47 protein-coding genes, 2 pseudogenes and 2 riboswitches (1 of these 51 cut by a window edge) are annotated in these 48,850 nt (G+C 63.2%); of the genes and pseudogenes, 18 read left to right on the top strand and 31 right to left on the bottom strand.

Going from position 1 to position 48,850, the window contains the following annotated elements; all coding sequences use genetic code 11:
- Both NFJ07_RS13125 and NFJ07_RS13120 read right to left on the bottom strand, forming a co-directional pair.
- Positions 1-794: pseudogene (locus NFJ07_RS13125) on the bottom strand (glycine dehydrogenase (aminomethyl-transferring)); the annotation flags it as partial.
- A 52-nt stretch (positions 795-846) separates the two neighbouring features.
- A riboswitch (glycine riboswitch) is annotated at positions 847-955 on the bottom strand.
- A 1-nt stretch (position 956) separates the two neighbouring features.
- Positions 957-1,054: riboswitch (glycine riboswitch) on the bottom strand.
- A gap of 105 nt (positions 1,055-1,159) precedes the next feature.
- Positions 1,160-1,708, bottom strand: a complete 549-nt coding sequence (locus tag NFJ07_RS13120; RefSeq protein ID WP_269994938.1) for a TetR/AcrR family transcriptional regulator — start codon at positions 1,706-1,708, stop codon at positions 1,160-1,162.
- An 82-nt stretch (positions 1,709-1,790) separates the two neighbouring features.
- Between NFJ07_RS13120 and NFJ07_RS13115 the strand changes: the two genes are divergently transcribed.
- Both NFJ07_RS13115 and NFJ07_RS13110 read left to right on the top strand, forming a co-directional pair.
- Positions 1,791-3,332: an MFS transporter gene (locus NFJ07_RS13115; protein WP_269994936.1), complete on the top strand. Its 1,542-nt coding sequence runs from the start codon at positions 1,791-1,793 to the stop codon at positions 3,330-3,332.
- Between the two features lie 206 nt (positions 3,333-3,538).
- Positions 3,539-3,943: a hypothetical protein gene (locus NFJ07_RS13110; RefSeq protein WP_269994934.1), complete on the top strand. Its 405-nt coding sequence runs from the start codon at positions 3,539-3,541 to the stop codon at positions 3,941-3,943.
- A gap of 44 nt (positions 3,944-3,987) precedes the next feature.
- On the opposite strand, the gene NFJ07_RS13105 is transcribed toward NFJ07_RS13110, so the two are convergent.
- Complete coding sequence (locus NFJ07_RS13105; RefSeq protein WP_269994932.1) at positions 3,988-4,821, bottom strand: sigma-70 family RNA polymerase sigma factor; 834 nt, start codon at positions 4,819-4,821, stop codon at positions 3,988-3,990.
- A 233-nt stretch (positions 4,822-5,054) separates the two neighbouring features.
- Between NFJ07_RS13105 and NFJ07_RS13100 the strand changes: the two genes are divergently transcribed.
- Complete coding sequence (locus NFJ07_RS13100) at positions 5,055-5,600, top strand: hypothetical protein (RefSeq protein ID WP_269994931.1); 546 nt, start codon at positions 5,055-5,057, stop codon at positions 5,598-5,600.
- 1,268 nt (positions 5,601-6,868) lie between these two features.
- On the opposite strand, the gene NFJ07_RS13095 is transcribed toward NFJ07_RS13100, so the two are convergent.
- The 21 genes from NFJ07_RS13095 to NFJ07_RS12995 form a co-directional block, all read right to left on the bottom strand.
- Positions 6,869-7,117, bottom strand: coding sequence for a carbon storage regulator (locus NFJ07_RS13095; protein ID WP_269994930.1), 249 nt, complete (start codon positions 7,115-7,117; stop codon positions 6,869-6,871).
- 4 nt (positions 7,118-7,121) lie between these two features.
- Positions 7,122-8,174 carry a hypothetical protein gene (locus tag NFJ07_RS13090; RefSeq protein WP_269994928.1) on the bottom strand — a complete coding sequence of 351 codons (1,053 nt, stop codon included), beginning with the start codon at positions 8,172-8,174 and terminating at the stop codon, positions 7,122-7,124.
- Positions 8,152-10,197 carry a flagellar biosynthesis protein FlhA gene (locus NFJ07_RS13085; protein WP_269994926.1) on the bottom strand — a complete coding sequence of 682 codons (2,046 nt, stop codon included), beginning with the start codon at positions 10,195-10,197 and terminating at the stop codon, positions 8,152-8,154. Before NFJ07_RS13085 ends, NFJ07_RS13090 begins: the two co-directional genes overlap by 23 nt.
- Positions 10,198-10,276: 79 nt before the next feature.
- Complete coding sequence (locus NFJ07_RS13080; protein WP_269994924.1) at positions 10,277-11,380, bottom strand: EscU/YscU/HrcU family type III secretion system export apparatus switch protein; 1,104 nt, start codon at positions 11,378-11,380, stop codon at positions 10,277-10,279.
- A complete protein-coding gene (locus NFJ07_RS13075; protein WP_269994922.1) occupies positions 11,380-12,138 on the bottom strand; it encodes a flagellar biosynthetic protein FliR in 759 nt (252 codons plus the stop codon). Before NFJ07_RS13075 ends, NFJ07_RS13080 begins: the two co-directional genes overlap by 1 nt.
- A 1-nt stretch (position 12,139) precedes the next feature.
- A complete protein-coding gene (fliQ, locus tag NFJ07_RS13070) occupies positions 12,140-12,415 on the bottom strand; it encodes a flagellar biosynthesis protein FliQ (protein ID WP_269994919.1) in 276 nt (91 codons plus the stop codon).
- Positions 12,415-13,242, bottom strand: coding sequence for a flagellar type III secretion system pore protein FliP (gene fliP / locus NFJ07_RS13065; RefSeq protein WP_269994941.1), 828 nt, complete (start codon positions 13,240-13,242; stop codon positions 12,415-12,417). Before fliP ends, fliQ begins: the two co-directional genes overlap by 1 nt.
- Before the next feature lie 62 nt (positions 13,243-13,304).
- On the bottom strand, positions 13,305-13,817 hold the full coding sequence (fliO, locus tag NFJ07_RS13060) for a flagellar biosynthetic protein FliO (RefSeq protein WP_269994917.1): 513 nt from the start codon (positions 13,815-13,817) through the stop codon (positions 13,305-13,307).
- Positions 13,818-14,555 (bottom strand): flagellar motor switch protein FliN, encoded by a 738-nt coding sequence (fliN, locus tag NFJ07_RS13055; RefSeq protein WP_269994916.1) that lies wholly within the window; start codon positions 14,553-14,555, stop codon positions 13,818-13,820.
- Positions 14,552-15,448 carry a flagellar motor switch protein FliM gene (locus NFJ07_RS13050; RefSeq protein WP_269994914.1) on the bottom strand — a complete coding sequence of 299 codons (897 nt, stop codon included), beginning with the start codon at positions 15,446-15,448 and terminating at the stop codon, positions 14,552-14,554. Before NFJ07_RS13050 ends, fliN begins: the two co-directional genes overlap by 4 nt.
- Positions 15,449-15,746: 298 nt before the next feature.
- Entirely contained in the window at positions 15,747-16,964 is a 1,218-nt protein-coding gene (locus NFJ07_RS13045; protein WP_269994912.1) for an alkaline phosphatase family protein, read from the bottom strand.
- A gap of 113 nt (positions 16,965-17,077) precedes the next feature.
- Positions 17,078-19,207, bottom strand: a complete 2,130-nt coding sequence (locus NFJ07_RS13040) for a phosphocholine-specific phospholipase C (RefSeq protein WP_269994911.1) — start codon at positions 19,205-19,207, stop codon at positions 17,078-17,080.
- A 329-nt stretch (positions 19,208-19,536) separates the two neighbouring features.
- Positions 19,537-19,803 (bottom strand): DUF1016 N-terminal domain-containing protein, encoded by a 267-nt coding sequence (locus tag NFJ07_RS13035; protein ID WP_333482058.1) that lies wholly within the window; start codon positions 19,801-19,803, stop codon positions 19,537-19,539.
- Positions 19,804-19,911: 108 nt separating this feature from the next.
- Complete coding sequence (locus tag NFJ07_RS13030; protein WP_059388226.1) at positions 19,912-20,322, bottom strand: VOC family protein; 411 nt, start codon at positions 20,320-20,322, stop codon at positions 19,912-19,914.
- A gap of 66 nt (positions 20,323-20,388) precedes the next feature.
- A complete protein-coding gene (gene modA / locus NFJ07_RS13025) occupies positions 20,389-21,201 on the bottom strand; it encodes a molybdate ABC transporter substrate-binding protein (protein WP_269994910.1) in 813 nt (270 codons plus the stop codon).
- Positions 21,198-21,608, bottom strand: a complete 411-nt coding sequence (locus NFJ07_RS13020; RefSeq protein WP_269994909.1) for a TOBE domain-containing protein — start codon at positions 21,606-21,608, stop codon at positions 21,198-21,200. The genes modA and NFJ07_RS13020 overlap by 4 nt, the downstream gene beginning before the upstream one ends.
- Positions 21,609-21,787: 179 nt before the next feature.
- Positions 21,788-22,228: a helix-turn-helix transcriptional regulator gene (locus NFJ07_RS13015; RefSeq protein WP_269994907.1), complete on the bottom strand. Its 441-nt coding sequence runs from the start codon at positions 22,226-22,228 to the stop codon at positions 21,788-21,790.
- Positions 22,229-22,309: 81 nt separating this feature from the next.
- The gene (locus NFJ07_RS13010) at positions 22,310-23,104 is read right to left on the bottom strand and encodes an OmpA/MotB family protein (RefSeq protein WP_269994906.1); all 795 of its coding nucleotides are present in this window, start codon (positions 23,102-23,104) and stop codon (positions 22,310-22,312) included.
- The gene (locus tag NFJ07_RS13005) at positions 23,101-23,928 is read right to left on the bottom strand and encodes a motility protein A (protein WP_269994904.1); all 828 of its coding nucleotides are present in this window, start codon (positions 23,926-23,928) and stop codon (positions 23,101-23,103) included. The genes NFJ07_RS13010 and NFJ07_RS13005 overlap by 4 nt, the downstream gene beginning before the upstream one ends.
- A gap of 3 nt (positions 23,929-23,931) precedes the next feature.
- Positions 23,932-24,186 carry a flagellar FlbD family protein gene (locus NFJ07_RS13000; RefSeq protein ID WP_269994903.1) on the bottom strand — a complete coding sequence of 85 codons (255 nt, stop codon included), beginning with the start codon at positions 24,184-24,186 and terminating at the stop codon, positions 23,932-23,934.
- A 140-nt stretch (positions 24,187-24,326) separates the two neighbouring features.
- Positions 24,327-25,445, bottom strand: coding sequence for a COG4280 domain-containing protein (locus NFJ07_RS12995; RefSeq protein ID WP_269994902.1), 1,119 nt, complete (start codon positions 25,443-25,445; stop codon positions 24,327-24,329).
- A 150-nt stretch (positions 25,446-25,595) separates the two neighbouring features.
- Between NFJ07_RS12995 and NFJ07_RS12990 the strand changes: the two genes are divergently transcribed.
- The 7 genes from NFJ07_RS12990 to NFJ07_RS12960 all read left to right on the top strand — a co-directional run bounded on the left by NFJ07_RS12990 (position 25,596) and on the right by NFJ07_RS12960 (position 33,352).
- Entirely contained in the window at positions 25,596-26,168 is a 573-nt protein-coding gene (locus NFJ07_RS12990; RefSeq protein WP_269994901.1) for a Chromate resistance protein ChrB, read from the top strand.
- A 178-nt stretch (positions 26,169-26,346) separates the two neighbouring features.
- Positions 26,347-27,405 carry an iron ABC transporter substrate-binding protein gene (locus NFJ07_RS12985; RefSeq protein ID WP_269994900.1) on the top strand — a complete coding sequence of 353 codons (1,059 nt, stop codon included), beginning with the start codon at positions 26,347-26,349 and terminating at the stop codon, positions 27,403-27,405.
- 4 nt (positions 27,406-27,409) lie between these two features.
- On the top strand, positions 27,410-29,020 hold the full coding sequence (locus NFJ07_RS12980; RefSeq protein ID WP_269994899.1) for an ABC transporter permease: 1,611 nt from the start codon (positions 27,410-27,412) through the stop codon (positions 29,018-29,020).
- Entirely contained in the window at positions 29,017-30,171 is a 1,155-nt protein-coding gene (locus NFJ07_RS12975; protein WP_269994897.1) for an ABC transporter ATP-binding protein, read from the top strand. The genes NFJ07_RS12980 and NFJ07_RS12975 overlap by 4 nt, the downstream gene beginning before the upstream one ends.
- A gap of 195 nt (positions 30,172-30,366) precedes the next feature.
- Entirely contained in the window at positions 30,367-31,281 is a 915-nt protein-coding gene (locus NFJ07_RS12970) for a patatin-like phospholipase family protein (RefSeq protein ID WP_269994896.1), read from the top strand.
- Between the two features lie 384 nt (positions 31,282-31,665).
- On the top strand, positions 31,666-32,547 hold the full coding sequence (locus tag NFJ07_RS12965; RefSeq protein WP_269994894.1) for a hypothetical protein: 882 nt from the start codon (positions 31,666-31,668) through the stop codon (positions 32,545-32,547).
- A 232-nt stretch (positions 32,548-32,779) separates the two neighbouring features.
- Positions 32,780-33,352, top strand: coding sequence for an MOSC domain-containing protein (locus tag NFJ07_RS12960; protein WP_269994893.1), 573 nt, complete (start codon positions 32,780-32,782; stop codon positions 33,350-33,352).
- An 8-nt stretch (positions 33,353-33,360) separates the two neighbouring features.
- On the opposite strand, the gene NFJ07_RS12955 is transcribed toward NFJ07_RS12960, so the two are convergent.
- Positions 33,361-34,635 (bottom strand): MFS transporter, encoded by a 1,275-nt coding sequence (locus NFJ07_RS12955; RefSeq protein WP_269994939.1) that lies wholly within the window; start codon positions 34,633-34,635, stop codon positions 33,361-33,363.
- Positions 34,636-34,911: 276 nt separating this feature from the next.
- On the opposite strand from NFJ07_RS12955, the pseudogene NFJ07_RS12950 reads away from it, so the two are divergent.
- Positions 34,912-36,451 (top strand): annotated as a pseudogene (locus tag NFJ07_RS12950) (DUF222 domain-containing protein).
- A gap of 102 nt (positions 36,452-36,553) precedes the next feature.
- On the opposite strand, the gene NFJ07_RS12945 reads toward NFJ07_RS12950, so the two are convergent.
- Genes NFJ07_RS12945 through NFJ07_RS12930 form a run of 4 tightly spaced genes read right to left on the bottom strand, consistent with a single transcriptional unit; the run spans position 36,554 to position 39,780 of the window.
- Positions 36,554-37,627, bottom strand: coding sequence for a sensor histidine kinase (locus NFJ07_RS12945; RefSeq protein ID WP_269994892.1), 1,074 nt, complete (start codon positions 37,625-37,627; stop codon positions 36,554-36,556).
- 11 nt (positions 37,628-37,638) lie between these two features.
- Complete coding sequence (locus tag NFJ07_RS12940; protein ID WP_269994890.1) at positions 37,639-38,313, bottom strand: response regulator transcription factor; 675 nt, start codon at positions 38,311-38,313, stop codon at positions 37,639-37,641.
- A 5-nt stretch (positions 38,314-38,318) separates the two neighbouring features.
- Positions 38,319-38,972 carry a DedA family protein gene (locus NFJ07_RS12935; RefSeq protein WP_269994888.1) on the bottom strand — a complete coding sequence of 218 codons (654 nt, stop codon included), beginning with the start codon at positions 38,970-38,972 and terminating at the stop codon, positions 38,319-38,321.
- 10 nt (positions 38,973-38,982) lie between these two features.
- Positions 38,983-39,780: a phosphatase PAP2 family protein gene (locus NFJ07_RS12930; RefSeq protein ID WP_269994887.1), complete on the bottom strand. Its 798-nt coding sequence runs from the start codon at positions 39,778-39,780 to the stop codon at positions 38,983-38,985.
- A gap of 170 nt (positions 39,781-39,950) precedes the next feature.
- Here NFJ07_RS12930 and NFJ07_RS12925 point away from each other — a divergent pair, with 170 nt between their 5' ends.
- The 3 genes from NFJ07_RS12925 (at position 39,951) to NFJ07_RS12915 (ending at position 42,562) form a co-directional block, all read left to right on the top strand.
- Positions 39,951-40,736 (top strand): alpha/beta fold hydrolase, encoded by a 786-nt coding sequence (locus tag NFJ07_RS12925; RefSeq protein ID WP_269994886.1) that lies wholly within the window; start codon positions 39,951-39,953, stop codon positions 40,734-40,736.
- Positions 40,681-41,652: a hypothetical protein gene (locus tag NFJ07_RS12920; RefSeq protein ID WP_269994885.1), complete on the top strand. Its 972-nt coding sequence runs from the start codon at positions 40,681-40,683 to the stop codon at positions 41,650-41,652. The genes NFJ07_RS12925 and NFJ07_RS12920 overlap by 56 nt, the downstream gene beginning before the upstream one ends.
- A gap of 67 nt (positions 41,653-41,719) precedes the next feature.
- Positions 41,720-42,562: an IclR family transcriptional regulator gene (locus tag NFJ07_RS12915; RefSeq protein WP_269994884.1), complete on the top strand. Its 843-nt coding sequence runs from the start codon at positions 41,720-41,722 to the stop codon at positions 42,560-42,562.
- A gap of 575 nt (positions 42,563-43,137) precedes the next feature.
- Here the strand turns inward: NFJ07_RS12915 and NFJ07_RS12910 are convergent.
- Both NFJ07_RS12910 and NFJ07_RS12905 read right to left on the bottom strand, forming a co-directional pair.
- Positions 43,138-44,619 (bottom strand): purine-cytosine permease family protein, encoded by a 1,482-nt coding sequence (locus NFJ07_RS12910; RefSeq protein WP_269994883.1) that lies wholly within the window; start codon positions 44,617-44,619, stop codon positions 43,138-43,140.
- 135 nt (positions 44,620-44,754) lie between these two features.
- Entirely contained in the window at positions 44,755-45,516 is a 762-nt protein-coding gene (locus tag NFJ07_RS12905; protein WP_269994881.1) for a FadR/GntR family transcriptional regulator, read from the bottom strand.
- Positions 45,517-45,609: 93 nt separating this feature from the next.
- On the opposite strand from NFJ07_RS12905, the gene NFJ07_RS12900 reads away from it, so the two are divergent.
- From NFJ07_RS12900 to NFJ07_RS12885, 4 genes are all read left to right on the top strand, one after another.
- Positions 45,610-46,488 carry a carbon-nitrogen hydrolase family protein gene (locus NFJ07_RS12900; RefSeq protein WP_269994880.1) on the top strand — a complete coding sequence of 293 codons (879 nt, stop codon included), beginning with the start codon at positions 45,610-45,612 and terminating at the stop codon, positions 46,486-46,488.
- A gap of 10 nt (positions 46,489-46,498) precedes the next feature.
- The gene (locus tag NFJ07_RS12895; protein ID WP_269994879.1) at positions 46,499-47,848 is read left to right on the top strand and encodes an APC family permease; all 1,350 of its coding nucleotides are present in this window, start codon (positions 46,499-46,501) and stop codon (positions 47,846-47,848) included.
- 59 nt (positions 47,849-47,907) lie between these two features.
- Positions 47,908-48,708: a carbon-nitrogen hydrolase family protein gene (locus tag NFJ07_RS12890; protein ID WP_269994878.1), complete on the top strand. Its 801-nt coding sequence runs from the start codon at positions 47,908-47,910 to the stop codon at positions 48,706-48,708.
- Positions 48,709-48,790: 82 nt separating this feature from the next.
- Positions 48,791-48,850, top strand: partial view of a purine-cytosine permease family protein gene (locus NFJ07_RS12885; protein WP_269994877.1) — the beginning only. 1,392 nt of this gene lie beyond the right edge of the window; 60 of the gene's 1,452 nt are visible here — the first part of the coding sequence; the start codon lies at positions 48,791-48,793; the stop codon falls past the right edge of the window.

Genomic DNA, 48,850 nt, shown 5'->3' with positions numbered 1-48,850 from the left:
GCGATGTCGGCACCCTGCTCGCCCGGAGGCGTGATCAGGGTCAGCGCCAACAAATCCGCGGCAACGGTGACGAGGGCGCCACGTTCCTTGGCGGCGGCGATCACGGCAGAGTGGTCGAACACCCGGCCGGAAACGCCCGGCTGCTGCAGCACGATACCGTTGATATCGCCGTCGGGCAGGCCCTGGGACAGGTCCGCGATCTCCACCTCGAAGCCCAGCGCCTCGGCGCGGCCCTTCACGATGGCGATGGTCTGCGGCAGGCAATCGGCGTCCAGGACGGTCTTGCCGTCATGGGCCGTCTTGTTCTTGTTCGCCCGGCGCATCATCAGGACCGCTTCGGCCACGGCGGTGGCTTCGTCCAGCAGGGAGGCATTGGCGATGGGCAGGCCGACAAGGTCCTGGACCATGGTCTGGAAGTTCAGCAGTGCCTCAAGGCGGCCCTGGGAAATTTCCGGCTGGTACGGGGTGTAGGCCGTGTACCAGGCCGGGGATTCGAGGATGTTGCGGCGGATCACCGGCGGAGTGACGGTGTCGTAATAGCCCTGGCCGATCATCTGCACGGCCGTCTTGTTCTTGGCCGCCAGCTTGCGAAGTTCAGCCAGAACTTCCACCTCGCTGAGGGCGTTCTGGAGCGTCAGTGCGACATCCTGGCGGATGTCATTTGGAACCGCGGTGTCTACGAGCGAATCGACACTATCGTAGCCAACAGACTTGAGCATGATGTCAATGTCGGCCTGGCGGCGGGCGCCGATATGCCGGTCAACGAACGTAGTGGAGGTTGAACTAACCGTCACGAAGGAACTCCATTAATAAGGCGGCGCAGGGTACGCCACAGCTAATCGGGTTCCTCCCCGCTCTGTATTGGACCTGAGAGTTTCCGCGAAACCGTGCTTGTGGCACTGTTTCGCTTGCACCGTCGGTGAGCACGTGTGTTCCGTGCTGCTTTCCAGAGTTGCCTTGCCGCGGCGGTGCGTGGGCCTGAGAGATTCCTGGGGAGGATTTGCTCCTACGGCGCCTGCATCACATGCCTGCAGGACTCTCCCGCCGCAGATCAAAGGCGTATTCAGTTGTGTGAATCTGATTGTGGTTGCCGGTGACGGCTGCCACAACTGTCAATTGTCCTATGGACTGCCCGCGTCCGCAAATGTTCCGCGCGCGCTCAGTTACGGAGGCGTTCGACGGCGGCCAGCAGCGCACCGACGTCGGCGCTCCTCGCGCTGGCCTTGACTTCCGTATCACCGGCACCGCCTTCAAGCATTGCGTTGAAGTAGAGCCCATCGCCCATGTACCGGACCGCTTTGGCCATTTCGGGACCCACTTCCTCAGCGAGCACATCGAGCCACTGTTGCTGGATCCCGGCGAAGCGCCTGCGGGTTTCTTCATGGGCTACTTCCGCGAGCCGCGTGGCTGCCACAAACACCCGATCCAAAGGAGTATCAGCCCAAAGGGAAGACTTGATGAAGAATGCGGCCGCGCCTTCTGGGGCCGCCTTCATTGCCTCGATGTCCAATGCGGCCAGGCTGTCCATGCGTTCGAGCAAGGAGCTGATCATGGCTTCCTTGTTGGGGAAATGGTAGAGCAAGCCGCCCTTGGAGACGCCCGCGCGCTTGGCGACGGCGTCCAGGGTGGCAGCCCGCTCCCCCACCTCGATCAGCAGGGCTTCAAAGGCATCCAGGACTGCGTCCCGGGCAATAGGTTTTCGCGGCATGGTGTCCATCATCCCTTAGTTCGATGTGGCAATTCGATGAGTCAGATTGAAACTATACCGTCCAGACGGTACAGTTATGTTCATGTTCACCCCGTCCACAACCCAGCACCCCCGCACCCCGTCGATCCAATCCGCCCCGTGGCGCGATTGGGCTGCCCTGGCACTCCTGATGTTCCCTGTGCTGCTGGTGGCTGTGGACAATACGGCGCTGACATTTGCCCTGCCGCAAATCGCCCGGTCGCTGGAAGTCGGGGGCGTGCAGCTGTTGTGGGTCGTGGATGCCTATCCGCTGGTGCTCGCCGCACTTTTGGTGTCCATGGGAAACCTGGGAGACAGGATCGGCCGCCGCCGCTTGCTCTTGATCGGCAGCACAGGCTTCGCCGCCGTTTCCGCGGCCACCGCCTTCGCGCCGTCGGCTGAATGGCTCATTGCTGGACGCGCCAGCATGGGCATCTTCGGAGCCATGCTCATGCCGTCCACGCTGTCCTTGATCCGCAACATTTTCCCGGACCCGAACCGCCGCCGGCTCGCCGTGGCGGTGTGGGCAGCGGGATTCTCCGGCGGTGCCGCGCTCGGGCCGATCTTCGGTGGCTGGCTCGTGGAGCATTTCTGGTGGGGAGCCGTATTCCTGGTTGCAGTGCCACTGTTGCTGCCCCTGCTCGCCTTCGGCCCGTTCCTCATCCCGGAGTCCAAGGATCGCAATCCGGGCAAACCGGACGTTCCCAGCATCGTGCTGTCCATCTTGACCATGGCCCCCGTGGTTTATGGCATCAAGGAGGCAGCCGTCCATGGCTTTGGCCCGGGACCCGCGGCCTTCATGGCGTTCGGCCTGGCCATGGGAATCGTCTTCGTCCGCAGGCAGCGCTCTTTGGCATCGCCCATGTTGGACGTACAGCTTTTCCGGAACAAGGTATTCAGCACGGCCATCACCGCCAACGTCTTGTCGCTGTTCTCCATGACGGGCTTCATCTACTTCTTCGCGCAGCACTTGCAGCTCGTGGAAGGCCAATCCCCCATGCAGGCGGGGATCGCGATGGTTCCGGCACTTCTGGCCACCATCGTGGCGGGCCTGGTGGTGGTTCCGCTGGTCAAGCGGATCCGCCCGGGCCTGGTGGTGGCATCGGGGCTGGCGCTGAGCGCAGTCGGATACCTCGTGGCCGCCCTGGGCAACCACAGCCAGGGTCCGGGGTACCTTCTGACGGCTCTCCTACTGCTGGCCATAGGGGTTGGCTCGGCCGAGACCATCTCCAACGACCTGATCCTCGGCGCAGTTCCTGCTGACAAGGCGGGCGCGGCATCGGCGATCTCCGAAACGGGCTACGAACTCGGATCATTGCTGGGCACAGCCGTGCTTGGCTCCATCCTGACAGCGTCCTACCAACACCATTTGCTGCTTCCAAGCGAACTGTCCGGCCACGCGGCCGAACGCTCGCGGGAGACGCTCGCCGGAGCCTTGGACGCCGCTGCCACACTGCCCCAGCCGTTGGGCGACGCCCTGACCGCCGCCGCGCGTACCGCATTTGAATCGGGAGTCCACATCACGGCGGCGATCGGGCTGGTATTGATGGCCGGAGCTGCAATCCTTGCCGCCGTCGTGCTCCGCCGCGTGCCGACCGCGAAGTAAGCCAAAGCTGCCTTCAACGAAGGCTTGGAGGGCATCGAGGAGTCCCTCGGTGCCCTCTTTGCGGCCTTCCACATGGTCCTCGTCGGTGAAGTAGAGGCTGCGGAAGCGGATCGAGTCTGCGATTCGTGTGTGATTTGTTTGTGATATCGATGGAAAAGGCGTGTGATCCTCTTGTTTTTATTTCGCGTGGGCGCAATCATGGTGCAATGAGCAATCCAGCAGGGCCGCGCATCGGCCTACGCGCCCATTTTGACGCCATGAACATGGGGGTGCCTGAACTGGTCCAGGCACTCAGGGACATTCTCGGGGCTCGACTTGTTGCTTACCTTGGATCAGTCAAGGAAACGCGTGCAGTCCGGCAATGGGCTGACCCGGAGGATCCACGCAAGCCCTCGGCTGTTGTAGAGCAGAGGCTCCGCGATGCCTATCAGATTGCTGGCACGCTTCGCGAGGCAGACTCCTCCACCGTCATCCAGGCCTGGTTCCAAGGAATGAACCCTTATCTGGAGGATCATTCCCCTGCCATGGTGCTGCGGGAGGGGCCTCCTGAAGAATCCCGGGTCAGGGTGTTAGCCGCCGCGAGGGCGTTTTCGTCCCCTTCAGCGGCATGATTGGGCGAGTAATTGAGCCTCCGCACAGGAGTGCAGCGCTGGGTCTAGACAGCCCGGTTCAAGGCAGCATCAGGCGAGTTGAAACTACGGGTAATTCCGCCCAACGTAGCGGTGGCAAGCGTCGAGAGGTAGTCGTGCCGACGTCGGGCAGTGATGCGCGATTGGGGCTCAAAAGCCTGCCCCGGATCGTCCGCGTAATGTGCAGACAGTCCATCGCGCATGAGGCGGATGCCCTCGGCACGCTGTTGTGAGACCGCAGCGTGCGTGGAACCGAGTTCCTCGGCTAGCTCCTTGACGGTCCGACCCGCGAAGTAGATTTCCTCGACGACGTACCGCATCTTTTCCGGCAGGGCGCCAACGGCGGCGCGAAGGTATTTGAGGCGCTCATCTGCCAAGACCGAGTGTTCCGGGGAGACGGTGTCCGCCGCGACGGTGTCCACGACGACGTCGTCCAGCGGCGACAGCGTCCGCGCGGCATCGGCTAGGGCGGCTTCCACCACGCTGCGTTCGACGCCCAGGGCTGATGCGGTTTCGGCCACCGACGGAGTGCGGCCGAGGACGCCGGACAGCGTTTCCTGGACCGACATGGTTTCCTTGATGCGTTTGCGCGCTGATCGGGTGGCCCAGTCGCTGGCCCGCATCTCGTCCGCAAAGGCTCCGACGATCCGGCGGCGCGCAAACGCGCCGAAGGGGACTCCGAGGTTCGGATTGAATGAATCGGCAGACGTTATCAACGCCACGGACCCTACCGACGCGAAATCGTCGCGCGACAAATGAGAAGCTCTCGCGCAGAGCTCCGACACCAAGTAGCCAACGAGTGGTAAGTGCTGCAGCACCAGCTCGTTGCGTTCTTCGCGATTCAAAGTTAGTCCCCCCATGAGACCCGTTTATTGAGTTGCAAAAGCCTGGTTCCAAGGCTCCTTCGGCAAGCAGCTGAGACGACGCGGCGTGCCGAAGATTACATGGAACAGACATGTATTCAGTGAACATACCATCTGAAAAATAACAATGCGTGTACGCTCATGAAAAAGATACAAAAACGGCCTCGGAATCATGTTTCGCAGGCCAAACCGGGGAATGGGGAACCGTGGGGGCGGAAGAGTTATCGGCGATGCTGTGGCGCGAGCGGAGACAGCTGGAACTGCTGTTGTACCGGCTCGAATCACAGTTGCTGCACGTTCGGGCAGGCAATTGGCAATGGCTGAAGTTCACTGCCGCTGACGTGGAAAAGGTCCTGGAGAACCTTCGGTTCGACACACTTGCCCGGAACATCGAGTCGTCGGCCCGGGCCATCGAATGGCATCTACCGGCGAACGCCACCTTGCCGATGATCGCTTCAGTGGCGCCGCCCGGAATCTGGCCGGAACTTCTTCAGGAACACCACCACGGCCTGATCCTGTTGCTCAAGCAAGTCGAAACAACCGCGGCCACCAACGTCGAGGCTCTCTTGACGGGGCCACAACGGGCCGGGAACGCGCCGCTTCGCTCTGTGCAGCCCGGCGACATAATGGCCTCAGCAGCTCCGGGAGCGGTCGCGCAGGCTGACACTGTGGATGACGTGACGTTCCTCGCTGAAAACGCCAATATCGAGCGGGCCTTGGCCGTGACGAGGGATTGCTCGCTGCCACTCCTTAAGGAGTTCCTGGGGTTGGAGTAGGGACGGCTACCGGTGGACGACAGTGTGCAAGAGAATAAAGCTTGGCTGTCCCGAGTTCGGGTTTGCATCGTAGGCGTAAACCTCCGAAAAGTTGCACGATTGCCTGTCCAATTTCGCCCACTCAAGGACTTCCAGGAGGCTGCCCGACGCAATATCGAAAGCCTGCGACTTGCCCCAAGCACCACTGTTGGGGTCGAGCCAGACGTCTATCACTCGAAAAGACGGATCGACACAGATCAAGTTCATGTCCCGCTCGTCAATCGTCCGAATCTTCATCGCAATCAGTCAGATCGCATTCTTGTAGACAACTTGGGTGTCTGAGCCAACATTCCCCACTTGGGGCGAAACTATTTGAATGGTATGAGTGTAATACCAGTATCCGGTTCCATACCCTCCACTACTACCAACTTGAGGTACATAGAATGTCACCTGGCTGCCATTGACGCCAACAACCTGGGTCTGGTCACTCGATGCCCGATTCTGAATCGGCCCAGCTGGGCATCCCTGACAATACGCAGGGTTGAGGGCAAGGGTTTCCCCGAATCCAGACGCTGACCGCCGGGATCGCCCAGTTTGAGGCCGCGCACGTAACGCGAACCTTGAATATCATCCCACCGGCGCCGAGTGACACGTGGGTCCATCCATGGTGCTCGTACAAATCACCGTTGCAATGCTTTGGCTGTTCGGTGAAATTGTCCCACGCCCGGACGGTCGAAATACGACTTCAGCCGAAGAGACGGCTGTTGCCAAATCACTGGCTTCCGTCACAGTACCGTCGGCGATGGCTTGTTGTGCTTCACCCATGGGTCTGAACTAGAGTCTGAATTTTCAAGCGATGCCGCTTCCGCCCCTGATGCGCCAGCACCAAAGTTTGTGAGCATTAGGGCAGTCCCAGCAAAATATGGATCACTGAAATCCAGCTTTTCATTTGGACATCACTTCTTCCAAGGAGAGTCATTCCTTTTAGAAGACGATGGAAGCAATGAAGCAATGCCACGCGATCAATACATCAAATACTCCCAATGCATGGAGAATATTGCAATTCTCCTAGACCGCCAAGCAAGCAAAAGTCTGTAAAGCCAAATATCCCGCGCCAACTGCATCGAGATGGAGGTCCTAGTGGCAGCGGCGTGATCGCCGATTCATCCTGGGACAGGATTCATTGCGGTTTGGATGCCACCTAAGCATGCGCACTCATACGCACCGTGGTGTCCGACGTTGCGCTCCGCCTCGGGGCCATCGCGCAACTTGCATGCCCTTGCGCGCGCCTATTCCTTGCGTGGTTTCTGAACGGGCGGCCGCAGCCCGGCAACGAGTTCCTCGGCTTCGGGTCCTGCCTGGGCAGCCGCGAGGTTGGCCGCGGCGATCGCCTCAACCACTTCCCGACGCTGGATGGACACTCCGCGGGGCGCCTCGATCCCGATCCGCACGCCGTCGCCGCGGCCTTCCATGACGGTGATGACAATGTCCTCACCAATCATGATCTGTTCGCCCGGCTTGCGTGTCAGTACCAGCATGCTCTCAATCTACCTTTCCGAGCACGGCAACGCGGGCGGGCTTGCCGTCCACCCACCCGAGGGGAAGCCCGAGTCCGTTGACCGTCTCGGGACTTGCGGTCTCCGACGCGCCGAAAACAGCAAGGGCATCGACACGGACACGCTCAGCGGCCAGCGCAACGGAGAGCGCGCGTACCCACGCTGCCGTGTCTTCCGGTTTCCGTCCAGCGTCGGCAACCAGCCACAACTGGTCCGGGGCGAGGGCGGCGACGTCCGCCGCATGCGTCACGGCTTCGCCCTGCCTGCCGAGTCCGTACGCCACCAGCACGGTTTGGCCCGTGAGGACCGCTTGGGCGCGCGCCGCCGTCGCGCCCTGGCGCCCCGTCACGTGGAGGTGCCCGAAAGCGGTCAATGCTCCGGCTGTCCGGACGTCGTAGCCGCCCTCAGCGATGGACATTTCCAGCGCTGGTCCCAAGGCGCCGTCGCCGAGGCCCAGCAGGATGATGAGGTTGCCGCTGCCGGCCAGCAGCACTGGTACGGGCACTGGAACGGCGTGTCCGACGGCGGCTGCCGGCAAGGGGGTCAACTCCCCTTGGGGCCGCGGTCCGGAGACCGGCGCCTGGAACTCCTTGCCGAGCTGCTCCAAGAGCCCAGCGAAGTCGGGCGAGGCCGTCGAAACGGCAGCCGCGGTTGAAACAGCTGCCGCGGGCCGGTGCAGGTCCATCTCGGCGGCATCGGCTTGCTCCAGGAGCGCAGCGATGGCGGGTCCCTGCAACGCGTGCACCGCCCCGCCAGCGTGGGCCTCCCAACTAACTGGCAGTTGTTGTCGTTCAGAGCCGTCAAAACGACCACTATTGCTAGCTAGTTGGGATGGAACAGCGCCGAGCGGTGCATCGCCCGGGTCCCCTGACGGAACCTCGATCGTGGCCTCGTAGCGATTGGCTGCGAAGAGCCCGGCGATCCCCGGATTGGTGACTTTCTCGGCAGAGACAATGCGCGCGCCGGGGCCGTACTGCTGCTCGGCCTTCTCGCGGATGACGTCGAGGGACGTGCCCTTAAGCTTGTATTGCTTCGGCATGGCGGACCACCCCCAAGGTTTCGATCTGGATGTTGGCGGACGTTACTTCACGGTAGGACAACACGGGTACACCACCGTCGGGAGCCGCCACGAGCCGCCGGATCGCAGGCCGCAACGCCGGGGCACACACCAAGACGGCTTGCCGTCCGGAATTGGCCGCCGCCTCTACCGAACTCTGCACCGAGGCCAGGACAGCGTCCAGGCGCGCTTGGCTCATGACGATCTGTGTACCCCCCTCGGCCGGGCGCATGTCTTCGAGCATGGACTGTTCCAGGAGCGGATCGATCATGATCACATTGAGCACGGTGCCGTCCAGGAACTTTGCTGCGAGCGCGGGGCCCAAGGATTGCCTGGCGGTTTCGATCAGGGCCTCGGGCTCGGCGGAAACTTTGGCACGCAGGGCAAGGGCTTCGTAAATGCGGGGAAGATCGTTGATGGGGACCTGTTCTTCGAGGAGGCCCTGCAGCACCCGCTGCACCTCGGCCAAGGACATCAGCCCGGGAATGAGTTCCTCGACGGCGGCCGGGCTCTGCTTGCGCACGCCTTCCGTCAGCACACGGACGTCCTCGCGGGTGAGGAGCCTTGCGGCGTTGGCCGAGACGATCGACGACAAGTGCGTCACCAGCACGGAAACCCGGTCGATCACAGTTGCCCCGGTCATTTCAGCGCTGTGGCGCATCTCAGTGGGGATCCACTTTCCCGCCAGCCCGAAGACCGGTTCCACCGTAGAGGTACCGGGCAGTGCGTCAAGGTAATCACCGAGGGCAAGCAGCTTGCCCGACGGCGCCGTGCCGCGTCCGGCTTCCACGCCGGCAATGCGGATGGCATAGGTGGCCGGTGGCAGCTCGACGTTGTCGCGCGTGCGGACGGGCGGAATCACGATCCCCAACTCCATGGCGATCTTGTGGCGCAAGGAGCGGACACGGGCCAGGAGGTCGTCCGAGGCACCGGAGACCATGTCGACAAGGTCAGGCGCCAAGAAGATCTCCACGGGGTGGACGCGCATGTCCTGCATGAGCCGCTCGTTGGGGTCTTCTTCGGAGCTCAGGGTGGCTGCTTCCTGGGCCTCCTCCGCCTCACTCTGCTTCTTCTGCTGCGCCGCCAGGCGCCTGGAGCCGAACAGCAGGGCAGCGCCCACCAGCAGGAAGGGCACGATGGGCATGCCGGGGATGAGAGCCATGGCCACTGCAGCCAGTCCCGCGATGAGCAAGGCGTTGGGCGACTGCATGAGCTGCGAGGAGGCCGTACGACCCATGTCCTCCTCGGCATTGGACCGAGTGACGATCATGCCCGTGGACACGGCCATGAGGAGTGCCGGGATCTGCGTGACGAGCCCGTCGCCCATGGTCAGCAGGCCATAGGAGTTCAGCGCATCGCCTACATTCATGCCCCGCTGCAGCACGCCGATGGCAATGCCGCCAACGAAGTTGATGATGATAATAATGATGCCCGCGATGGCATCGCCCTTGACGAACTTCGAGGCACCGTCCATGGCACCGTAGAAGTCGGCCTCGGCTGACACCTCTGCGCGGCGCTTGCGGGCCTGGGCATCCGTGATGAGGCCGGCATTGAGGTCCGCGTCGATGGCCATCTGCTTGCCGGGCATGGCGTCCAGGGTGAACCTTGCCCCCACCTCGGCAACGCGTTCGGCGCCCTTGGTGACCACCACGAACTGGATGACCACCAGGATCAGGAACACCACGGCGCCGATGATCATGGAGCCGCCCACGGTGACTTTGCCGAAAGCGTCGATCACTTGCCCGGCGAATCCTTGTCCCAGCACCAGCCGCGTGGACGCGACGTTGAGCCCCAGCCGGAACAGCGTAGCCACGAGCAGCAAGGACGGGAACACCGAGAAGTCCAGGGGCTTCTTGACGAACATGCTGGTGAGCAGGATCAGCAGGGCCAGCAGGATGTTGCAGACGATCAGGAAGTCCAGCAGCGGCGCCGGAACGGGAACCACGAGCAGCAGCACGATGCCCACGATTCCCACCGGCACGGTGAGCCTGGCGAATCTGTTCATTGCGGTGTCCTGTCCGGGGTGGAGTGGTTGCTGAGTGCGGTTCGGGGGTTAGGGTTGCGGCTCATGCGTGGACGCCCTCTCATGCGGGGGCTCCGGCCATGGTTCCCGCCACGCCCGGCAAACGGTGCATTCCGCGGGCCGCTCCCCTGGCCTTGAGTGACATGACGAATGCCAGGACTCCCGCCACGGCCCGGTACAGCTCCACGGGGATTTCCTGGCCTAGCTCGCAGGCCGAATGCAGTGCCCTCGCCAGTGGGATGTCCTGGACCATCGGGACCGATTTCGCCTCCGCCTCTTCCCTGATTCGGGCAGCGATCACCCCCGCTCCCTTCGCCACGACGCGCGGTGCCGCTTTGCCGGCGTCGTACTTCAGCGCTACGGCGACGTGCGTCGGGTTGACGATCACGACGTCGGCGTCGGCGATCGCGCCGATCATCCGGTTCCGGCTCATGCTCAATTGGCGCGAGCGGCGCTGGGACTTGATGAGGGGATCGCCGTCGCTGTTCTTGTTTTCGTCCTTGATTTCCTTTTTGGACATGCGCGTCTTCTTGCGGTTGCGGCGCATGACCACGAAGATGTCCGCGGCGGCAAGGACCAGGCCCGCCAGCACGGCGAATTGGATCAACGAACCTATCCCTCCGGCCGCTGCCGAAAGGATGCCGGACACCGGCAGTCCCCCTGCGGTGAGCAGTACCGGGATGAGGCCCTGCACTACCGCGTACAGGACAAGCCCGACGACGGCGGTCTTCAGGAGCGCTTTGAGGCCGCCCCACAGCGCCTGGCCGCCGAAGATCCGCTTGAGGCCGCTGACAAGGTTGAAGTGTTCAAACTCCGCGCGGAACCTTTTGAAGTGGATTCCGCCCTGCAGTGCGGATCCGGCCAGCACTACCACCATGACCACCACGAACAGGGGCCCCAGCACCTGGGCCAAAGATCCGAACCCGGCCTCAAGCGCTGCCATGGCTTTGGCAGGCTCGGGGTTCGCGATCACGCCGCGGACGGTGAACAGTTGGTCCGCCGCAACGTTGGAGGCACGCTCGATGGTGGACGGGATCATGGCCGCCGCGGATCCGACGGCGAGCCAGGCGGTGAGGTCCTGCGAGCGGGAAAGCTGCCCCTTGGACCTGACTTCCCGCATCCGTTTGTCAGTGGCTTGCTCGGTTTTCTCCTGTGAATCCGACATCAGCCCACCCCCATCAGCGTGTTGGCCGCCTGCTCGGCAAGCATGGCAACGAGCCTCGGCAGTGCCAGGAAAAGGAACCCTGCGAGCCCCAGGGTGATGAAGACCTTGAGCGGGAAGCCCAGGGCAAAAGCGTTCAGGGCGGGCGCTACGCGGGTGAGGAGCCCCAGCCCGATGTCGGCGAGTACCAGTACCACCAGCAGCGGCCCGGCGATTTGCACGGCGGAAAGGAACATCCCGGTAACAGCCGAAATCATCGCGTGCACGGGCTGTGCCATGTCCAGCCCGCCAGCCAACGGCAAGGCCGTGAAACTTCCGGTCAGGCCACCGATCACCAACTGGTAGCCGTCGGAGGCGAAAAGCAGGGCCAAGGCAGCCATCTGCATCAGCCGGGTGAATTGGGCACCGTTGATCATCATCTGGGGATCGAAGCCCTGTGCCATCTGGAAGCCGCTGAAGAGGTCCATCAGGCTGCCGGCCGATTGGATGGCCGCGAAGACGAGCAAAACGAGGAAGCCAAGGACCAGACCGGTCACGAGCTCAAGGACCACGGCCGTGATGAAGCCGGCGGTGTCCTTGGAGGTGTAGCCAACGGAGAGGCGTTGGGAGACGGCCAGCCCCAAACCGAGGCCGAGCATGGCTTTGATGCGCAGCGGAATTGCTTGGTGCGCAAAGGGCGGCGCTACCACCAAGAAGGCGGTCATCCGGACGGAGGCCAACAAGAGGACCTCAAGCCAGGACTGGTTGAAGGGGAGCTCCACTTCACGATCCGCCGATCAGCCCGGGTATCCGGGCAAAGAGGTCATTGGTGAAGGAGACCGTCTCCGTGATCATCCAGTGCCCGCACACCACCAAGGCCACGGCCACGGCGACTGCCTTGGGCACGAAGGAGAGGGTGGCTTCCTGAAGCTGGGTGATGGACTGCAGCAAGGAAATGGCGAGGCCCACCACCAGCGCGGTCACCAAGGCGGGAGCGGCAAGCTTGGCCGCAAGAATCAAAGCCTGGAGGCAAATGTCCAGGACTGCGTTGGTATCCATCAGCCGCTCGAATAGCTCTGGATCAGGGCGGTGATCACGAGTCCCCAGCCGTCCACCAGGATGAACAGCAGGATTTTGAAGGGCAGCGAGATCATCACCGGCGGAAGCATCATCATGCCCATGGACATCAGCGCGGCAGAGACCACCAGGTCGATCACCAGGAACGGGATGAAAATGACGAAACCGATGATGAACGCTGCCCGGAGTTCGGAGATCATGAACGCCGGAATAAGGGTCTGCAGCGGGACGGATTGCGGGTTGGCTGGGTTATCCAGCTTGGCCGCGCGGGTCATGAGGGCAATGTCTTCTTGCCGGGTGTGGGCCACCATGAAGTGCTGGAGCGGCGCGGATCCGGCCGAAACGGCTCCGTTGAAGTCCAGCGTCCCGTTCAGGTAGGGCTGGATGCCAACGTTGTTGATCTCGGAAATCACGGGCCACATCACGAACAGGGAAAGGAAGAGCGCCAGCCCGGCCAGCACCTGGTTGGGCGGGATGGACGGGAGGGACAAGGCGTTGCGGGTCATGGCCAGCACCACGAAGATCTTGGTGAACGAGGTCATCATGAGCAGCAGGGCAGGAGCCACGGAGAGCAGCGTGATCCCGATCAGCGTCACCACTGCGGTGGATGGCTTTCCGTCCAGCCCATTGATATTGATGCTGACGTTGCCGTTGGAGGGCTGGGCCGGTGCCGTGGGGACTACCGGTGCGGCGGGAACTGCGGGCGCGGTGGGTGGCGTCGGGCTGATCGGTGCCGCATGTCCAGCGGACATGCCCAGCCACAAAAAGAGGGCCGTCAGCAACAGGACGCAGAGCACCGCGGGAAGCATCTTGCGCACGGCGAGCAATATCCTGCCGGTGCGTCGGGCATCGGCAGGCCCAAGAGTCAGGATCAATTCCGGCGTCCCCTGATGGCCTCGGCGGCCTGCCGCCAGGTGGAACCCGCAAGGATGGATCCGTGCATGGGTTGTGCTTTATCCAGCTCGCTGCGGCGGTGGATCTCGCTCCGGCGCGTGAATCCACTGGTTTGGGGCCCACTCCCTTGAAAAGCAGCGGCTTGGGACTCGTTGTCCGCAAGCGGCCCGCCAGCGGCGTCGCGGAAGATGTCGGCGAAACTCTCCGGTGCCGGAAAGTTCTCCGGAAGTTCCACCGGGACGTCGCCGCTGTGCAGGACGTTGATGGCGTGCTCGGTGACACCCAGAAGGAAGCGTTTGTCGCCAGCGTCGACCACCACCACGGAGGCCTTTTGGCCAACCGTCTGCCTGCTGACAACCGTCAGGGTGGTACTGGCCCGGCGTCGGCCCTTGGCTTTGCCTTTGAGAAGGCGGCGTTGCAGGACCCATATGAGCCCCAGCACCGCACCCAGGGCCACGAGTACGCGCAGCCCGAGGATGAGCGAATCCATCTAGTAGATTCCCTCGGCGACGTCGAGGATGCGGGTGATGCGCACTGCGTAGTCCTGGTCCACGACGACGACTTCCCCGTGGGCGATCAGGCGGCCGTTGAGGAGGACGTCCGCGGGTGCACCGGCCGAGCGGTCCAGTTCGATCACTTTGCCCGGTTCCAGGGCGAGGGCGTCGCGCACGGACATGCGGGTGCGGCCGATTTCCACGGTGAGCGCCATTTCGACGTTGCTGATCAGTCCGAGGCGGGACGAAACCGCACCGGACTGGGCGTTCCGCACGGCAGCGGTGTCCCGCACGGTTCCGTGTTCGCGGACCCGGACGGCGAACCAGCCGAACGTTTGCCCACCGTCGGACGAGGGAGACTGGCGCAGTTCAAAAACGGCGGTTTCGGGGTCGGCCAGCAGCCCTGCGGCGTCTTCCTCGCGCAACTCCCCCAGCACTCCGGCGTCGAACGCGTCAGCCGCGTGCTCCATCGCGGGACGCAAGATGTCGACGGCGGAGACGACCCCGGGGCTCTGCATCCCGCCGCCCGCGGCGGCCAGGAAGGAACGGTCCGTGAGAATGAGTGCGAAGTCCGTGGTCACCGCGCCCACGAAAGTGGCCGTGATCGCGAGGGGTGCATATGCCGCAGCGGCCTGGGACGGGACAATGCCGGAGACGTGCAGCGTGGCAGGAGTCGGCAGCTGAGTGGCCAAGCGCTCCGCTGCGGACTCCTGCAGGGTCAGGGTGATGCTCATCGCTGGTTCTCCTCGATTGTGACGATGACGGCGGCTGCGCGGGAGCCGTTGCGGGCAGGTGCGGCGGTAGCCAGCCGGGTGCCGTTGATGGCGACGTCGAACGGCCGGTTCTCCAGGTGCGGCAGCGGAATGACGTCCCCGACGGCGAGGCCCAGGATCTGCGCTGGCGTCACCGGAGTCGGACTCAACTGGATGGCTACGTCCACCGGCACCTGGGTGACCTGGGCGCGGACCAGTGCCTCGGCGTCGCGGCTATGGACAGTGGGATTCACGTCGCCGAGCCCGGAAAGCAGTATGTCGGCGGGAATCGCGAGACTGGCTGCGGCAAGGGTTTCGCCCACCTTCACCGTGAATGAGGCCACGATCATGAGCTCCGCCGGAGCCGCGGCTTGGGCGAACTGGGAGTTGTACTGGATGACGTCCATGCGCACCGGGGTGGTCAGCAGGGCCCCAAGCGAATAGCTCAGGTCCTCCAGTCCGTCTTCCACCATGCGGCTGATGAGGGCCTGCTCGATCTGGGTGAACTTCCGATCCGGGACGGCAGTCTCACTGGCCCCACCCAACATGCGGGTGACCCAGGACAACGCCGCCGTGGCAGGAAACTGCATGACCAGCCGCGACTCACTGCCCTCAATGCGGCACAGCACCATCGAGGTGACCGAAGGGAGGGACGCGGCGTATTCGTCGTAGCTCTGCATGATGAGCTGTTCAAGGGTCGCGGTGGATTTCACGCGGACCTTGGCCGTGAGCTGTGTTCCCCATTGGCGGGCGAACGTCTCGAAGGCGACTTCCAGGACGCGGCTGTGCTGGCGCGGCAGGGTGGTGGGCCTGCGGAAGTCGTAGACGTCCACGGTGCGCTGCCGTCCCGCCGATTGATCTTCCTGTTCACTCACGGTTGCCACTATCGGCAAGGAAAGTGTGCGCGTAAGGGACTGATTATTGGGTGAATGAGGATACCGACTGGTCGGGAACAAGATGACACGCGCCGGCATCGCCTACATCCTGGGCAAGTACGTAATCGCTGGGAGGGAAGTCAACCCTGCGGCATTGCCTAACGGGAAAAGTGGCCGCGCCGGATAACGGGACGGCCTGTCTGCGTGTGCTGTGCAGACAGGCCGTCAATATTTGAACGCCTTGAAGGCTGCTCCAGAGGCCCTTATACCGGCGCCAAATCGCCGAAGTCCTCCCGGGTCAGGGGTGAAAGAGCTCCTCGAAGGTGCCCGATGTGGTGGGTGAGCACGTGTTGGCTAGGCAGCCCAGATGCCACAGGTGCTGCAGCGTGGACAGCAGAGTGTAGTGGTCGGAAAGCTGGTTCGTGGTCTTGTGCGGCCCTTCAGCCGAGTTGATCACGATCATAGGTGCGTGGCCGCCGCCGAGCACCGCGGTGCCGGGGCCGCTGGGCGTGCTGTAGCCGACCGGGCTACCGGGGCCGCCCGAGGACCCGGAGTAGTCGTTCTCATCCCAGGCGAGCACGATGCTGGAGTTGGTGGTCTTCCAAGTGGTGGAGTTCATGATCTCCTGCACCTGCTGCTTCACGTAGGCGTCACCGAGCTGGATGGCGCCGTGGTCCAGGCCGGAATCCGGGTAACCGCACTTCGGCAGGTTGATCAGAGCGGCCCCCGACGGGGAGACCCCGTGCATGTCATGGCACTGGTTCGGGCTGATCCAGACGAAGTTCGGCACGTTGCCGGAGGCCAGGTCTTTGCTGAAGTTGTTCTCCAGCGGCACGATGTTCTGCAGCCGCGGGTTGCCCGGGGAGTTGATCCGGGAGAAGTACATGAACGGGTTGTGCTTCTGCGCGTAGAGCTTGACCGTGGTGCCGTTGACCACCGGGGCGTACTCGGCCTGGGAACCCACGGACGGAAGGTTCTCCATGTAGGCCTTCCAGCTGCGGCCGGAATCCTCGAGCTGGTCCACGATGGTCCGGCCGGAGAACATGTGCGGCGTGGTGGCGGCCTTCTGGTACTGGGCCGGGGTGAGGAAGGCGTCGAGGGCCGTGTCCCCGGAAGAAGTCGTGAACTCCTCCGGAGCACAGGTGACAGTGGCACCCGCCTTGCAGTCATCGTGCAGGCCCTGGAAGTCGCCGGAGATCGTGGCGAGATAGTTGGGCATGCTGGGGTGGGTGACGCCGTGGTAGTTGCTGGCGACGTTGTACTTCTGCGCGAGAGAGGAGATGTACGGGGCGTCGGCAGTGTTGCCGATCACCTGCTCGTACCCGTGGTTCTCCATCATGATCACGAAGACGTGATCAGGACCATTGGCCCCTTGCCCGCTAACCTGGGCGGGAGAGCCCGAAGTCGCCGTCGCGTTGGCGGGGGCAACCGCGCCGACGGCAGCGGCCCCTGTGAGCGCGATGGTGGCAGCAAGCGCTGCTGCGCCTGCCGCCCGGTTTTTCAGGATGCTGATCATTGAATAATCCTTTCGATTTACGCCCCGGACGGGGTGCCTGTTTCTCGGGTACGGCAGCAAGGTAAGGCTGATAGACGCTTGCTTGCGCTCAACTCGCACCCTTGATTGGCGGTCTATTGACGGTTGAGTGCACTGCCTGTGGCAGGGTCGCTGTAGCTGGGTTTGCCGTTTTCGTGGTGACCGGCGAACCGTCGCAGGTATTGCGGGGCGTCTTCATCGGCAACGCTCACGTCGTACCAGCCGTGGCTGGACTCCAGTTCGATGTCCCTGGAAACAGTTTTCCCGGGCGGGACGGTGACTTTGAGCCCTTTGCCCTGGTCGTAGGCATTGGAGATGCGAACCTTCCGGGGGCGCGTTCCGGAATTGCTGAGCACGATCTGCACCGTGGTGCCAGCGATGTCCTCCTGTACCTTGGCCTGGAGTTCGTCCGGGTCCGTGAGGCTGCCCTTGAACTCGGCAAGGTAGCCGTTGGCGCCCCACACTCCCAGGGCGTAGGACGTGTCGCCGGACCAGGAGTCGCGGACAGTGTCTTTCGCGGCAACCTGGTAGCGGCGCGGCGCGTCCTGTGGAGATCGCCCGTTGCGGACCAGGAAGTGGGCGCCAGCCTCGCCCTGATTTGAGAACTCCAGCCTGAGCTCGGAGCTGCCGGAGCGTAGGAACTCGACGCCGAATCGGTACGGAAGTGGTCGTGCCGGCCGGACACCGGGTGCCTGCTGCGGCATCGACTGCGGATTCTGGACCGAGAACGGCTGGCCTTGCCCCTGGATGGGTGCAGGCGGGTTCGTTGCGGTGAAGCCGGTCTGCGCCCTGGAGAAGTCGAACGCCGATGTGAGGTCTCCGCAGACGGAACGGCGCCAGTCGCTGATGTTCGGCTCGGGCACGCGGAACCGCTTTTCCAGGAATCGGATGACCGAGGTGTGGTCGAATACTTCCGAACAGACCCATCCGCCCTTGCTCCAGGGTGAGATGACGAGAAGGGGAACCCTGGGCCCGAGGCCAATGGGTTGTTTCCCGTGAGGGTCGGCACCGGGCACCAATGGGTGGGCTTCACCGGGGTGCAGATCCAGATCGAGGAATTCATCAGCCAGGCTGGCCGAGAGTGACGCCGATACCATGCCGTCAGTACCGGGGCGGTTCTTCAACGGCGGCATGGGAGGCACGACGTGGTCGAAGAAGCCATCGTTCTCGTCATAATTCAGGATCAGCGCCGTCTTTGCCCAGACTTTGGGATCTGCGGTGAGCGCGTCCAGGACCGTGTCGATGTAGTAGGCGCCGTCCGTCGGCGAAGCCAAGGGATGCTCGCTGTACTTATAGGGCGACACTATCCACGACACGGCGGGCAGTGTGCCGTTGAGCACGTGCTGTTTAAGTTCGGCAAGGGTGTGCGTCGACGCGCCGTTGTCCACGAGCGGCCCGCTGGCCCCTTGGGCCCGTTGGAAGTTGGCGAAGAATTCAAGGGAGTTGTCGGTGTAGTTGTCCGTTGGTTGGCCCGGAACACCCGTTCCTCCCTGGTAGACCCGCCAGCTGATGCCGTTCTGCTGAAGCCGCTCGGCGTAGGTTGTCCAGGTGTAGCCGTTGGTGACGTTTCGTTCCCCGATGCCGGGCCCATTCTTGGCCGAGCCGAGCCGGTTTTGCGGGTCGATGGTACCCGTCCACAGTGCGATGCGGTTCGGCGCGGTATCGGCGTGGACGGAAGCAAAATACGCGTCGCAAACGGTGAATGAGTCCGCAAGGGCACGATGGAAGCTGTTTTCCTTCTCGGACAGATAGGCCATCGTCATTACGTCTTGCTTTTGGTTTACCCACTGGTCCCAGCGACCCTCGTTCCACGCCAAATGGCCGCTGCTCCAGCCGTGGTCGGTACCGGCGATGTTTTCGGACGTCCTGGCCGAATCGAGATAGAACGGCAGGACGTATGGTGCGTCTGCAGGCAATCCGCGTGCGTGGTAGCGAGCGGTTTGAACGGTAGCAGGGGGTTGATGCCAGACATCGTTGCCATTGGGAAGCAGCCACGGACGTGGATCACCGAAGCCACGCACACCGCGCATGGTGCCGAAATAGTGATCGAAGGACCGGTTCTCCTGCATCAGGATGACGACATGCTCGACGTCGTCGATCGTGCCGCTTCGCACTGCCGGTTCCGCCGCCAGAGCCCTCCCGATCGATGCCGGCAACGCCATTGAGGCGGCAGCAGCCGCAACGCCCCCAAGCAACTGTCGTCGATTCACCGTAACCATGTTCATACCCTTTCTGTAGCTGTCGATCACTGCGTCCCGAGCATCGTCCATGGCCAATCTGGCGGTCAAGGAACCTGCGGCCGACAAGCAAATGAACAAAAAAACCAAAACATTTGGCGCAAAGCGAAAGTGCAGACCACTTGGGAGGCACAGAAGGTTCAACGATGCCTGGACAGTTAAGCCTGGCGCTGTCGCCGGAGGCCCTCGTTAACAGTGCCGCGGCGATCAGCCCGGTGTCGGGCTCGACGACGATGTGGGCCTCGGTCCGAACCGCACCACGGAAGCTAGCCCGCGATGCCCACCTGCTGGTCCGCCCGCAGGGGAATGGGACTCGATCAGCGATGAGCTGTACAGGACCTACGACGCCAAGGACGATGAGCAACGCGCGACCAGCCGTATTCCACCGCTGCGGCCGCATAGGCTTCGGTAGTCCCAGGGTCGAGTTTCTTGTCCAAGAGGACCATGATGTGGCCCCAAGGCAATTGCGCAGCGGGCCGCTGCGCAATTGGACCGTCGGGCCAGGCGGCCCCGAACGTAGTCATGTACTGGATGTTCCGAGGGGACAAGCCCTTCATATCGGGGAATTCTGTGGCGTAGCCCATTGGCTGCTCGATGCCGCGGGCAGAGGCACCGACAGTAACGGTGCGCGAAAGCCAGAGGTTCCACCCCATCGGGACGGAACCTCTGGCTTTCGTTGATCGATCGGCTAGCTAAGCGGCCGGGGCCTGCGAAATCCTCACCATGTTGCCCGAAGGATCACGGAAGGCGCAGTCGCGGGGACCCCACGGCTGGTCGATTGGCTCCTGCATAACCTCCGCGCCGGAAGCCCTGACCTTTTCGAAGAGCGTGTCGACGTCATCGGAGCGGAAGACGATCGGCCCCAGGACGCCCTTGGTGAGCAACTCCTGGAGCGAATCGCCGTCGGCCTTGGACCGGCCCGCGTGCGGTTCGGAAAGCACGATTTCAACGCCCGGCTGGTCCTTGCTGCCGAGCGTCACCCAACGGAATCCGCCCTGCGCGACGTCGTTGAGTACCTCGAGGCCGAGGGCGTCCCGGTAGAAGGTGAGTGCTTCGTCGGGATCGTTGACAGTGATGTGTGAGTACTGCAGTGAAATAGTCATGGCAACGACGCTAGTCCTCGGCAACCGCAAGCGCTTCTCGAATCCTGCTCGCTTCTCCCCGGAGGTCTACGGAGTTCCGAAGCCGGCGTCGCCGAGAACCTTCTTGCCTTCACTTCCGGTCACCAACGCGATGAAAGCGGCGGCCAGATCCTTGTTCTTGCTAGTGCTCACAGTCCCGATAGGGTACGTGTTGACGGCCTTGTCCGACTCGGGGAAAGTGATTCCCTTGACCTTGTCCCCCGCGCCCTTGACGTCGGTGACGTAGACGAGTCCGGCGTCAGCCTCGCCGGAGGCGACCTTCCCGAGGACGTCAGTCACGGAAGACTCTTCGCTGACGGGCTTCAGGGTTGTGCCGGTGGCCTTTTCAATGGTTTGGGCGGCGGAGCCGCAGGGTACTTGGCTGGCGCAGACGACCACCTTGACCCCTGGCTTGGCCAGGTCCGCGAAGGAACTGATCGACGCCGGATTGGACGGCGGGACGGCAATGGTCAGGACGTTGGTGGCGAAGTTCTTCGCCGTTCCGTCAAGCAGCTTGGCGTCGGACAGCTTGGCCATGTTCTTCGTGTCCGCCGAGGCAAAGACGTCCGCCGGAGCGCCCTGGGTGATCTGCGTGACGAGGTCTGAAGACCCGGCGAAGCTCAGGGCTACTTTGGTGCCCGGGTTCGCTGCCTCGAATTCGCTGGCCAGCTTGGTGAACGTTGCCTTCAGCGAGGCAGCAGCGTAAACCGTCACCGTACCGGAAAGCTTTGGCGTTTCGCTGGCGCTGGCGGATCCGCTGCTTGCCGTGCTGGCGGGACTGCCTGAACCGCAGCCGGCCAGAGCCGCCACGAGTGCGCCGGCAACGAACAGCGCGGCGAAAGGCTTGCGGGTGATCCTCATATGGTGCTCTTTCCTTGGGGTGTTTCGATGATGACGGTGGTGGCCTTGACCACGGCCGTGGCTACTGAGCCGAGTTCGAGCCCGAGTTCACGGACGGCCTCGCTGCTCATGAGGGATACGACGCGGAAGGGACCGCACTGCAGTTCCACCTGTGCCATGACCTTGTCGGCCGTGATGCCGGTGACCAAGCCGACGAAGCGGTTGCGTGCCGAGCGGCCCACCCGGGTGGGATCCTCGGGCAGCTGGGCCTGGTCCCGCGCGAGGTGGGCGAGTTCCAGTCCATCCACGGCCAGCCGGCCGGAATCATCCTTGACCGGGGTCAGGATGCCGTTCTCGGTCCAGCGCCGGACGGTGTCGTCACTGACGCCCAGGAACCGAGCTGCTTCAGATACTCGAATATTTGGCATAGCTTCAGAATAATCCTCAAATGCGGTTATGACGGCACGTATTTTCCGCAAATCAAATGTGACCCGTATTTTCGGGGGCGGTGCTGTCCCGGCTAAAAGACGTCGCTAACGCAGCAGAGGTCCCACCCCATCGGGGGCGGAACCTCTGGCGTATGGCGGCCGGCTACGGCGGCAGTTAGTTAGTCCGCGGCGACCGCAAGGGCTTCCCGAAGCTTGCTTGCTTCGTTCCGGCTGGGCCGCGTGCGTATCTTCGCCACGCACGCAGGCATGGCAGCCACGGCCAGGTGCTCGCGGGCGCGGTACGTGCTGGGCGGCACCCCCACGAGTTCGGTGAAGCGCGAGCTGAAAGAGCCAAGTGACGTACAACCGACCTCCATGCAGGCGTCGGTCACGCTCATTCCGCCGCGCAGGAGCGCCATCGCGCGCTCGATTCGGCGCGTCATGAGGTAGTTGTAAGGGGTCTCGCCGTAAGCGGCCCGGAACTGCCGCGAGAAGTGTGCCGGTGACATGAACGCATGGCTGGCCATGGTCGGCACGTCGAGGGGCTTTGCGTACTCGCGGTCGATCAGGTCACGGGCCTTGCGCAAGTACGTGAACCTGGCGATGTCTTCCGGGGTCATGCCACGAGCGTACCTCGGCATGGCGATCACTTCCATGGTGCCCGACGCCGTGCGGTCACCGGCCGCTACAAGCGCGCCGCCCTATTGGCCGGCCCTCGCCTTGAGTGCTTCGGGGATCAGGGCGCGGACCACCTCGGGTTTGTCCGAGAGGACGACGACGTCGACCCTGCGGTTGAGTTCCATCAGGGCTTCGGTGGAGTCGTCGTTGACCTGCCTGGCGGATCCGAACGCGACAGCGCCTATGTGCCCTGCCGAAATGCCTCCATGGTCGACGAGGTACCTGAGGACGTTGACGGAGCGCGCAGAAGAAAGCTCCCACGTGGAGGGGTACGAGGTGACTCCGTTGGCGGCATGGCCTTCCACCATGATTTCAAGCGCCGCCTTGGCCATCGGCGGAGCAATCATGCCAAGAACCTGGCTCGCGCGGGGCGTGAGATCCGGCCGGTCGGCTTCGAAAAAGGTCTGTGATCCCACGAGCTTCACTGTGAGTCCGCGTTCGCTGATCTGGAATTGTACATTGGCCCCCAGCCCCGCGGCGTCGAGCTTGGACTTCATCTCGTCGCGCAAAGCGGTGAGCCGGTCCACTTCCTTGAGCGCGAGGTCCAGGTTGGAGAATCCCTGGGCGTCGGCGTGGGTGTATTCCGGTGGAACGACTGTGCCTGTGGCGGTGTCCACCTTCTGGCTGACCACCGTGCCGAAACCCGTGGCCAACGAATTGCGGAGCTTGTCGAATTTTGCCTGGTCCACGGTGGACATGGCGAATAGCACGATGAACATGCACATGAGCACCGTGACCATGTCCATGTAGGAAGCCATCCAGCGTTCGTCGACGTGTTCTTCCGCCGGGGGTGAACCGCGGCGGCGGCGGGACCTCATGCGGCCTTGGACGAAGCGAATTTGCCGGGGCGGGCTTCGTCGTCGTCGCTCTTCTTTGCGGATTTCGCCTTGCCGAGCCTGTCGGCCGGAACCATGGCATGGAGCCGTTCTGCGAGCAGGAGGGGCTGGGTCCCGTTCTGCACCGCCAGCATGCCTTCCATCAGGAGGGTCATGCGTTCGATTTCGAGCTCGGACAGTCGCTTGAGCCGCGAGCTGAACGGGAGCCAGATGAAGTTCGCGGACAACAAGCCCCAGAGGGTGGCCACGAAAGCGGAGGCGATCATTGGTCCCAGATGATCGGGTGAGGAGAGGTTTTCAAGGACGTGGGTCAGCGATACCACCGTGCCGATAATGCCGATGGTTGGCGCGTAGCCGCCCAGGCTGGCGAAGAATTTTGCAGAGACGTGGTCGCTGCGCATCTTGGTGTCGATCTCGTCTTCCATGAGGATGCGCAGCTCTTCGGCATCCGTGCCGTCGGCGATGTTCTGGAGGGCCCGGGCCAGAAAGGGATCCTTCTCGTCCGCAGCCGCCTCTTCAAGGGAGAGGAGGCCCTCGCTCCGAGCCTTCTCGGCAAAGCCGATCAGCTGGTCGATGCTGTCCTGCGGCTTGTCCGTCTTTCCCTTGAACGCTTTGGGGAGGTCCTTGAACGCCCGGACGGTATCGCGGAACGTGTTCCCGGCCAGACCCACGGCCAAGGTGGCACCGAAAACCAGGACCATGGGCGCGGGAAGCAGGAGGGCCATGAGGTTGGCGTCTTCGAGGGTCACCATGGCGACCACCGAGCCGAAGGCCAGGAACAAGCCAATTATTGTCGAGGGATCCATGGCTTACCTTCCGTCCGGGTCCGGTGTGCGCACGAGGCTCAACGGATAGCCCGTCACGGTGGGGAGATCCTGTGCCCGCCGAAGAATGTAGGCCCGGTAGTTCGCAATCAGTTCCACGACCTCCGCGAGGCTTTCCCGCACAACGTACGTAGCGCCGTCGAGGGTCACCAGATGGGTGTCCGGGCTTTCGTGGATCCGTTCAATGATGTCCGGATTCACGGCAAAGCGGGTGCCGTTCAGGCGGGTGACAACGATCATGGGCCGTTTCTGCTTTAGCTAGGGAGACGCTCGTAGGAGGGCGGTTCAGTTCCTACTGTCGGCCGGAGGCTCGCTCGCGTTAGCTTGCCGCCGATCTGCGTCGCTCAAACGACCCCATCAGCGCAGGTCCACGATCGCGGTCAGGACTTGCGGACCAAGCGGGAAAGCGCCATGGGAAGCGTCAAAACTGCGACGGCGGGGACCACCCACCAGCTTCCCCCGACTCCCGCGGAGCTCAGTGCCGCGGTGACCGCAAAGGATGCGGCTATGGCAAGGGCCACCCTCCAGTCGTCGCCAATGATGAAGTCGTACCAGAACAAGCCGAACCGTTTGAGCGAGTCCACCACTGAGGCCTTGCGCGGCCCTTCAGGAAGGTTCACCCCGGCGGTCACTGTGCGGGTCCGCGCCGCGGCCCCGGTTTCCGGATCACTGGACTCCAACGATGCTCCTACCGGAGAACCGCCGTCGGGGATGGCACCGGCGAACCCCGGGGCGGACTGGCTTAGCGCGGACACCGCAGCAGGCGTGGATTTGGACGGACGACGGCGAAGAACAACCACGATCGCCAAGGCGATGACGGCCAAGCCGGGGATGATGACCAGGAGGGAAAGGTCAGCCGCGGGCCACACGGCACCGGCACCCTCGGCTCCCCAGAAGATGCCGAAACCGGTCAGCATGATGCCGACGATGAACTTCATGGTGTTCTCCGGCACCCGCGAAAGGGGTCCGCGGACGATGATCGCCGCAACGGCCACAAGGACAACTGCCGCTGCCGCGGTCCACGCGGCCAGTCCTAGTTGGCCCTGGATGTTGCCGAAGGTGACCACGATGAACGCAACTTCGAGTCCTTCGAGCAGGACGCCCTTGAAGGAGAGGGTGAAGGCGTACCAATCGCCCACCCCGAAGCGGGACCTCCCGGATGCGGACTGTGCCGCGGCAAATTCTCGGCGATAGATCACCTCCTCGTCATGAAGGGCCTTGTGACCGCTGGCGCGAAGGATGGCCTTGCGCATCCACTGGAGGCCGAAGACAAGCAGGAGCCCTCCGACGAAGATGCGCAGGATGTCCAAGGGAATCAGGGCGATCGCGGGCCCGAAGACGATGACGACGGCGGCCAGGACAACCAGTCCGGCCCCGACGCCGGAAAGGGCTGAACGCCAATCACGGGCAGTGCCTGCCGCGAGAACGATGGTGGCGGCTTCCACGGCTTCGACCAAACAGGCAAGGAAGACGGACAGGAGCAACGCGGTGGTATTCAAAGGGTGCCGCTCTCTTTCTGTAACAGCTGTTAGATCTTCAACCTAATGATTGTGACTCCATACTCATAACAGATTCTACTGTTCTGGTGAATGAAAAGTTAAGGGCTTTCAACTCCTCAGCCCCGGAGCGACGGCGGATAGAATCCGAACATGCGCCCTGCCGAATCGACCGACACTCCGGACGCGGGCGGGGCAGCCGAATGGCTGATCCTCGTCTACCGCGTTCCCTCCGAGCCCACCCGGTTGCGCGCAGCGGTGTGGCGGCGACTCAAAGGATTGGGCGCCGTCTACCTGCAAAACTCGATCGCCGCGCTCCCGAAGTCACCGGCAGCGGAACGGGCACTCCAGAAACTGCGCCACGAAATCCTTGACATGCCCGGAACGGCAATCCTCATGTCTTCCACGGTCATCGCGGGCGACTCCCACATCCTGAGCCTCTATCAAACGGCCCGCAGCGATGAATACGACGAGATCGTTGACCGCTGCAAGGATTTTCTCGCCGGGATCGAGAAGGAATACCAGGCCAACCACTTCACGTATGCCGAGCTTGAGGAAAACGAGGTCGACTACACAAAGCTCGTCAACTGGCTCGCCAAAATCCGGGCGCGCGACACCTTCCAGGCGCCCGGCTCCACTGAAGCCGACGCCGCCCTGGCCCAATGCGCACAGGCCTTGGAGGACTACGCCAGCAGGGTCTACGCAGAAGAATCCGAGGCCCACTAAGCGGCACATCCACCGCTCACGTATTAGGTCATGTAAATCTTGCGTAATACATGTGATTCCGGTCACGATGGGGCATTCTGGATGGAAATTTAGGTATGGCTAACCTAAAGTTTCAAGCTGTGAGCCCGCTTTTCCATCCCCCGGGCTCCCCTGGATTTGCTCGCAGAAAGAAGCCCTCATGAAGATTCGCGCAAATGCGCTGGCCGGCATCGCACTCGCCGCCACTGCAGCTCTCAGCCTGGCCGCTTGCGGCAACGGCACTGCCTCCTCCGCAGCCACTGGCTCCGCTTCCGCCGCCGCTAAGGTGACCGGTGAAATCACCGTCTACAACGCCCAGCACGACACCCTGACCAAGGAATGGGTGGACGCGTTCACCAAGGAGACCGGCGTCAAGGTCACCGTCCGCCAGGGTTCGGATACCGAGCTCTCCAACCAGATCATCCAGGAAGGCGCGGCATCCCCGGCCGATGTCTTCCTCACGGAGAACTCCCCCGCCATGGCCCAGGTTGAGAACGCCGGCCTCTTCGCCGACATCGACAAGGCCACCGTGGACCAGGTCCCGGCCGAGTACCGTCCGTCCACCAACAAGTGGACCGGCATCGCCGCCCGCTCCACCGTCCTGGTGTACGACAAGACCAAGATCAGCGACGACAAGCTGCCCAAGTCCATGCTGGATCTGGCCAAGCCGGAGTGGAAGGGCCGGTGGGCTGCTTCGCCGTCCGGCGCTGACTTCCAAGCCATTGTTGCCGCCCTCCTCGAACAAAAGGGCGAGGCCGCCACCACGGAGTGGCTCAAGGGCATGAAGGACAACTTCAAGGCATATAAGGGCAACAGCACGGCTATGAAGGCAGTCAACGCCGGCGAAGTCGACGCAGCGTTGATCTACCACTACTACTACTACGGCGACCAGGCCAAGACCGGCGAGAACTCCAACAAGGTCACGCCATACTTCTTCAAGAACCAGGACCCGGGCGCCTTCCTGTCCGTTTCCGGTGGCGGCGTGCTGAAATCCTCCAAGAATTCCGCAGCTGCCCAGGCTTTCATCAAGTTCATCACCGGCAAGCAGGGCCAGGAAGTCCTCAAGAACGGCACTTCCTACGAATACGCCATCGCTTCCAACGTGGACTCGAACGCTAAACTCGTTCCCATCAAGGATCTGCAAGCTCCCACCGTGGATCCGGCCAAATTGAACTCCGCAAAGGTCACCGACCTGATGACCAAGGCAGGACTGCTGTAATTCCGTGACCACTGATCTATCGGCTCGCATCTCTCCGGACGTTCCGGAAGCTTCGGCGAGCACGACGACGGCGGGCAGGGGCAAGCGCCCCCGCCCGCCTTTCGGCGTTTCTGCAATATCCCTCCTGGCGGTGCTGATCGCGCTGTTTTCGCTCATCCCGCTGGGGTACGTCGCTTACATGACGGCCGCGACCGGGTGGGACACCGCCGTCGCACTCATCTTCCGGCCGCGCGTTGGCGAGCTGCTCCTCAACACCATCATGCTGGTGGTCTTCACGGTGCCCATATGCCTGGTCTTGGGAGTTGGAGGTGCGTGGCTCGTGGAGCGGACCAGGCTGCGGGGGCATCGCTGGTGGGCCGTGGCCCTGGCAGCCCCACTGGCCATCCCGGCGTTCGTCAACAGCTATGCGTGGGTAACCGCGGTCCCCTCGCTGGAGGGCATCTGGTCCGGCGTCCTCATCGCCACGCTGTCTTACTTCCCCCTTGTCTATATTCCTGCGGCGGCGACCCTGGGGCGTCTCGACCCCGCGATTGAGCAGTCCGCGGCGTCCCTTGGCTTGGGACCATGGGCCATCTTCTTCCGGGTTGTCCTGCCTCAGCTACGGATCGCCATGACCGGTGGCGCGCTCTTGGTGTCGCTGCACCTGCTGGCCGAATACGGCGCTTTCGCGATGATCCGCTTCGACACGTTCACCACCGCGATCATGACCCAGTTCCAATCCACGTTCAACGGCACGGCCGGGAACATGCTGGCAAGCGTCCTGGTGTTCTTCTGCCTCATCCTGCTCCTGGCGGAAGTCAGGAGCCGCGGTACCGCACGCTACGCCCGCGTCGGTTCCGGCGCCCAGGCCAAGCCGAGCAAGCTGACGCTGCGCCACTACCAGATTCCCTCCCAGCTCGGCCTGCTCGCCCTCACCGTGTTGGCCTTCGGATTGCCGATCTTTTTTGTCTTGCGCTGGGTGGTGGCGGGCGGCGCCCGTGTCTGGTCAGCCGACGAATTTCTTCCGGCACTGCTCCAGACCCTCGCTTATGGCACCGTAGGCGCCGCGGCGACAATCGTCGTCGGCTTCCCCATGGCCTATCTGGCCGTGCGGCATCCCAGCTGGTTCAGCAAGATGCTGGAGCTCTCCAATTACGTCACCAGCTCCCTGCCTGGCATCGTGGTGGGCCTCGCCTTCGTCACCGTGAGCATCCGCATGGTCCCGGGAATCTACCAGACCTCCGGGGTCCTGATTGCCGCCTACGTCCTGCTGTTCCTCCCGCGAGCCCTCGTCAACATCCGCTCCGGACTGGCCCAGGCTCCCAAAGAACTCGACGAAGCCGCGCAATCGCTCGGCAAGGCCCCGCTGGTGTCCTTCCTGAAAGTGACGCTGCGGCTCACCGCTCCGGCCGCCGCTGGCGGGGCCGCGCTGGTGTTCCTCGCCATCGTCAACGAGCTGACCGCCACGCTGCTGCTATCTCCCAATGGCACGCACACCCTGGCCACCGAATTCTGGAGCAAGAGCAGCGAGATCGACTATGCGGGCGCGGCACCCTACGCCCTGCTCATGATCTTGTTGTCTGCCCCCATGACCTACCTGCTTTTCCAACAGTCCAAGAAAGTAGCCGGACAGTGACCGAACAATCCCCCTCAAGGCTTCCGGCACCCCGCGTAGCGGCTTCGGTGGCTCCCACCACCAACACGCATCTGGACATCGCCGAGGTCACCAAGAACTTCGGATCCCAGGCCGTGCTGAAGGGCGTGAACCTCTCTGTGGCGAAGGGCGGAACCACCGCCATCGTCGGGCCTTCCGGATCCGGCAAGACCACCCTGTTGCGCCTGATCGCCGGCTTTGAACACCCGGCCACGGGCTCCATCAGCCTCAACGGAAACAAGGTGGCCGGGAACGGCATTTGGGTACCCGCCCACAAGCGCCAGGTTGGCTATGTTGCCCAGGATGGCGCGCTCTTCCCGCACCTTACGGTGGGGCAGAACATCGCGTTCGGGCTGGACAAGTCAGCGCTCGACGGCGGGCGCCGCGCCGTGAAGACGCGCGTCCAGGAACTGCTCGACATGGTTTCCCTCGATGCGGACATGGCAAAGAGGCGGCCCCACCAGCTCTCGGGAGGCCAGCAGCAACGGGTGGCACTTGCCCGCGCCCTGGCTCGCGAACCGCAACTCATGCTGCTCGACGAGCCGTTCTCAGCCCTAGACGCCGGCCTCCGCGTGGCCACCCGGCGCACCGTTGCCAAGGTCCTGAACGAAGCCGGGGTCACCACCATCCTGGTGACGCACGATCAAGCCGAGGCCCTGTCCTTCGCGGATCAGGTGGCCATTATGCGCGGCGGGAAGCTGGCGCAAATCGGCAATCCGTTCGTTGTGTACACTCGTCCCGCAGACCGGGCCACGGCCGAATTCCTCGGCGATGCCGTCATCCTGGACGCTTGGATGGAAGGTTCCTTGGCCACGTGTTCGCTGGGCGGCATACCCGTACGGCGTCCCCCGGCACAGGGCCTCGTGCAGTTGATGCTCCGGCCGGAACAGATCCGGATTGCCCCTGACGGCCCCATCCGCGGAGTCGTTGTCGATACCGATTACTTCGGCCCCGAGACCACGGTGCGGATCAAGCTCGCTCCGCGCGTTGCCACCGAAGGTGCCACTCGGAGCTACCCAGGGGGCGGCGAGGTCATCACCATCCGCCACTGGAACGCTTCGATCACCAGGCCCGGCACGGAACTGTGCCTCCGCGTGGTGGGCGAAGGCGTGGCGTTCCCTGTGGAGGATTAGGGTGCCGGCATCATGCCGACGATGGCGCGCCGCGTCGCGGGCGTGCTAGCATCGTGGCGATCGTGATCTATCGGCAGGAGGTGAGTCCCATGAACGCAGTATCCGCAATGGGTGCTCCCCTGCAGTCCACGATCGCGCGACTGACGTAGTCGCCGCCGGGAGCGCCAAACAGGCAATTCGCGAAAGGCGACTCCCATGAACACAACACCTTCTTCACCCCTACACTCCCGCGAGCGAGCGTTGGTCCTCGGTGGCGGCGGATCGACAGGCAATGCCTGGCTGATCGGCGTCGTCGCCGGCCTCTTCGATGCCGGGCTGGATGTGACCGATGCCGATCTGACCATCGGCACGTCAGCCGGATCAACGGCCGCAGCCCAGCTTGCTGGCGCGATCCCAACCGAACTGTTCGCCAACATCCTTGACGCCGTCCCCCCGCAACGGCCCGCTCCGGTCGGGTCCGGAGCCGGACGCGCATCAGCCAGGCCGGTGGTGAACCACCTCGAGCGGATCAACAAGATCATCGCCGATGCCCAAGATGTGGCTGACATGCGCCGGCGACTGGGCGCGGCGGCGCTCGAGATGGATGCGGCGTCGGATGGCGCCTGGTCAACGCAATGGCGCACCACTGTCGCCACCCGGCTACCCAGCCAGCACTGGCCTGAACGGACGGTGCTCATTACGGCGGTCGATGCCCGTACCGGTGAACCGGTCGCGTTCGACCGCCATAGTGGGGTCGACCTGGTGGATGCAATCGCCGCCAGCTGTTCCAGTGGCTTGCCTTACAGGATCGGAGACAACCTCTACATCGACGGCGGTTACCGATCCAACGCCGAGAATGCCGATCTGGCAGCCGGATACGAGCGCGTCCTGGTGCTCTCGCCCTTCGGTGGCAGATCGTTGCAACCGCTCGAGTGGGGCACGCATCTGGCAACGCAGGTCGACGAACTCCGGGCACGCGGAAGCCGGGTCGAAACGATCTTCCCGGACAGCAACTCCGAGCACATGTTCGGCGCCAATGCCATGGATCTGTCGCTGCGTCCTTCCGCGGCCCAGGCGGGTTACGAGCAAGGCAAAACCCTTACCGGGCAGCTCACCGGGTTCTGGAGCTGAGTGCCCGGGGGTTACCGAGCCTGGAGGCGTGACGACACCTGTTCATGCCTAGGAGGTCGACCGAGGCGGTAACGTGCCGCCTCGGTCACCTCCGCTGCTCAGCCACCGGCTACACCATCGATCATAAGAGGCGCATTAATGTCAAGAGTTTTTGCTCCTATTGAGTGGTGGATACCTGAAATTGAGTGGTCGAAAGTCATAAATTGAGTGGCGACTGACTGTGGATTGAGTATTGAGACATGCGAGAGGAATGTAATCCGTGATTCACATTTTGGAATACCTAAATAGTTCCCTCGACCTGTTTCATAAAAACTCTTGCCCAAATTTGCTTCATATGCATAATTTGATTATGAAACGCCTATCTCTCTCGCTGAAAGGTGAACCATGTCAAACAAATCGAAGCTAGGTTCAATCGGAAGCGTTCTTCTCGTCGGGCTTGTCGCCAGTGGGGTCGTGGTGTCGAGTGCGGGGGTTGCCCAGGCATCGCCAGCTCCTTTACGTGAAGAGGTTCATTCGCCAACTAAAGTCAGTACTGTTGCTGTCCCCGGAACAAACATCGTTGTTTCTGACGCCGGCGCTTGGTCCGCAAGCATCACGCTTCCGGGCACGGCTTCATCCGAAGCTCTCGCAAAACCGGGGAAGATCCCGGACGGACTTTTCGCCGGGCAAGGTGAGCCGGTTCTGAGCACCAAACTCGACGGCGCTGTGGTTAGTAGTTATGCCACAGGCAAGGGAACTCAGACACTGATCAACATTGCTTCAAACTTTGCGGATCGTGAATATCGATTTCCCTTGTCGCTCCCCGCAGGATCAAAAGCCGCCATAGACACTGATGGTTCCGTTGTTGTTCGCACCGCTGAGGGAGCAGTTGCTGGGGGTTACAGGGCTCCATGGGCTTACGATGCGCTCGGCAATGCTGTTCCGACGAAGTTCTCTTTTGATGGAGAGACTCTCGTGCAGTCGATCGATTTTGATCAGAACACTGCTTTTCCGGTAACCGCTGATCCGAGCGACTTTTGGGGCTGGGCCAAGTGTATAGCGACTGTTACGGCAGAGGTTGCTATTAACGCTCTGGCCGCCGCTAAAATCGCTAAACTGGTTGCAAGGTTTGGAAGTATTCAAAGGACCTTCGAAATTCTATTCCGCGCCTGGAACGCGGCTTCCGGATGGGACAAGAAGTGGCAAGCTGTCGTTCTCGCCGGCGGTGGTCTCGCCGGAGAGATTCTAGGCATCTCCGCGATCAAGGAAGCATGTTTTGACTCCTAAGCGTACTCGTGACATTCCTATTTCCCTGCTTCTATTTACACTGGTAGCGGTTCTGCTATTCATAGCGGCCGCCGGATATATGCAGCTATGGTGGTCAATACTTGCTGGTATCGCCCTTGTTGGAACCGGCATCGGGACGTTCGCTGATTTCCAGCGTCGCAAGAACTAGCTTTCAAGGTTGAGACTAGAGCGCCCGGGGTTACCGACTCCCGGACAGGCATAGCCTTATGGCATGACCGCAAGCTACAGATACGACGTGGAGATCCTGCATCTGCTAGTGTCATCCGGCCACGCCTACTTCGGCCGCGCACGCGATGGTGCCGCCGAGGTGCCCACAACGGATGCCGAGCAGGCCGACGTCGTAAGCGGAAAGGGCATCGTCGGTGACCGATTCTTCGGCAAAGCCGCGCACATGGATGCCGCAGTGACGCTGCTGGCCATCGAATCCCTCGAAGCGATGGCTGCTGAGTTGGGCGTCGCGCCTTTTGACCCGCTGCTCACTCGCCGGAATGTAGTCCTCAGGGGAGCCCACCTGGCTCCCCTGCTGGGCGAAGAGTTCGCGTTGGAATCCCGTGGCGATCGTGTGCGGTTCCGGGGCGGACGGCCTGCCCACCCCTGCGCTTGGATGGATCAAGTCCTGGCTCCGGGCGCCCACGCCGCCATGCGCGGGCGCGGCGGCGTGCGCTGCCAACCGCTTTCGGATGGCATTCTCTATCGTGGCCCAGCTGTGCTAATTAGCCCCGTACCGCTTGACCCCGACAAGGCCGGCCACGCCACGCTCCTCCGGGCCTCACGGCTTCCATAGGCTAATTCCTACGACTGCCGGGGTTCCGCGTCGGAGGTAGCGGTCGAGGAGTTGGCCTGATCGGCCAAAGAGCGCTGCCGACGACTCGCCAGGAGGAACGGCACCGCGATCAGCTCAATGACGCCGCTGATCGCCAACGAGGTGGAGTAGCCGTACACATCGGCCGCCCGGCCGAGCAGCGGCTGCACCACCACTCCCCCGCTTGATCCCATGAGTGAGTCGAAGCTCAGCACTGTTGCCCGCTGCTTCGATGGAATCATGTCGTTCACGTAGGCCTGCCGCACCGGTGTAGCCGCCGAGGCGACCATGGCCCAGAACGTCAACAGCGCCAAGGCCACCCAGAAGACACTCGTGAACCCGAGCACCACCAGAACCGATGCGCTCACCACTCCGCTCAGAATCAGCACCGTCGTGCGTTTGCGAACGAGGCGCCGGATGCGCGGAGCAATCCACCCGCCCAACACCTGCGCTCCGGCCACGATGGCCGCCGCCAGGCCCGCCACGGAGTACGCGTGCGGGTCCCCGAAGAGCTGAAGCAAGTACGGCTGCAGGGCATAGAACACATAGATCCCGACGCCGGCGCTGAACGGCGCTGCCAGCATCACGTACCGTACGGGTGGATTTTTCAAACCGTTCTCGATCGAGGCGTCGACGACGGCGCGGGTCGCCTTGAGGGGATGGGCAGAGCGTTCGGGGGTGAATCCGACGTCGCGCATGAGCAAGAAGGCCACGACGAACATGGCGAGGAGCACCCCGACGCGAATCAGGAACGGCACGCCCAGGTTGGTGGCCTGCGCGATCACTCCGCCAGCCACCGAGCCCGCAAGCATAGCGGCACCCGACACCATCTGTCCGCGCCCGAGCACCGTCTCCAACCCGCCCTCATACCCGGTGAAACGCAACGCGTCGACGAGCCAGGCCTCCACCGCACCCGAGAAGAAGGTGAAACCCAGACCGAGCAATACTGACACCACGGCCCACCACCAGAACGGGGCGGAATGCTGCCAAAGAAGATAGTAAAGGTAGGTGGACCCGGCCAGCGTCACTGTGCCAAGAAGGAACGAAACGCGGCGTCCCCAACCGTCGGCCACCACCCCAGTGGGCACTTCGAACACAACCATTCCGGCCGTGAAGAAGGCGTTCGCGGCAAAAGCCTCGAGATTGCTGAGCCCCGCATCCAGCAGGAAGAGGGTATTGATCCCCCAGATGAACGAGGCCGCAAGGGTATTGCCGAGGGTCAACGTGAGAAAGATGCTTTGAATCTTTCGGGCGGCGGGGTTCATCGGGGCGACGTCCCCGCCTTGACGAGGGGGAACCACGAGGCCATTCTCGTCCGCTTCGGCTACGCACGCCAGAGCCGGACAAGACTCGCCCAGCGCGCCCGCGAAACGCCTTCGGTGCCCGGCGTACGGAGGGCGGAGAGGCTGGCCCGCGAGGCCGCGGAACAGGAATCCTTCCCGATCAAAGTTTTAGAAAAAGTTCTGCCGATTTTCCGGTTTTTCGGCTGACCAGGTGTTCTTCGGCCTATTAATGTCAGACCCTCCTGGAATGCTTTGGTTATGGACGGGATTCGGGGAACACAGCAGATCGGATCGGGCGCGCCTTGGGGCGGCGCGGGTCCGGATGTTGCTGTCCCGTGCGCCCAAATAGAAGACCTACTCGGCGCGGTGGCCTCGTTCCGGACAGGCACCGACAGTACTGAACTGATAAACCAGTTGCGTGGACTGGAGGACCTGAAGTCCGCGATCGCCGGGGCGCAGGCGAGGATCGCTGTCGCGTTCGACACCGCGCAGCGCAGCGCCGAGGCAGATCTGGGCATCCCCGCCGACGAGCAGGGACGCGGGGTAGCCGCGCAGGTCGCTTTGGCCCGGCGGGAATCCCCCGCCCGCGGATCCCGGCTCTTCGGCTTGGCGAGGGCCCTCGTGACGGAAATGCCGCACACCCTCGCCGCCCTGGAAACGGGACGGCTGAACGAATGGCGCGCCACCCTGCTCGTGAAGGAAACAGCCTGCCTGAGCCCCGAAGACCGCTGCGCCGTCGACGAGGAACTCGCCGCCGACACCGGGACCTTCGACGGCGCCGGAGACAAGGCCATCATCACCGCCGCCCGGGCCGCGGCCTACCGGCGGGACCCACGCTCCGTCACCCAGCGCGCCAGCCACGCCGCCACCGAACGGCACGTCAGCCTGCGCCCGGCACCGGACACCATGACCTACCTGACCGCGCTCCTTCCCGTCGCCCAAGGGGTCGCCGTGCACACGGCCCTGACCCGGCACGCCGACACCCTCCGCTCCAACGGGGAAACCCGCACCCGGGGGCAGATCATGGCCGACGCCCTGGTCGAACGCACCACAGGCACCCCGGGAGGCATCACCGGGGTGGAGGTCCAGCTCGTCATGACCGACCGGACCCTGTTCCAGGGCGACAGCGAACCCGCCCGCCTCCCCGGCTACGGGATCGTCCCCGCCGGCTGGGCCAGGAATCTCCTGGCCGGAAACCCCGGCAGCAACGAAGAACCTGGCCAAGCCCAACACGGCCAAGTTGCTCAAGGCCAGCCCGGGCATGGCCACGCCGAAGCGACTCAGGACTTCAAGGTCTGGCTCCGGCGCCTCTACACCGCTCCGGGAAGCGGGGACCTTGTCGGCGCCGATTCGAGGGCGCGGCTCTACCCGCCCGGCATGCGGCGCTTCATCCAAGCCCGCGACGACACCTGCCGCACCCCCCTACTGCGACGCACCCATCCGGCACTTCGACCACATCATCCCCTGGCACCACGGCGGACCCACCAGCCAAGCCAACGGCGCCGGCTTGTGCGAAGCCTGCAACCACACCAAAGAACTCCCCGGCTGGACAGCCCGAACCCGGACCGCAAAAACCGGCCCCGGGACACGGCATGTCCTCGAAATCCGCACCCCCACCGGACACCACTACCGATCAACAGCCCCACCCCCGCCAGGAACCGGGCTGCCAGGCAGCAGTCCACCAGGCACAGACCCACCCGACACTGCCGCACCGCATTCCAGGCGCCAACGACGAAAGCAACGACACCAAGCCAAGGCCCTCAAATATGCCCAACCCGCCAAACTGCAGGCCGCTTAAGTAATGAACGGAGATCCCGGGCAACGGCAATCTTGGTACGCTGACGTCAACATTTCGCGGGCACTCCCGCCTGAGCACCGCGGAGCTTCGGCGGACGGAGCGTCAGGCCCCCGGAGTCGCCTCTTTCGGAGCCGCGTCCCTCGGGGCCGCGTCTTTCGGAGCCGCGTCCCTCGGGGCCGCGTCTTTCGGAGCGATTGGCAGCGTGATCTTCATGACTGTTCCGCGCGGACCGCTGCGCTCAACCTCCACAGTGCCTCGGGCCGCGGTGATGATTTCACGGACCAACGCCAAGCCGATTCCGAAGCTGCGCTGGCCCATTGCCGTTTCCGGGTTCCGGCCCGCCGGACTGTGTGTCCTCACGAAGCGGTCAAAGATCCGCGTCTGGTCCACTCCCGTGATCCCGGCCCCGGAATCCGAGACGGTGACCACCGCGCGGTTGCCGAGCACCGCCGTCGTGATCCCCACCTGGCCCCCAGCAGGGGTGTGCGCCAGCGCGTTGTCGGCCAGGGCAAGGAGGGCGCGGCGGAAGCCATTGTTGTCAATGAGCGCGAAGGGGCGGTCCTTTTCCGTCAGCGTGACGCGGACGTCTTTCTCCCCCGCGAGTTGTTGCAAGCTCTCGACGACGGCGCCCGCCACCTTGGCGAGATCGCTTGGCTCTGCTGCGGCATCCGGAGGCGAGCCTGTTGCTGCCACAAGCAATTCGTTGACTATTCCGGTGAGGGTCGCAGTGTCATTGCGGATCCGGGCGAGTGCTTCCCCGGTCTTTGAGTCCGCTGGGGCATCGCGCTGGGCAAGCTGGACGCGTGCATCCAGGATGGCGAGGGGCGTGCGCAGTTCGTGGCTGGCGTCCTGCACGAACCGTCGCTGCAATGCCAGTGCTTCTCCCAGCGGCCTGATGGCACTCCGCGCGCTGAGCCAGCCGATGGCCCCGGCAAGGAGGATCCCCGAAATGCCGGCAACGATCATGGACTTCAGGAGGTCCTTTGTGTCCAGATACGCGTAGACGGAGTCGCTTTCGCCTGGTCCCGGCAGCGATGGATGCTGTGCCTGGTTGAAAAGGTAGATCGCGGCGGCCGCCAGCAGGCAAAGAACCAATACCGCGCATGCCGCGCTGATCCGCACCGCAATCTTCAGGGACGCTTTGCGGAGTGTCGCTTGGTCCGGGTTCTCACTCATGGGAATTCTTCTCAGTCATGGGGATCGCCGATCTGGTATCCGAGGCCATGGACCGTCCGGATCACCGTTTTGGAGATCTTGCGGCGCAAGTGGTGGACGTAGGTGTCGATCACGCCCGGCTGGTCCGTGGGGTGGAACAGGGTGCTGATGAGGTCTTCACGCGTGAAGACACGTTCGGGTTCGCCGGCCAAGGTTTCGAGTAGCCCGGCTTCTTTCGCCGTCAGTGTGACCACGGAACCGTACACGGAGCGCATGGAGCGGGCACCGGCGTCGAGCTCCCAATCCCCGATTCCCAGAGTCTGAGGCGCCAGGGCGTAGGTCCTGGTGAGGGCTCGCAAGCGGGCGGCCAGCTCCATCGCATCGAACGGCTTGCTCATGTAGTCATTCGCCCCCGCGTCGAGGCCCCGGATCTTCTCATCGGTGGCACCGAGCGCCGTCAGGATGAGGATCGGGGTGGCAATCCCTTTGGCCCTAAGGGCCTTGATCAAGGCGATGCCGTCCATGACGGGCAGCCCCCGGTCAATGACCATCGCGTCCCAACTCTGGGTCAAGCCGAGGTGGAGGCCGTCGCGTCCATTGACAGCCAGGCGGACAGAGAAGTCCGGCTCCAGGAGCTCGCTGATGAGCGGCCCCAGGGCGGAGTCGTCTTCGACCAGGAGGAGGGCCGGCCGCTCAGCTTTTGTCATGCTGTCTATTCTTCCCCGGTGTGCCCGTTCGCGGCGCCCACTTTGACCTTGCGCCGCTTTTTGAGGAACTCGACGCCCCACGGCAGGACGGAGACCAAAACCATGATCACGGCAATGGCGTCAATGTTTTTTGCGATGAACTCGTAGTGTCCCAACCAGGAGCCCAGCAGCGTCACGGAGGTTCCCCAAATGACGGCGCCGGCGATGTTCCACAAGGTGAAGGATTTGTAGTTGTAGCGTGCGATGCCTGCGCTCAGCGGGGCAAATGTCCGCACAATGGGCACGAAGCGGGCCAGGACGATCGCGGGGCCGCCGCGGCGCTTGAAGAATTCTTCGGCCGTGTCCAAGTGCGCTGTCTTCAAGATCCGGGCATCATCCTTGAACCAGCGCCGGCCGAACTTGCGCCCGAGCATGTAGCCGATCTGGTCTCCGGCGATGGCGGCGGCTGATACGACGGCGATCAACACCGGCAATTCAAGCTGCAGTTGCTGGTGAAGCAGGCCGGTAGTGAACAGCAAAGAGTCACCGGGAAGGAAGGGGAAAAGTAGACCGGATTCGATGAAGACGATCAGCGCCACTACGCCCAACGCTGCGGGACCCAAGCCCTGAAGGAGGGTGGTGGGATCAAGGAATGCTGGCATGGCAGAAAGTACGTGCATGGGGTCCTCCTCAGGATCCGTGTGCTTGGGTTGCGGTTGCTTCCAACGAGGCTGCTTCTGAGGCGGCTGCTTCCGATGGGGCGCCAAACGGTAGCCGCCCCATGACTCGCGGTGCGTACCGGTTCCAGAGCCCGGCCAAGACGATCACTGCGGCGCTGGTGGCCAGGAACGAGGCCACGACGTCGCTGGGGTAATGGACTCCGATGTAGATCCGGGACCACGCCACCACGACGGCCAGGACGGCACCGGCCCAAGCGGTGATGACGCCCCAGCGAGTGCCCCGGACCAGGAAGTACACGGCGAACGCGAGCGCTACGGCGAAGGCGGTATGGCCGCTGGGAAAGCTGTTGGAACCCGTTTCCGGGGCCAGGGGGTCGAAAAGAAGCGCCGGGTTGGGCCGGTGGCGGGCAACGATGAGTTTGAATACCTCGCTGGCAACCCAGCCTGAACATGCGAAGAGCACAAACATGGCCGCCCGCACGAAGGACTTGCGAACCAGGAAAAGGTACAAGCCGATCACCAGGACAATGCAAACTCCCGCTACGGGGGCGAAAAGGAAGTTCAGTGCCATGGCCACGGTGGTCAGTGCGCCCACGTGATGGCGGCTGAGTTCCTGGTCAACGCCGAGTTCGTTGGTGGTCAGGCCCGCTACCAACTGCACGCTGAAGCCAATGGCAAGGACTGCCGCGGCGAGGGCAATGCCCCACAGAAGCCAGTACCTGGGCTGCGGAAGCAACGGCACACTTTGACGGACGACGGCGAAAGTGCGGCCTTCCGTGGAAGTGTTCTGTTTGGCGTGTGATCGCATGGTGTCTCCGGTTCGAGGGGTGACGGCCGTTGTGCGGCCTGCTTCCACTCTCGCGCGCGGCATTTAAGAAGCTCTTAAGAACTCCTCCGAGGTGACTCTCCCCCTTGACCCGGGGAGGGGCGGGGCACAGAGTTTAGGAACCGACTGTCCGCCACATCGAAGGATCTGGGATGTCCGAATTTGCGATCTCGAAAGACAGTACCCGCATCGGGTATGACCAATACGGCGAGGGACCTGCCGTGATCCTCGTTGGCGGTGCAATGCAATTCAGGGGCTTCGACTCCAACACCGTGGAAATGGCCAAGCTCCTGGCCGCCAAAGGGTTCACCGTCTTGAACTACGACCGGCGCGGTCGAGGGGAAAGCGCCGAGGCTCCGTCATTCACCCTGAAGGACAACATCGACGATCTCGCCACGCTCATCGACATCGCAGGCGGCAAAGCTGCACTCTTCGGGAGCTCTTCCGGTGGCTCGATTTCCCTGGCAGCGGCGGCAGTAGGCCTAGCCGTCACGAAGCTGGCGCTGTGGGAGACTCCCCTGAGCGATGAACTCGGCACCGGCGGGGCCGAATTCTTCGCCGGGCTCCAGGAACGGATCGCATCCGGCGACAAGGCCGGCACCATCGAGTACTACATGAAAGACATGCCGCCGGAGTGGCTGGCCGGCGCCAAGAACAGTCCAGGATGGCCCATCATGCTCGAATTGGGCCCCAGCCTTTCGGCCGATGCCGAATCGCTCGCGTGGACCCAGTCCGCCCCGCGCGCCCAGCTGTGGTCCGGCATCACCCAGCCCACCCTCGCGATCGTCGGCGAGCAGACCATACCGATCATGCCAAAAGCGGCCGACTCCATCGTGGCCAACATCCCGAGTGCCCGCAAAACCACCATTCCAGGCGCCAACCATGGCTGGCAACCCGGAGTCATGGCTGACGCACTTGCTGAGTTCCTGGCCGATTAACACGGCACTGGCTTCCGCGATGGACCTGGCCGCGATCGCCGTCGAGCTCTACACACTGGTTCCCTCGGCCTTCACGGCGGCCCGCACTGCACAGGCCAAGGAAGCCAAGTCCGCGGGGGACGCAGAACTGGCGAAACAGATCGCCCAGCTGCCCAAGCCTTCGACCGCGGCGTGGGCCGTCAACATGCTTGTCCGCCACGGCACCAAGGAATTCGCGAGTGTCCTGGAGCTTGGGGCGTCGCTCGGGAGGGCCCAGGAGGAGCACGATCACGACCGCCTCCGTACGCTCGGCCAGCAGCGCCCGCGCGTCCTGGGCGCCGCCGTCGAGCAGGCCCGGGCAGTGGCGGAAGGCCTGGGCGTCAAGGTGAGTGGCGCCGCCGCGATGGAGATCGAGGCCACGTTGAGGACCGCCATGACGGATCTCGGGGCTGCCGCGGCGCTCCGCAGCGGGCAACTGGTGCGTTCGCTCGCCACGAACGGATTGGAACCCGTGGACCTCTCGGGCGCGGTGGCGATTGCGGGCGCACTTCCCGCGGTGGGTACTGCCAAAGAAGGGCCCGACGACGGCGGCCGGCAGCGCGGGCGGGCAGACTCACAGCGCGCACGCGCTGACTCGGAGCGCGAACGGGAGAAGGCACAAACCGCACTCGTGGAAGCAGAGCGCAATGCGGACAAGGCCGACTTGGAGCTCGCCCAGGCCGAGCGTGAAAAGTCGGAGGCTGTGCGCCGGAGCGAGCAACTCGCCGTCGAAGTCAAAGCTGCCAAAGACAAGCTGGCCACGTTGCAGCAGGAGCTTGCGGCGACGGAGTGGGCGATCACCCTGGCCGAGCGGAACCGCAAATTGGCAGTCCGGCTAGCCGGCAAGGAACGCCGGGCGGCGGAGACGGCGCGGGCCCGGTTGGAGGGATTGCCTTAGGACAGAACTCGTTGCCCTCTTTAGCTACGTCCGGGATACCGGACAATCCGGGGCGTATTCTAGGACAATGTACAGTCAATCCGTGCGGCCCAAGGCGCCGGCTGCGGCCCAGGTGCTGGCGGTTCTCAGATACGTCGCCGGCCAGGCCGGCCCGGTCAGCGCGTCCATCATTGCGCGCGACGTTGGCTTGCCTCGGTCAACCACGTATCAGCTCATTACCTCACTGATCGATGACGGCTTTTTGGTCCATCTTCCCGAGGAGCGCAAGTATGCCTTGGGAGTGACCGCCCATGAGTTGGGGACAGGGTATTCGCGGCAAGCTCCGATCCAGCGGATTGCCCGGTTCCCCCTGTCCCGGCTCGTCGCCCGGACACGCCGGACTGCCCATCTTGCCGTGATGCACGGGCGCGACGTCGTTTACGTGATTGAGGAGCGGGCGCCGCGGCAAAGCCCCCTGGTCACCGACACGGGGGTCCGGCTTCCGGCCCACCTGACGGCCAGCGGCCGGGCGATGATGGCCCAGATGGACCCCGCCCAGGTGGCTGCACTTTTCCCGGGACCGGAGGCGTTTGCCGAACGCCACAGCAAAGGCCCGCAATCCCTGCCCGCATTGCAGGATCTCTTGGCGCGGGCACGGTCGCTCGGATATGCGTGGGAGCAGGACGAAGTCACGGAGGGGTTCTCCTCTGTGGCCGTCGCGGTCCTCGACCGGCAACGATATCCGGTGGCCAGCGTGACGCTGACGGTGTCGAACCGGGCGTTTCCTGGCGGAGGCACTCGGCACCGGGCCAAGGACGCCGAGACCGCCGAAGAAAGGGCGGTCCGCATCGAAGACGTCGCCCGGGAGTGGATTCCGGAAGTGACCAGGTGCGCCAGGGAAATCTCCCGCAGGCTGGGCCCCCAAGCCTGATCCCGACGTCGGACCCTCCTTGGCGCAGGAGACCCTCGCTCACCTATGAGGCCAAATACCAGGACGCTCGCTCACATAAATGGGCAAAAACAGGGACGCTCGCTCACATACAAGGCCAAATACCAGGACGCTCGCTCACATCAAGTGAGCGAGCGTCCGCCGGAAACACCCCAAAAGTGAGCGAGCGTCTGAAGGGGGACGGCCCGAAGGCAAGACGACGGCGCAACGGGACCGCCGCCGTCGGGCCTTAAGACAACCGTTCCCGGCACATCGAGAGGGACGCTCGCTCACATACAAGGCCAAATACCAGGACGCTCGCTCACATCAAGTGAGCGAGCGTCCGCCGGAAACACCCCAAAAGTGAGCGAGCGTCTGAAGGGGGACGGCCCGAAGGCAAGACGACGGCGCAACGGGACCGCCGCCGTCGGGCCTTAAGACAACCGTTCCCGGCACATCGAGAGGGACGCTCGCTCACATACAAGGCCAATTACCAGGACGCTCGCTCACATCAAGTGAGCGAGCGTCCGCCGGAAACACCCCAAAGGTGAGCGAGCGTCTGGGTGTCGGAGCGAAGGCTAAACTACTGCGGTGTTCGGCAATGAGCCGGCCAGCGGAGCAACTGTCTCCGAGCCGGGTTCCGTCGGGTAGACCATCTCGGCCGGAGCGTTGGAGTTCCTCTTCGCCAGCGGGTAGAACACGATTGCCGTGACCACGAGGCCTACGAGCCAGGAGATATCGGCCCCGCCCAGAAGGTCGGTCATCGGGCCGGTGTAGAGGGTCTGCGCCAGGAACGGGATCTGGACGATGATGCCGATCGCATAGCTGAACAGCGCAGTCTTGTTCCAACGTCCGTAGCGCCCGTTCAGGTCATACAGGGCCGGAATGTCCACCTTTTCCTTGGAAACCAGGTAGTAGTCCACCAGGTTAATGGAGCTCCACGGGATGAATACCATCAGCAGGAGAAGGACGAAGTTCTTGAAGTTGGCGATGAAGTCGGGGGAAGCGAGGACTGCGATGAGTACCGAGAGTCCGATAAAGCCGATCACATAGGCGAACCGGGTCCATGACGCTACCGCAGACTTACGGGTGAACGCCGTGACCGAGGTAAGCATGGTCATGTAGCCGCCATAAGCGTTCAGCGTGTTGACGGTCAGCTTTCCCGTCACGATGACCAGGTAGATGACCACCGCGATCAGTCCGCCTCCACTCAAATTCCCGAGGAAAGCGACTTGGCCGTCGAGGAACCTTGCGCCCTTGGGCAATGCGAGGGCGGCGAAGAGCGCGCCCAGGGTCATGGACCACTGGGAACCAATCACCGTGCCGAAGTATGCCGACATGAAGGTCTTGCGTGCCGGGGTGTTGGAGGGCAGGTACCGGGAGTAGTCGGCCACGTAGGGACCGTAAGTCAGCTGCCATCCGGCGCCAAGCGAAATGGCGAGCAGGAAGGTCGGAAACTCGAAACCGCCGGCTCCCAGAAGTGCACCGACGTCCTGGCTGGTCAACAACCTGATGCCCAGGTAAGTGAAGCCGAGGATACCCACCACGGTCGCAATGCGGCCCAACATGTGGATGTACTTGTATCCGAGGGTCGCCACGATGATGGTCAGCACCCCGAAGACGATCATGCCCACGGCCGGAGTGCCCGTGTGGAGGATGAGGCTGATTGCCTGTCCGGAGAGGACGGTACCGGTTGCAGCGAAGCCGAGATACATCACGACCACCAGCACCAAGGGAATAACCGCCCCGAAGATGCCGAACTGCGCCCGGCTGGAAATCATCTGCGGCAAGCCGAGCTTCGGGCCCTGGGCCGCATGGAGCGCCATGACCGCGCCACCCAAGAGGTTTCCGATCAGGAGGCCGATGATCGCCCAAAGCGCATCCGCGCCGAACAGGACTGCCAAGGCGCCGTCGACAATGGCCGTAATCTGCATGTTCGCCCCGAACCAGAGCGTGAACTGCTGGCCAGGCGAACCATGGCGTTCATTTTCCGGGACAAAGTCAATGGAACGACGCTCAACGCGCGGCCCACCCGTTCCCGCATTTCCTGTGGCCTGCATGCCTAATCCTCACTTTGACGACCGAAGTCCGATGTCCCCAACTGAGAATCAATCAGAGCACGCAAAGTGACACTGATCACGAAAAGGGGTCTACCTTTAGTCCGATATCCCGGACGATGGAGCAATAGCAGTCATTTACCCCATTTGGCTGCCGGAACCGCCGGCCAGACCCATGAACATCGTCTTGTGCAACACGTCCACGTGCCGCCGCGATACCTCCACCGCTGCGCGGTCGTCGCCGGCCCGCAGGGCGTTCACGAGCGCAATGTGGTCCCGATTGGACTCATGGAGAAACTCGATCGGGTACGGGATGAAGTACTCATAGAGTTCCGCCAAAACCTCGTTGTAGGCGTCGACCGCCGCCCCCAAGCCCGAAGACGCCGCGACCAGCCGGTGAAACCGCTCGTCGGCCTGGTGATACTCGGACCAATTGCTTGATCCGGCCATTTCATGGGTAAGCCGCGCCAGCTCATCAAGTTGCGCCGCCGTGGCGTTGACTGCAGCGAAGTGGGTGACCGCGCATTCGAACAGCAGCCGCCGGTCCACCAGTCGGTTCACTGCAAGGGATTCGGCGGGCGACGCAGCGAGCTGCTCAAGCACGTTCTGCGGCGGCTCATCCGCAACAAAGGTTCCGCCGCCACGTCCGCGACGGCGGACAACGACGCCCTGCTCAGCCAGGCTTGCCAAGGCCCTGCGAGCGGTGATCGGGCTAACCGATAGGCCTAGCGCGACGTCTTGCTGGTCGGGCAGCCTCTCCCCCGGCTGAAGCAGCCCCAAGGATATGGCCATGCCGATCCGCAGCCGCACGGCGTCGATTGCGCTCCTGCGGTCGATTCCGAGCAAGGGCGCAGCATCGATCGGTGATTCGCCGGTGGTGTCCTCGAGCTGACGGGTCATATCCGCTACTTTACGGGGCAAAATCCACCTTCCTTTTATTTGATCATTATGATCTAATATGAGGCGAGTCACAGCGACAACGTGGAGAAAACAGTGCAACGCATCCTTCCCCTCATCGCCGCCCAGGCGTCACCCCGACTGATCGGCGAGCCGATCCAGGCCTTCGCAGCCGAGGTCGCCGCCGCCGTCGCGATCCAACCGCAAAGCAAGCTTGTGGTCTTCCCGGAGCTGCACTTGTTCGGGGATTCCTACCCGGACCTGCAGCGTACAGAAGTGCTGCAGGACTCGGCCGAGCCGCTGGACGGTCCGCGCGTCAACGAGCTTCGGCAGCTCGCAGCGGACCTGGGTATCTGGCTGGTTCCGGGCAGCGTCTGCGAACGCGGCCCCGAGGGGCAATTGTTCAATACCCAGTTGGTCCTTTCCCCGGAAGGCGACCTTGCCGGCTACTACCGCAAGGTCTTCCCCTGGCGCCCCTTTGAGCCCTACGACCCTGGCGACCGATTCACGACCGTTGACCTGGAGGGGATCGGCAGGGTGGGCTTGAACATTTGCTACGACGCCTGGTTCCCCGAGGTAACCCGCCAGCTGGCGTGGATGGGCGCCGAAGTCATCCTTAATGTCGTCAAGACCACGACGCCGGACCGCAAGCAAGAACTCGTCCTGGCCAAGGCAAACGCGATTGTGAACCAGGTTTTCATGGTCAGTGTCAACTGCGCGGGCCCCACCGGCAAAGGCCTCAGCCTGATCGTCGACCCCGAGGGGAACACCATAGCCGAGGCCGACGACGACGCCCCGACCCTTCTCGCCGCGGAACTGGACCTCTCCGCCGTCGAGCATGTCCGCACGCACGGGACCGAAAACCTCAACCGCCCCTGGTCCCAGTTCCGCCCCGGCGAGCCGCCCATCGACCTACCCGTCTACCAAGGCCGCATCGACCCGACCACTTGGACCCCGCGGTCCTCCAACTCCTAAGGAACCACCGGTGACAACGCAACCGAGCCTCACGCGCGCCCTGAAACTGCCCTCGCTGGTCCTGTTCGGGCTGGCTTACCTGACCCCGCTCATCGTGCTGGCGATCTTCGGCGTGATCGCCGAAACCACCGGCGGAGCATCGCCGTCGGCCTATCTGGTGGCGATGGTCGCCATGCTCTTCACCGCCCAGAGCTACGGGCGCATGGCTGTTGCCTATCCGGTGGCCGGCTCCGCTTACACCTATATCCGGCGCTCCATCGATTCCCGGATCGGGTTCCTGGCCGGTTGGGCTGTTCTGCTGGACTACCTGTTCCTGCCGATGGTCATTTGGCTGATCGGCGGCTCTTACCTCACGGCACAGTTCCCCGAGATCCCCATCGGGGTCTGGATTGTCGCGTTCATCGCCATCACCACGCTGCTCAACGTGGTTGGCGTCAAGGTGGCGGACAAGGCCAACTACCTGCTGATGGCTTTTCAGTTGCTGGTGATAGTCCTGTTCGTTGCCTTGTCCGTCGGAACCTTGGTCTCGACCTCCGGCGCAAGCGCCCTGGTCAGCACCGCTCCGTTCTTCAACGACACGTCGAGCTTCGACAAGATCACCGCCGGCGCCGCCATCGCGGCGTACTCGTTCCTGGGCTTTGACGCCGTGTCCACCCTCACCGAGGAGACCATCGAGCCGAAGAAGACCGTCCCGAAGGCGATCATGCTCGTGGCACTCATCGGCGGCGCGATCTTCGTCGTCGTGTCCTACACGACCCAGCTGATCCACCCCGGCGGGGTGTTCGACGATTCGGCGTCGGCGGCGTCGGACATTGCCCTGAAGATCGGCGGGCAGTTCTTCGGCGCCGTTTTCCTGGCGGGACTCGTGGTGTCCCAGTTTGCCTCCGGGCTCGCGGCACAGGCGAGCGCCTCACGCCTGCTTTACGCCATGGGCCGGGATTCAGTCCTGCCGAAGAAGGTCTTCGGGGCGCTGAACAAGTCCTTCCACACACCGGTATTCAACCTGATCATCACCGGCGCGGTAGGACTCATCGCCATGTTCCTGGACGTTGCCACCTCGACGTCGTTCATCAACTTCGGCGCCTTTACGGCCTTCACCCTCGTCAATATCTCGGTCATTGCCTACTACCTGCGCCAACGACGCTCGGGGCACCGGCTCAGCGTATTGTTCTACGTGGTCATGCCGGCGGTGGGCGCCATCATCGACGGTTTCCTGCTCTCCCAGCTGGATTCGAATGCCATCACGCTCGGGCTGATCTGGCTCTGCGTCGGCGTCGTGGTGCTGGGCATCATCACCAAGGGGTTCCGGAAGGCACCGCCGGAAATGGTGATGGAGGAAAAAGAAGCCGCCCTTGTCTGAAGATCACGGCATGATGCCAGAACACTGTAGTTGCCAGAACCGGGGGAAATGAGGACTGCGTGCGCATCACCCTAGCCCAGATCGATTCCGGCACCGACGTCGACCGTAACCTCGACCTCATCGCGGATTACTGTGCCCGGGCCGCCCACGAGGGCTCTGACCTCATAGTGTTCCCGGAGTACTCGACGTATGAGAAAAGCCGGGTGGACCAGAGCTTCGTGGACATGGCCGAACCTCTTGACGGCCCGGTGGCTGCAAGGCTCTACGCGACGGCGGCACGTTACGGGATCGCCGCCGTCGCGGGCCTCCTGGAAGCATCCGGAGAACGGGACGGATCCGAGGAGCGGGACCGGGCCTTCAACACGTTGGTGGCCATCGGTCCGGACGGTTCGCGCCTTGCCAGCTACCGGAAGATCCATCTATTTGACTGCCAGGGTTTCCGCGAATCGGACTACATCCAAGCTGCGCCGGAGCCAGTGCCTGTCACCTTTTCCTGCGGCGGCATGACCTTCGGATTGATGACCTGCTACGACCTGCGCTTCCCCGAGTTGGCGCGCATCCTGGCCGATGCCGGGGCCCAGGTGCTCCTCGTCTGCTCCTCGTGGGTTCCCGGCACAGCCAAGACCGAGCAATGGACCACGTTGGCCAAGGCCCGGGCAATAGAGAACGGGGTGTACGTGGCGGCGGTTTCCCAGACTCCGCCTGTGTCGATCGGCTACAGCATGCTCATTGACCCCCTGGGGACTGTCCTGCATAGCCTCGGCACGGAGCCGGCTACCGCGACGCTGGACCTCTTTCCGGATGCCGTTCAGGCGGCCCGGGACCAGTTCCCCACGTGGCGGCACCACAGGCTCCCCTAGGAATCTCGCGACCCCTTTTAGGCCGCCCCACTCTGTGCTAAACCAAAGTCAAGATGCACCGATGCTCCGAAGGAGAAACGCCATGAGCACTACGACGGACAAAGGATCGGGCCGCGGGCTGGAGGTCCGGTCGATCGACTAT

It is taken from the genome of Arthrobacter sp. B2a2-09 (assembly GCF_027587375.1).
Taxonomy (GTDB): domain Bacteria; phylum Actinomycetota; class Actinomycetes; order Actinomycetales; family Micrococcaceae; genus Arthrobacter.
Note: the sequence above shows the minus strand (reverse complement) of the source record. Positions and strands in the feature narration are given on the sequence as shown.

What these genes read in the sequence shown, in the direction of transcription:
- NFJ07_RS13120 (WP_269994938.1), bottom strand. Translation starts at nt 1,708, where the DNA reads ATGCCGCGAAAACCTATTGCCCGGGACGCAGTCCTGGATGCCTTTGAA.
- NFJ07_RS13115 (WP_269994936.1), top strand. Translation starts at nt 1,791, where the DNA reads ATGTTCACCCCGTCCACAACCCAGCACCCCCGCACCCCGTCGATCCAA.
- NFJ07_RS13110 (WP_269994934.1), top strand. Translation starts at nt 3,539, where the DNA reads ATGAGCAATCCAGCAGGGCCGCGCATCGGCCTACGCGCCCATTTTGAC.
- NFJ07_RS13105 (WP_269994932.1), bottom strand. Translation starts at nt 4,821, where the DNA reads ATGGGGGGACTAACTTTGAATCGCGAAGAACGCAACGAGCTGGTGCTG.
- NFJ07_RS13100 (WP_269994931.1), top strand. Translation starts at nt 5,055, where the DNA reads ATGCTGTGGCGCGAGCGGAGACAGCTGGAACTGCTGTTGTACCGGCTC.
- NFJ07_RS13095 (WP_269994930.1), bottom strand. Translation starts at nt 7,117, where the DNA reads ATGCTGGTACTGACACGCAAGCCGGGCGAACAGATCATGATTGGTGAG.
- NFJ07_RS13090 (WP_269994928.1), bottom strand. Translation starts at nt 8,174, where the DNA reads ATGCCGAAGCAATACAAGCTTAAGGGCACGTCCCTCGACGTCATCCGC.
- NFJ07_RS13085 (WP_269994926.1), bottom strand. Translation starts at nt 10,197, where the DNA reads ATGAACAGATTCGCCAGGCTCACCGTGCCGGTGGGAATCGTGGGCATC.
- NFJ07_RS13080 (WP_269994924.1), bottom strand. Translation starts at nt 11,380, where the DNA reads ATGTCGGATTCACAGGAGAAAACCGAGCAAGCCACTGACAAACGGATG.
- fliQ (WP_269994919.1), bottom strand. Translation starts at nt 12,415, where the DNA reads ATGGATACCAACGCAGTCCTGGACATTTGCCTCCAGGCTTTGATTCTT.
- fliP (WP_269994941.1), bottom strand. Translation starts at nt 13,242, where the DNA reads ATGCTTCCCGCGGTGCTCTGCGTCCTGTTGCTGACGGCCCTCTTTTTG.
- fliO (WP_269994917.1), bottom strand. Translation starts at nt 13,817, where the DNA reads ATGGATTCGCTCATCCTCGGGCTGCGCGTACTCGTGGCCCTGGGTGCG.
- fliN (WP_269994916.1), bottom strand. Translation starts at nt 14,555, where the DNA reads ATGAGCATCACCCTGACCCTGCAGGAGTCCGCAGCGGAGCGCTTGGCC.
- NFJ07_RS13045 (WP_269994912.1), bottom strand. Translation starts at nt 16,964, where the DNA reads ATGATCAGCATCCTGAAAAACCGGGCGGCAGGCGCAGCAGCGCTTGCT.
- NFJ07_RS13040 (WP_269994911.1), bottom strand. Translation starts at nt 19,207, where the DNA reads ATGAACATGGTTACGGTGAATCGACGACAGTTGCTTGGGGGCGTTGCG.
- NFJ07_RS13035 (WP_333482058.1), bottom strand. Translation starts at nt 19,803, where the DNA reads ATGGGCTACGCCACAGAATTCCCCGATATGAAGGGCTTGTCCCCTCGG.
- NFJ07_RS13030 (WP_059388226.1), bottom strand. Translation starts at nt 20,322, where the DNA reads ATGACTATTTCACTGCAGTACTCACACATCACTGTCAACGATCCCGAC.
- modA (WP_269994910.1), bottom strand. Translation starts at nt 21,201, where the DNA reads ATGAGGATCACCCGCAAGCCTTTCGCCGCGCTGTTCGTTGCCGGCGCA.
- NFJ07_RS13020 (WP_269994909.1), bottom strand. Translation starts at nt 21,608, where the DNA reads ATGCCAAATATTCGAGTATCTGAAGCAGCTCGGTTCCTGGGCGTCAGT.
- NFJ07_RS13015 (WP_269994907.1), bottom strand. Translation starts at nt 22,228, where the DNA reads ATGACCCCGGAAGACATCGCCAGGTTCACGTACTTGCGCAAGGCCCGT.
- NFJ07_RS13010 (WP_269994906.1), bottom strand. Translation starts at nt 23,104, where the DNA reads ATGAGGTCCCGCCGCCGCCGCGGTTCACCCCCGGCGGAAGAACACGTC.
- NFJ07_RS13005 (WP_269994904.1), bottom strand. Translation starts at nt 23,928, where the DNA reads ATGGATCCCTCGACAATAATTGGCTTGTTCCTGGCCTTCGGCTCGGTG.
- NFJ07_RS13000 (WP_269994903.1), bottom strand. Translation starts at nt 24,186, where the DNA reads ATGATCGTTGTCACCCGCCTGAACGGCACCCGCTTTGCCGTGAATCCG.
- NFJ07_RS12990 (WP_269994901.1), top strand. Translation starts at nt 25,596, where the DNA reads ATGCGCCCTGCCGAATCGACCGACACTCCGGACGCGGGCGGGGCAGCC.
- NFJ07_RS12985 (WP_269994900.1), top strand. Translation starts at nt 26,347, where the DNA reads ATGAAGATTCGCGCAAATGCGCTGGCCGGCATCGCACTCGCCGCCACT.
- NFJ07_RS12970 (WP_269994896.1), top strand. Translation starts at nt 30,367, where the DNA reads ATGAACACAACACCTTCTTCACCCCTACACTCCCGCGAGCGAGCGTTG.
- NFJ07_RS12965 (WP_269994894.1), top strand. Translation starts at nt 31,666, where the DNA reads ATGTCAAACAAATCGAAGCTAGGTTCAATCGGAAGCGTTCTTCTCGTC.
- NFJ07_RS12960 (WP_269994893.1), top strand. Translation starts at nt 32,780, where the DNA reads ATGACCGCAAGCTACAGATACGACGTGGAGATCCTGCATCTGCTAGTG.
- NFJ07_RS12955 (WP_269994939.1), bottom strand. Translation starts at nt 34,635, where the DNA reads ATGAACCCCGCCGCCCGAAAGATTCAAAGCATCTTTCTCACGTTGACC.
- NFJ07_RS12945 (WP_269994892.1), bottom strand. Translation starts at nt 37,627, where the DNA reads ATGAGTGAGAACCCGGACCAAGCGACACTCCGCAAAGCGTCCCTGAAG.
- NFJ07_RS12940 (WP_269994890.1), bottom strand. Translation starts at nt 38,313, where the DNA reads ATGACAAAAGCTGAGCGGCCGGCCCTCCTCCTGGTCGAAGACGACTCC.
- NFJ07_RS12935 (WP_269994888.1), bottom strand. Translation starts at nt 38,972, where the DNA reads ATGCACGTACTTTCTGCCATGCCAGCATTCCTTGATCCCACCACCCTC.
- NFJ07_RS12930 (WP_269994887.1), bottom strand. Translation starts at nt 39,780, where the DNA reads ATGCGATCACACGCCAAACAGAACACTTCCACGGAAGGCCGCACTTTC.
- NFJ07_RS12925 (WP_269994886.1), top strand. Translation starts at nt 39,951, where the DNA reads ATGTCCGAATTTGCGATCTCGAAAGACAGTACCCGCATCGGGTATGAC.
- NFJ07_RS12920 (WP_269994885.1), top strand. Translation starts at nt 40,681, where the DNA reads ATGGCTGGCAACCCGGAGTCATGGCTGACGCACTTGCTGAGTTCCTGG.
- NFJ07_RS12915 (WP_269994884.1), top strand. Translation starts at nt 41,720, where the DNA reads ATGTACAGTCAATCCGTGCGGCCCAAGGCGCCGGCTGCGGCCCAGGTG.
- NFJ07_RS12910 (WP_269994883.1), bottom strand. Translation starts at nt 44,619, where the DNA reads ATGCAGGCCACAGGAAATGCGGGAACGGGTGGGCCGCGCGTTGAGCGT.
- NFJ07_RS12905 (WP_269994881.1), bottom strand. Translation starts at nt 45,516, where the DNA reads ATGACCCGTCAGCTCGAGGACACCACCGGCGAATCACCGATCGATGCT.